Below are 56993 nucleotides of genomic sequence, written 5' to 3'. Positions count from 1 at the left end.
TGATGTTGTCGAGCCAAACGCTCTGTCCGAGCTCGTGGAGCTTTTGCGTTGCCTTCATCGCTTCACCTCCGCACAGCTTCGAGTTGAGGGATTGCCGCAAGCAGGCGACCCAGATCACAGTCGAGCAGGTCTCCGATCCGGTCCACCGTCACGTCGGGTGTGAAGGAGGCGAGCGCCTTCGCATCATGCGCATATTGTCCCTGTCGAGGGAAAATAGTGGTGACGCGACTGCCCCAAGCTTCCTTGACCGCGGCGAGGATTCGCGGCTTGTCGTCCACCAGGACGTAGTGCAGTGCCGGATAGCGGGACGCGACATCGTCGAGCGCGAGTTCCTTATGGATGTAGATCAACACATGCGCGTTGACTGCCTCTGAAAGGCCGGAGCGCTCAACCTTACGCGGTTGAAAAACAACGTCGCCATCAGTGAGAAGGACGGTTGGGCCCCACTGACGCAGTCGTTCGAGCACATCAAGCGATCCCGGATACAGACGATTGGCGAACGGGTAATCGACCAGGAACGAAGACATGGACAACAGATGCATGTCCTGCGGGTGTTCGACACGGTATCGCTGCAGTGCACCGAGATAGTCTCGATACCCCAGTTCGACAAACAGGTCGTCGAGAATTGCCCAGTATCGGTCGCGACAGGCGGCACCGTACTGGCGCTCGAGGTGGGCCTTGATGTCAGCCTGGATGTGGTCGTTGTCGAGAAGCGTATTGTCGACATCGACCAGAAAGACGACCTGATTCATCGGTCTTACCTTTACGCAACTCTCTGCAATATGCTCAGCGTGCGCGCCTAACACGCACGGGGCATATTCAAGAGTATGTTACTCCGACTGGCGCTTCTAAACCTCAGTGTGCGAAGGCTGGTGCGAACCGACCTTCGACGTGCCGGGTGTCATTCCACAGCCGGATCGCTGGTTCTGACTGATCGTGTTCGTACCCAAGTATGCTCAGGCTTGCAGTGTCGAGCGTGAAGAACCGTCCGGCCCCCGCATCGAGGCCTAACCAGCGTGCGGTCAAAACTCGGAGAAAATGTCCGCTCGAAAACAATAACACGTTCCCTGGGACGTTGCGAACGCGCTCCACAATGCGATCGGCCCGGGCGCCGACTTGGTTCGGTGTTTCTCCTCCCGGACAGCCGTCGCGAAACAATTGCCAGCCAGGACGCTCTTCATGGATCTCCTTTGTGCGACGCCCCTCGTATTGGCCGTAGTTCCATTCCAGCAGATCGCGGTCGGGTTCCGCTTCGACGCCGAAGCCAGCCAACTCAGACGTCCGGACCGCTCGCTTCAGGGGGCTCGTGAACACTTTCGCGAAAGTGAAACCCAGCAACCGCGAGCCCAAACTCTGCGCATTGAGCTCGCCGCGCTCGGTGAGAGGCAAATCTGTGAGGCCGGTATGCTGGCCTGAGAGGCTCCACGCGGTCTCGCCATGCCTTGCAAGGCAAACGATCGGAAGGACGGCGCTCATGGTCTCGCCCCTTCAGCTTGGTCCTTCCGGCGCGTGCGGCGGAAAGAACTGAACTCGGAACACTTCGTACTAGGGCATCTCCGTATCAAGGCCCGTGCGCGCGCCCGCCCACTGGTAGCGCGACTTCTTCGGAGAAGCAACGACCAGCCCTCTAGCGTTATGATAGTTCGCCACTCGAAGGGATGTGCGTCTGAAACGCTGACCTATTCGCTACAGGCATTTGCGACTGCGGCGCCGGAGTCCTTTGAGCCAGCGCGTGTGCGGAAATAAGATCCCCACCGGGCCCCGAGGGGAGAGCAAGGTATCGTTCGTTCTTGTCGGAAACCTAAATCCAGCTGGCAGATGAGACCGAAACGCGTAATCCTTCTGCCTTAGCAATGCTTCTAGAGAAGCTTGCAGCCTCATCTGGTCGTTGTTGATGCCATTGTTGCGATCGCGGGCACCAAGTGGTCGAATTCGGGAGCATCCCATGCCATTTAAGGTTCAGGTTGGCCCGCATCAAATCTCGATCCATCAGGGGCAAACAGTGCTGGTCAGCGAACCAGACGCACAAATCAACTGGCCAACTGAAAAGGGACTTTATTTCCTTGATACAAGGGTAATCAGCAGCTGGGCCGTCTACGCAAATGGTGAACCCTGGGATCTTCTCAATGGAGGTTCCATCACCCATTACGCGTCCCGAATTTATCTTACGAACCCCGGGATTCCCTCCGCCGACGGCTTGATCCCGCCGCGCACGCTCGGTTTCGTGATCAGCCGATACATCAATGGCGGGATGCACGAGGATCTCGACATTACAAATCACGGCACGAAGCGGGTACGCTTCCAGCTCGAGATCGCGATACGGTCGGACTTCGCAGACATTTTCGAGGTAAAATCGGGCGATATTGTGCGCCGCGGGCGGATCACCACGACATGGTCGTCGGCGAACCAGGAACTTCGCACATGCTATCGCAACAGCGATTTCGTCCGCGCAGTAACCGTTGCTCCTGTACATCGCCAGAGCGAAATCGAGTACGCCAATGGCCGATTGAGCTTCGAAATCAGCCTCGAGGCGGGCGAAGCCTGGCATTGCTGCTTGCTCTATGCGTTGGAGGACGGCGACCGACACTTCGCTGCACCGGACGCGTGTGTGCACAACCATGAACGAACCCGCCACGCCGAGGCGCTCTCGGACTGGCTGCAATCGGTACTGAAGATCCGCTGCAGTAACGAGGAGTTCTACCGCCTTTATCGCCAGGCGCTGGAGGACATGGCGGCGCTTCGGTTCCCGATCGCCGGCACCGATCACATGGTGTTCCTGCCTGCCGCCGGCTTGCCGTGGTTTGTGGCTCCGTTCGGCCGGGACAGCTTGATCGTGTCGCTACAGAACATGCTGATCTATCCAGATTTCGCCCGTGGAACGCTCGACATCCTGGGCTCGCTCCAGGCGAAGGAACGGGACGATTATCGTGACGCGGAGCCGGGAAAGATCCTGCATGAAATCCGCTACGGAGAACTCGCTCATTTCAAACTGATCCCGCACACACCATATTACGGCACGGCCGATGCGACGCCGCTCTATCTCATCACGCTACATGCGGCCTGGCGGGCAACGGGCGACAGGGCGCTGTTGGATCAGCATCTTGAGACCGCGGAGGGATGCCTGTCCTGGATAGACAACCACGGTGATAGCGACGACGATGGATTCCAGGAATATCAGACCCGCTCTCCGGTCGGCTACGAGAATATGGGCTGGAAGGATTCCGGAGACAGTGTGGTTTATCCTGACGGATCGCTTGTCAAGGGACCGAAGGCGCTCTGCGAGTTGCAGGGCTATGTCTATGACGCCTGGCTGCGCATGGCGGAAGTGTTCGATGAACTCGGCAAGACACGCCGTGCCGCGGATCTGCGAAGGAAAGCCGCAGCACTCTTCAAACGGTTCAACGAGACCTTCTGGGATGAGGAGTTGGGTTTCTACGCCCTGGCGCTGGATGGTGAAAAGAACAAGGTCCTTACGGTTGCCTCTAATGCCGGCCATTGCTTGTGGTCAGGCATCGTTCCGCAGGAACGCGCCGGAAAGGTCGTGCAACGTCTCATGGCATTGGACATGTGGAGCGGTTGGGGCATCCGCACGCTGTCGGCCTCGAACCCAGCGTTCAACCCATACAATTACCAAACCGGGTCGGTCTGGCCCCACGACAATGCCGTCATCGCTCTCGGCTTCAAACGATATGGATTCCACGGAGAGGCCGCAAGGATCGCACGCGATATCAGCGATGCCGGAAGCCACTTCCTGTCCAATCAGTTGCCGGAGCTCTATACGACGATCGAGCGTGATCGAAGGAGCTTTCCCGTTCAATATCTTGGCGCCAACATCCCACAGGCCTGGGCAGCGGGGTCGGTCTTCGCATTTCTGCAGGCGATACTTGGGTTCGCGCCGGACGCTCCGAAGGGAAAGCTGTACGTTGATCCATCTCTGCCGCAATGGTTGCCCGATCTGACCGTACTCGATCTGCGTCTCGGTACAGGGCTATTCGACATCCGTTTCTGGCGCGATGGCGATGAGACGCGCTTTGACGTCCTGCGAGGCGCTCCAGGAGCCGTCCAAAGGAGGCCCTTCGGTGCACGGCTGGAGTTTCCACATTCAGCGTAGAACGCTTAAGCTATCGAAAGTGCAGACCAGTTGATCTCGATGCAAACGATGTTTTTCGGACCTCTTAGCGGATTCTGAATTTCAGAAATTTTACTGGCGAGCGGCCGCGGGCGAGGGTTGCAAGCAAAAAAGTTGAATATCCGGTGTGTCTTTTCGCCGCCTCAGGGCATTGACGATACGCCCATCGTGGGGCTCGATCAGCGTCGAGCGAGCGGAGGAGACGAGATCATGGGCTACAAGCCGATCGAGTCCTACGGCGTCATTGGCGACCTGCACACCGTTGCCCTGGTTGGCATCGACGGCTCCATCGACTGGTGCTGCCTGCCGCACTTTGACTCGCCGAGCGTCTTCGCGGCGATCCTCGACGACCAGAAAGGGGGCTCATTCCGCATCGCCAGTCTCTACGAGGCGCAGCACAAACAGATGTACATGCCTGACAGCAACGTTCTGGTGACGCGCTTTCTTAGCGACCAGGGCGTCGGTGAGGTCGTGGACTTCATGCCGGTCCAAGGCGCGCGCGAGATCAGAAAGATCCATCAGATCGTCCGGGTCGTGCGGGCGGTGCGCGGGTCGGTCCGCTTCCGCCTCGACTGCCGGCCGGCTTTCGACTTCGCCCGCCGGCCCCACCAGGTCGTCCTGGAGGGCCGGGGAGCGATCTTCGAGGCGCAAGGCATGAAAGTCTCGCTAGTCAGCCGCTTCCCGCTTGGTCGGCAGGGCGACGGCGTCGCTGCCGAGTTCGTCCTCAACCCCGGCGAGACGACCACGTTCATCCTCCGCCAGGTGGAGGAGAACGGCCACGACAGCGTTCATGACGGGGTCCTGCTCGAGGCGCGGCTGGTCGGCACGGAGGCCCTGACGCAGACCCTGGCCTTTTGGCGGCAGTGGCTGAGGAAGTGCAACTATTCAGGTCGCTGGCGCGAGATGGTCCACCGCTCGGCGCTGGTGTTGAAGCTGCTGACGTTCGCGCCGACCGGCGCGATCGTGGCGGCGCCGACCTGCGGGCTGCCGGAAGAGATCGGCGGGGTGCGCAACTGGGACTATCGCTACACTTGGGTGCGCGACGCCGCTTTCACCAATTACGCCTTCCTGCGCCTGGGGCTGACGTCGGAGGCAGAGCAGTTCATGGCCTGGTTGGAGCAACGGGCCGTCGAGGGCACCCGGGGCGACCCGTTGCAGACTATGTATCGCATCGACGGCGGGCGCGAGTTGCCCGAGGAGGTCCTCGGCCACCTCGATGGCTACCGCGGCTCGCGTCCGGTGCGAGTCGGCAACGCCGCTGCCGACCAGTTGCAGCTCGACATCTATGGCGAGTTGATGGACGCCGTCTACCTGTACGACAAGTACGGGACGCCGATCGCCTATGATTCCTGGTGCCATTTGCGCAAGATGCTGGACTGGGTGACGAACAACTGGGAGCGAGCCGACGATGGCATCTGGGAGGTGCGCGGTGGACAGCAGCAGTTCGTCTACTCCAAAGTGCAGTGCTGGGTGGCGCTGGATCGGGCGATCCGCCTTGCGCAGAAGCGGAGCCTGCCGCTGGACCGCACCCGCCTGGCCGCGGAGCGGGACCGCATCTACGAGGCCATCATGACGCACGGCTGGGACACGGAGCGGCAGACTTTCGTGCAGCACTTCGCCACTGACGCGGTGGATGCGTCCAATCTGATCATGCCGCTCGTCTTCTTCCTGTCGCCGACCGACCCCCGCATGCGCGGGACGCTGGACCGGACCATGGCGGAGCTGGTCTCCGACAGCCTGGTGCACCGCTACGAGATCGGCAGAGGAGCCGGCGACGGCCTGACCGGGAGCGAGGGGACGTTCAATATGTGTACGTTCTGGCTGGTGGAAGCGCTGGCCCGGGCGGGCCGCGCCGAGGAGGCCCGCTTCATCTTCGAAAAGATGTTGACCTACGCCAACCACCTCGGTCTGTACGCCGAGGAGACAGGTCCGTGTGGCGAAGCGCTGGGCAACTTCCCGCAGGCATTCACTCACATCGGGTTGATAAGCGCCGCGTTCAACCTGGACCGCCGGCTCGGCGCGGGGCCTTGAGGGTCGGGCCATGAGCGCGCAGTTCGCTTACCTAGGGACTTCCGTTCCAGACTGGGCGAGGGAGCTTTCGAGCACCGATCCGCTCCAGCGCCGCCTCGGCGCATATGCCCTGGGCGAGATCGGCCCCGCGGCAACCGAGGCTATGTCCGACCTCGCCGCGGCCCTCCAGGACCCGGTTGCGTTCGTGCGCGTCTGGGCGGCGGCGGCCCTGGCCCGGGTGGCGCCATCGGGTGGAGAGTCGGTCACCGTCCTCATCGCGGAGTTGGGCAACGAGCTTGGCTTCGTCCGCAGCCTGGCGGCCTGGCACCTCGGTCGCCTCGGTCCGGCCTTCCCGGGGATCGAACAAGCCCTCCTCCCTCTCCGACAGCTAGCGGGCGATCAGGATCCGAGCGTGCGGGTGGAGGCCGCGCTAGCGCTGGGGATGCTCGAGGGGAAGGGCGCCCCGCCGCCGGAGCTGAGGTCTTTGTGTACTTGAGCGACAGCGAGCCCGTGGCTGATGGTCGCCAACGCAATCCTATTGAAGCCATCCTGGCTCACGTCGATGGCCATCATTGGGGAGTAGAACAAGAGCAATCGCGGAGGCGCAACGCACGATCTCCGCGGAACAGAGCCCAAAAAAAGCGAGTACGCTCACTGCACGTCGACAATCTCGACCCAGTTCGCTCCACTTCCCACTGGATAGCGACTAGGCTCGCCGAGTTTGCCCGTGCTCTGGTCGATCTTGTAGACCGAAAGGTGATCCGACTTTTCACCCGACGCGACGAGGTACTGGCCGCTCGGATCGATCCCAATGCCGCGCGGCTGCGCCTCGGTCGCGAAATTGGCGACGTAGGCGAGCCTGCCGGTTCCGGGTGCCACGGTGAACAAGGCGATCTTGCTGGTGGTACGTTCGGTCGAATACAGAAACTTGCCGTTGGGCGTGATTTGGATGTCAGCAGCCCAGACTTTCGGCTTCTCGTCCTTCGGCAGCGCTGAGCCGGGCGTCGGTGCAGCGCCGACGGGCGCCTGCGGCGTACCCCAAGCGAGGCCGGCATCCGCCGGCACCGAGCTAATGCTCTCGACGAGGGTCAACGTCCCCTTGCCGGAATCGACCGCATATTGCGTGACGTGCCCCGACAATTCGTTGAGCACATAGAGGTTCTTGTTGTCGGGCGACAACGCCATGTGGCGGGGGCCGTGACCCGGCCCCGGACTGACCGCCGCCGGGACGTTGGGCGTGAGTTTGCCGGTGTTGTTGTCGAAAGTAAATTGCAACACCTGATTGGCGCCGAGCGTGGCCGCGTACACGAATTTGTTGCTGCGATCGGGCAAGATCGAATGCGCGTTGCGGCCGGTGGGGATCACTTGAATCGCTTCGGCCTCGACCAGCCCATTCTCGTCGATCGGGCTCACGGCGAGTTTGTCGCCGCCATAAGAGGCGGTGAACAGGTAGCGCCCGGTGCGATCGGTCGAGACATAAGGCATGCTGTCGGGAAGCGGCGCCGATGCCTTCTGCGTGATCACACCGGCTGCCGGATCAATGGAGTAGGTCAATACGTGCGGCGGCTGCGAGCGTACCACGGCATAGAGGTGCTTCTTGTCCGGGCTCACTGCCATTGGCATGACCAGCTTGCCGGCCTCGGCCTTTCCGATCGGCGTGAGCGAGCCGGTGCTCGTGTCCATGGTGTAGGCATCGATGTTGCCGTCCTGCGCGTTCGACACATAGACGAATGTCTTTGCGGCACACATCAGCGTTGCTCCGATTGTAAGCAGCAGTGCTAGTGCAAGACGCGTCGCTCCACTCGTTAGCGTTTTCATTTTGACCTCTCCCTGGACCTGTCAAAGGCATGTCGCTTGGCGGCATTCAGCGAGAATGCGTCCGCGCACAACCGACGGTCGGAATCAGCCCGCTGTCGTGCACCGGACCTTGATCAATATTCTGGATCGAATTTCAAACAGCGTATTGTGGCAAGGCATTATCTCGATGGTATGCTCAAGTGGAAACGCTGCGGGTTGCCGGTTCGAGAGCGTTGATATTGTCCTTCACTCCTGCGACCGTGACCCGGACCCCGATGGGAGGAGGTCCGCTATTGGGAGGAGGTCCGCTATCCAGCGGTGGCAGGCTAATGGCCGCGCGCAGTCCCTTCTGCTGGTTGATCAATGTGATATCTCCGCCATGGTGGCGGACTGTGGTCCGCGCAATAGAAAGACCAAGACCGACGCCTCCAGTTTCGCGATTCCGCGAATTCTCCATCCGAAAGAACGGCGTAAAAACCTGCTCCTTGGCGTTGTCCGGAATACCGGGTCCATCATCCGAGACGATGATTTCGATGCTGTCTGCTCGCCTCTCTACGCTGACCCGCGCCCGCTCGCCATAACGGATGGCATTTTCGACGAGGTTGCGGCACGCGCGCCGCAGCGCGTCTGGTCGGCAGCTATAGCTGATCTTCGCCCCCTCCGAGAACGAAACATCGTAGCCGAGTTCGGCGAGATCGTCGCAAAGACTTTCCACGAGAGCGGAGAGGTCCACCGTACGTGTGGCTTCTGCGGTCGCATCCTCGCGGGCGAATGCGAGGGTTGCCTCCGTCATCGTCTGGATCTCTGTAATCGTGGAGAGCATTTTCTCCCGCACTTCCTGATCAGGCACGAATTCTGCACGCAAACGGAGTGAGGTCAGAGGTGTGCGCAGATCATGGCCGATGGCGGCCAGCATTCTGGTTCGATCGTCGACGAAACGATGCAGACGTGCCTGCATGCGATTGAATGCCTCGGCCGTGCGCCGGATATCGTCGGGGCCGGTCTCCGGCAGCGGTACGATCTCCTGACCGCGGCCAAGGGCTTCGGCCGCCACGGCCAGGCGACGCAATGGTTGCGCGATGCCGCGCGCGGCGAATACGGCAATGATCGACAACAACAACGCCGACAGGCCGAGCGTTACGGTGGATTGGGAGGTCCAGAAGCCGTCTTGCGCAGGTTTGGCAAATGCAGTGTTCAGCCATGCGCCGTCCGCCAATTGAACGGCCAAACCCATGCCGGTGCTGTCATCGAGATAGAGAAATTTCGCTGGCCGGGACAGCGGCCAAGCTCCCGGCTTGAGATCGATCCATTGCGAGGAGGTGGCGCTGCTACTGCTGGCCGAATTTCGGACGAAATCCGGTCTCGCCTCGACGGGCGCGCTGTGGCCGGGAAAGGATACGCGCGGCAACGGCTGGGCCAAACGCTCCCACGCCTCCTCTCGCCAGGCGGGGGCATCCTTCAGGCCGTTGGCCGATATCCAATATCTTGCTGAACTGGTGTTGCTGGCGTTCAGGATATCGGACTGAAGCGCTGGAGGCGTCGCCTCTAAGACCCGGGCGAGCGAGGCGCACCGGCTGAAAATCTCGCCCTTGGCGGCCTTCCGGATTGCCTGCCCATGCTCATCCCAGGAAATGAAGAACACCACTGCTTGCGACAGCATGAGGGACAGCAGCGTGAAGCAGATGAAGCGGGCCGCCAGGCTGCGCTTCCATAAGCTCATCATGGCCGTTCGACCTGTGCGACGAGGCTGTATCCACCGCCCCAGTGAGTCTTGATCAAGGCCGGCACCTTCGGATCGGCCTCGATCTTCTTCCGCAAGCGACTGACCTGATTGTCAATGCTCCGGTCGAACGGATCGGCATCTCGGCCGACCGTCAAGTCGAGGAGCTGATTGCGGCTGAGCACCAGACCGGGATGGTCGACAAAGGCGCATAGGAGCCGAAACTCCGCGGTGCTGAGCGGCACAGCAACGCCATCGTGTCCCACCAACTCGCGCCGGCTGATGTCAAAGGTCCACCGATCGAAACGTACGATCTTGGTCGCGAGCCGGCCTTTCTGCGGCGGCAGGCTTTGGACTCGGCGAAGCACCGCTTTGATACGGGCAAGGAGTTCGCGCGGATTGAATGGCTTGCACACGTAGTCATCGGCGCCGATTTCGAGGCCGACGATCCGATCGGTCTGCTCCACCATGGCAGTCAACAGGATAACGGGAAGGTCCGTGGTACTGCGGAGATGGCGGCAGAGAGACAATCCGTCCTCACCCGGCATCATGACGTCGAGAACCACCAGGTCAAAAGCACTTCGTTCGAGCAGACGGCGAAGTGCAGCGGCGCTCTCCGCAAGGCTGATGCGGTAGCCATGTTGCATCAAGTATTTGCCGACCAGATCGCGGATGTCGCGATGATCATCCACGACGGCGATGTGCGGTGCCGAGTCCATCCAGTTGCTCCGTTCCACATCATACCGAAGTCCAGCGTTCAACCCACCGGAAAAGTGTAACAGAATGTATCGGTCGCGCAGGGTTGAACCCGTTTTAAGTACAAGCAGTCGCAGAATCCGGTCCCAGTGAGCCACTTTGTCGCAAAGTCGTATGGCTTAGGGATTGATGCAGTTCCGCGAAGCCGCATTGAAAGCAAGGGGATTGAAGAGGAGCGGACAGAAGCATCAGCGAAAGACGACTCCAACTTGTCGCTAACTATGCAATGGAGCGTTCCTGAGACAGATCGCGACAATTGCCGGTAACGGTCGGCAAAGTTCTGCGACAACCAGACCCCATCGTGCGCCTGTTCAACGAAGCAGGAGCGCTGTATGTGCGATGCGATCGATGCTGTTTCTCGCAGGGTAGTTCCCGAAAGCTCGAGGGGCTCATCAGCCGAGAGCGATGAAGACTACGCCACACGGGAGGGACCGTTTTCTTGCAGATCCGCATTTCGGATAAGCTGGCTGCTCGTCTTCGTGTTGCGGAATGCGTCTACCTCGACGACGCCCCTTGATCTGACGTATGGCGCAAATAGCACAGCTATTTCACGCCTCGTGACGGAGGGCGACTGTTTGACGTCCGAGCGAGATCTCAAATTCGTATGCGGAAGTGCCCGAATTCATTTGGGCCGTTTCGATGAGGTCAAGCGAATTGAGTTGATCAAGGAAAGGTGCATGCCATGGCTTTGACCCCGATGATCGGAGAGGGTGAACTCCGGATCACAGATGAGATCCGATCGGAGTCACCGGATACGTGTTCATGGCTTGATGGCGCAATCGTCTTCGACCACCGCCGCTGGTCCTGCCGGGACGCAGAATTAACCTGGACGGCGCCCTCGCATCTGATCGTGCTGACCCATACAGGCAAGACCGCGCGAACGCGGATTTCGTGCTCCGGCGAACTCGTCTATGATGGCCGAGACAGGCCGGGCGCGCTCTCTTTCATCCCCGCAGGTGTCGAGCGCTCCGGCAGTTATTGCGAGCCGGATCTCGTCTACTCCGCCCTTTGGCTCGATCACGCTCGGTTCGGATGCGAGCGTTCGGCGGAGACGTTGCCAATATTGGTCAATCGCGCCGATGCGGTTATCGCCGCGCTGCTGACGGCGCTGCATAACGACGTTGCATTCGGCAGCAAGCCGGACACTGCTTATGTCGAGCATCTCGCCGCCATTGCGATGCATCGGATCATGGCGCTCGACGGTGGCAAACCCCGTCCAAGTACACATGGCGCGCTTGGCAAGGCGACGCTCCGCAGGATTGAGGCGTATATCGAGGAGCACCTCGGCGGGGAGATCAGGCTGAGCGATCTCGCGGCGATCGCAGACATGGAGATCGATTCCTTCGCGCGGCGCTTCAGGACGGCGACCGGAATGGCTCCCTATGCCTTTGTGATCGCGCGGCGGATTCGTCGCGCCGAGCAGCTTCTTGCGGATTCCGACCACGAACTTGCGCTGATCGCGGCCAGACTAGGCTTCTCCAGCCAGAGCCATTTCACCACGGCATTCAAACGCGAGCGAGGGATGACGCCCCGAGCCTACCGGCAACAGCTTTTTTCCTGAATCCTGCAAGAGCGTCGGAATCGTGAAAGAACGCCCGAAGCGGCGCACCTATCTTGCCTCGAGCAAGCACGGGATGCGCAAGGGAGCGAGCTCGACATGGCCGACTGCAAGGACCGACGCCCGACCGATGATGGGCCGACACGAAGGAGTGTGATTCAGGGGGCCGCGGCAGCGACGGCGCTGCTCACTGTTGGGATCGCCGACGCTGTGCCGGCGCTTGCTCAGTCTAGCAGTCTTGTCGAGGCTGCAGCCGGAACGACGAGAATCCCCGTAAGTCTGATCATCAACGCCAGCCTGACTTCAGTCGAACTCGATCCGCGCACCACGCTGCTCGATGCGCTGCGCCACCAGCTTGGTCTGACCGGGTCCAAAAAGGGCTGCGACCATGGTCAGTGCGGCGCCTGTACGGTCCTGATCAACGGCAGGCGAGTTAACTCCTGCTTGACGCTCGCGGTCATGCATCAAGGCGACGAGATCACGACGATCGAGGCACTGGCCCGGGGCGAGGCGCTGCATCCAATGCAAGCTGCGTTCATCGCGCGCGACGGCTTCCAGTGCGGCTATTGCACGCCGGGCCAGATCTGCTCGGCCGTCGGCATGCTGAACGAAGCCAGGGACGGCTGGCCGAGCCATGTCACGGACGATCTCGTTGCACAGACCACGCTGAGCGATGCCGAAATTCGCGAGCGCATGAGCGGCAATCTCTGCCGTTGCGCCGCCTATCCCAACATCGTCGCGGCCATTCGCGATGTCGCCGAGAGGACCTGAACGATGAAGCCGTTCACCTATGAGCGCGCATCCGGCCTGCGCGAGGCGGCCGCCGCGGTGGCCGCGCGTCCCGGTATCAAATTCATCGCCGGCGGCACCAATCTCATCGATCTGATGAAGCTGGAGATCGAGCAGCCGATACATCTCGTCGATATCAGCCGCCTGCCACTGCGCTTGATCGAGGAGACGCCGGAAGGCGGCCTGCGTATCGGGGCACAGGTTCCCAATAGCGAACTCGCGGCCGACATGCGGGTGAGAACCCGCTATCCATTGCTTTCGCAGGCGCTCCTTTCGGGTGCCTCCGCCCAGTTGCGCAACAAGGCCAGTACCGCCGGCAACCTGCTGCAACGTACGCGCTGCCCGTATTTCTATGAACGCGGCATGCCCTGCAACAAGCGCGACCCCGGCTCGGGCTGCAGCGCGCGCGGCGGCTTCAACCGGCTTCACGCGATCCTCGGCGCCAGCGAGGCCTGCATGGCCGTCCACCCATCCGACATGGCGGTGGCCATGACCGCGCTCGATGCGCGGATCGAGACGATACAATCCGACGGCCGCACACGGGTCTTTCCGCTTCGAGAACTGCACCGTCTGCCGGGAACGACGCCGCACATCGAGACCACGCTCGCCGCTGGCGAGATGATCACCGCTGTGATCTTGCCGCCACCGCCGCCGGGTCGGCAGCTCTACCGCAAGGTCCGCGACCGCGCGTCCTACGCTTTCGCCCTGGTCTCGGTCGCGGCAATTGTCGACGTCGCCGCCGGACGCATCCGTGGCGCGCGCATCGCAATGGGCGGCGTTGCGCCCAAGCCATGGCGCTCTGCCGAAGGCGAGCGGGCTCTTGCCGGACAGCCGGCGGGTGAAGAGACCTGCGCTGCGGCCGCCGATGCGGCCCTTTCCGGCGCGCGCGCCGAAGGCCATGCCGCCTTCAAGATCGAGCTGGCGCGGCGCACGCTGCGCCGGACGCTCGCGGAAACCGTCCAAGACGTTTGAGGCATAAGACGATGGCTCAAGATTACATCGTTCAGGCGACATCGCGCCCCGGCGCTGCCGCGCCGATCGGCCAGCCCGTGGACCGTATCGACGGAGCGCTCAAGGTTACGGGGAGGGCGCGCTACGCCTACGAGCACAGGCTCGATCGCGCGCCGGCCTTTGGCTACATCCTTGGTGCGAGCATCGCCAAGGGACGTATCGTCGAGATCGATACCGGCGATGCCGAGCGCGCGCCTGGTGTCATCCTGGTGATGACGCACAGGAACGCACCGAGCCAATCGGCCTTCGGTCCGGCTGTCACGCCAACTGTGCCGGAGGTGTTCACGCGGGCCCGCCCGGTGCTGGCGAGCGAGGGTATCCGCTATCATGATGAGCCGGTCGCGCTGGTCGTCGCCGAGACCTTCGAGGAAGCGCGAGGGGCAGCGGGGCTGATCAGGCTGCGCTATGCGAGCGAACCGGGCGCGTTCGACCCCGCAGCGCCGAATGCCGAAATCTACCGGCCCGAACGTATCAATGCCGGCTTCCCCACGGACTCGACACTTGGCGACTTTGACCGCGCTTTCGCCGAGGCGCCGGTCAAGCTCGACGCCGTTTATGCGACGCCGTTCGAGAGCCATAATCCGATGGAACCGCATGCGGCCATCGCCGAGTGGGATGGGGACCGGCTGACCGTCCATACTTCGGCGCAGACGCTGGCGAATATCCAGGCCGGCTTGGCCAATACGCTGCGCATCTCGCCGCAGAATGTCAGGGTCATCAGCCCCTTCATCGGCGGCGGCTTCGGTTCCAAGCTGATCGTTCATCCCGAGACGGTCTGCGCCGCACTGGCCGCGCGCGTTCTCGGCCGGCCGGTTAAGGTCGCTCTGACGCGACGGCAAATGTTCGCCAGTGCCGGCCATCGCGCGGCAATGAAGCAGCGGGTCCGGCTCGGCGCGAACCGCGACGGCCGCCTGACCGCGATCGAGCATGAGGTCACCTCTTCGACATCTCGTTTCGAGGAGTTCGCTGAGCAGAGCGCGGTGCCGACGCGAGCGCTCTACGCAGCAGCGAACCGGCGTACGACGCACCGCCTCGTACGTCTCGACACCAATCGTGGAGAATGGATGCGGGCACCCGGCGAAGCATCTGGCCTGCTCGCGCTTGAATGCGCAATGGACGAACTCGCCGAACAGCTCGGCCTCGATCCGATCGACTTGCGCATCCGCAACGAGCCGGAGCGCGATCCGGAGCGCAACGTGGCCTTCTCCAGCCGAAACCTGATCGCGTGCATGCGCGACGGGGCCGAGCGCTTCGGCTGGCGCGACCGCCCGGTGAAGCCGGGCAGCCGTCGGGAAGGCCGCAAGCTGATCGGCTATGGCATGGCAGCCGCGATCCGCGCCAATTATCTCGGTCCGGGCTCGGCTCGTGTCGCCATCGATGCGCGGGGGCAAGTCACGGTGCAGGCTGACATGACCGATATCGGTACCGGCACTTATACGATCCTGGCGCAGGTTGCGGCCGAGCGGCTGGGCGTGCCGCTCGCGGCCGTCAAGGTCGAGCTCGGCGACAGCAGCCTGCCACGCACCGCCGGTTCGGGTGGCTCCTGGGGCGCATCGAGTTCGAGCACGGCGGTCCACAATGCCTGCCTGATACTCCGGGAGCAGATCGCCTCGGCAGCCGCATCGCATGAGCGTTCGCCCTTGCGTGGCGCGAACATTTCGGAAGCTCGTTTCGAGGGGGGAAAACTCCACCTCGGCTCACGCTCGGAGAGCCTCGGCAATCTTCTGGCCCGGATCGCGCCGAACGGATTAGCGGCCGAGGGCTCTGCGGCCCGCGGCGAAACCTATCGCACCTATTCCCAGCATGCGTTCGGCGCGCATTTTGCCGAGGTCGCGGTCGATATCGACACGGGCGAACCACGGCTGCGGCGCATGCTTGGCGTCTTCGCCGCCGGTCGCATCCTCAATCCGAAGACGGCGCGTTCGCAAATGATCGGCGGCATGATCTGGGGCGTCGGGGCGGCGCTGATGGAACAGACCGTGCTCGATCCTCGCCACGGCCATTTCGTCAACCACGATCTCGCCGAGTACCACGTTCCCGTGCATGCCGATATTCCAAGCGTCGAAGCCATCTTCCTTCCCGAGGAGGACGACAAGGGCAATCCGCTGGGCGCCAAGGGCATCGGCGAGCTCGGCAACTGTGGGGCGGGAGCTGCAGTCGCAAACGCGATCTATAACGCTACCGCTGTGCGTGTCCGCGACTTTCCGATCACGCTCGACAAGATCTTTCCCGAACTGCCTGTCGGCTGAACTCATACCGACGTGCCCCTATTGTGCCCTAGCTCTTTTGGGGTACCCGTCAGAGAGTTAAGCCGCTAAGTCATTGAATCTATGGAATTAATGGTGGACGCACAAGGGATCGAACCTTGGACCTCTCCCGTGTGAAGGGAACGCTCTCCCGCTGAGCTATGCGTCCGGGATCTCGTCGCGGCCGGAGGCCGGAAACGGCATCCGATCGGAAATGGCCTTACGGCCGGAGCCCGCGATTTACGAAGGGCAGGGGCGGGGTGTCAAGCCAAAGCCGACCCCAAAGCGTGAAAGAGCCTTATGCCCCCTGCTGACGGGCGCGGGAAGCGTGGGATTGCAGCGCCCGGATGCGTTCGGCGAGCGTTCCGCCGCCTTCGGGCAGGCCGCTTGCGGCGGGCACGCCATTGGCGGCTTTCGGTCTCGCCTTCGGTCCCCCCTTGGCCGGCACCGCCGGCTCTGCGGCTAGCATAGCCTCGATCGGCGAATCCGGCCCTTCGAGCTGGATCGCCAGCTTTGCCACCTCGGCGGCAATGTCGTTGATGCGCTCGCGCAGCAGCGCGTTCTCCATGCGCTCGGTCGCCCAGGAGTTCTCCGCCTGCTCCTGGATCGCGTTGATGTCGCGCTGCAGCTTTGACCGCTCGTCGCGGGCGATGCGGAGCTGTTCTTCCAGAGTGGCCTTCTCGCTTTTCAGCTTCTCGAGGGCGGGCGATTTGCCGCCATTCATCGCCGCGCGCAGTTCCTTCACGGTGCGCTCGGCTGCCTCACTGGCCTGCCGGAGCTGGTTGTTCTCGAATTCCCGTTCGGCCAAGAGCTTGCCCTGGGTCGCAAGCCGCCCCTCCAGTTGGTTGACGCGGTTGCCGAGTATCTGGGCTTCGTTGACCTGGACGCTCAATTGACGGTCGAGGTCGGTGACGCGCTGGTTCAGACTCTCGGCCCGGCTCCGCGCGTCCGCGAGCTCGCGGGTCGCGGCCTCAGATGCGCTGCGTTCCTCGGCCAGGCGGGCCTGGGTGGCGGCGAAGTCTCTTTCAGCGTCGCTGACCCGGTCCTTCAATTCCTCGATCTGGGTGCGGACGGAGATCAGCTCGATCTGGCGGCTGTCCGCCGCCATCGAGCGGTCGTTCAGGTCGGCATTGATCTTGCCGAGCTCGTTCTGCTTGTTCGCCAGCGCCTGCTCGGCGGCGCGCAACTGCTCGGTCTTGGCGGCGAACTCCTCTTCGGTGGCGCGGGACTGACCCTTCATCGCCTTTTCGCGCGCCTCGAGGGCGAAGATCGCGGCGTTCTTCTCGCCGAGCTCGATCTTCATGCGGTTGATCGCGTCGGTCTTCTTGCCGAGTTCGGCCAACTGGCTCGTGGTCTTGCTCTTGAGCTGCTCGACGCTCATCTCGAGCCGCCGCGCCGACATCGCGAATTCCGCGCGCAACTGGTCCTTGTCCGCCTGGATCTCGGCCATCGACAGCGGGGTTGCGGCCTCGATACGCCGGGTCGTCAGCCGCACCGCCCGGTTATGCACCAGCGGCACGATCATCAGACCGCACAGCATCGAGACCAGAAAACCGATCGCCAGATACATGATCGGTTCGACCATGAATGGGTTACTCCCGCGATAATAAATCGTTAATCACAATGCCACGGGCGGCCGGCAAAACGCCAGCCAAATGCCTGTCCGCGGTGAGGGATTCACGTTAAGGCGTTAACGGCGGGGTCAGAACGGGTTCCAGGTCGCACGCGGGGTATATTTCAGGTAGCCGACATTGGCGCCAAGCCTGAGCCCGATGCCGGAACGGATCGGCACCAGTACGATATTGTTGGCCGTCAGCGCGGTCATGCCGAAACCGCCGACGATATAGGCCGAGCCGTCGATGCCGACGAAGCGCTGGTAGATCGCTTGCGTGGAGGGCAGGTTGTAGACCAGCGTCATGGTGCGGGCGCCATCGCCGCCCCAGTCGAAGCCGACCGAGGGCCCCTGCCAATAGACCCGCAGGTCGCCCGCGTTCTTGGTGTAGAGCGTGCCTTCCCCATAGCGCAGGCCGGCGACGAAAGCGCCGGAACCTTCTTCGCCGAGCACGTAGCCATTGGGCAGGCCCCATTGGCTGACCGCGCGTTCGATGACGGAGGCAAGCCCGCGTGAGACGTTACCGAAGAATTTGTGGCCGGCGGCAACCAGTTCGTCCGGCCCATAGGTGCTCGGACTGGGCTCACGTTGCGGCGGCGGGTATTGCGGCGGGGCCTGCTGGGCGGCAACCGGCGCAATCCAGCACATCAGCGCAGCGAGCGCTGCCGCGGCAAAGCGTGATGCGAAACTCATAAAGAACCCCTGCGATCGAAATTCTGGTCGCCGCCTTAACCTGACGCCAACAAGGTCGGCTCTAGCTTGCGCCCAGTGTCCCCTCGACTCCAATGTTATCGATATCAACTATGACGGTACAACGGCAGGAAATATACCGCCGACGCCCCGGAATAGCCTTTTTCAGCTTCGCCGTCGGCCTTTTAGCTTTGATCGGCATTGATTCGGCAGTCCGGGCCGCTACAACCGAGCGGGTGGTGGTCAATCACTATTCCGGCCTCGCCATCGAAGGATTCGACCCGGTGGCATATTTTACCGATGCCGCAGCCGTTGAGGGCTTGCCGGACTTTGAGGCTGCGCAGGCAGGCGCGGTCTGGCGCTTCCGCAATGAAGGCAACCGCGCCTCCTTTGTCGCCCATCCGGAAATCTACGGTCCGCAATTCGGAGGCTACGACCCGGTCGATCTCGGCCGTGGCGTCACCTATGCCGGCAATCCACGATTCTGGGCGGTGGCCGGGCAGCGGCTCTACCTGTTCGGCCGGGAGGACAACCGGGACGCCTTTGTCGCCGATCCCGGACGCTTCCTGAAAGACGCCACCGCCCGCTGGCCGGAGCTGGAGCAGACGCTGGCGCAGTAGCGCCCTCGACAAAACAAGTTCTAAGGCGCAACGGCGGGATCGCCCCAGGCAATGAACTCCGGCACGATAAAATCGTCCCGCAGGCCGAAATGCAGCGCCGCTCCCTGCGAATCCGTGATCTTGCCGCCGGCAGCGGTGACCACGGCATGGCCGGCCGCGACGTCCCATTCGGAGGTCGGTGCAAGGCGGGGATAGATATCGACCTTGCCTTCGGCCACTCGTCCGAACTTCACCGCGGAGCCGAGTTCGGCCCGCACCGCGCCGTCCCGCGCGGCGATAAAGGCCTCCGTGCGCGCATCGCCATGGGAGCGGCTGACCGCCACGGTCCAGGGGGTTCCGCGCGGCGGGCGAGGGCGGGTGCGAATCGGCTCGACAACCGGTGGCCCGCCATCGCGAACGATCAGCCGCTCGGCGCCGCGGCCGACAATGCCGCGCCAGATCACGCCCAGGGCCGGGGCCCCGACGACGCCAAGCAGCGGCGTCCCTTCGGTCACCAGGGCGAGGTTGACCGTGAACTCGTTGCGGCCGGCGACGAATTCCTTGGTGCCGTCGAGCGGATCGACCAGGAAGAAGCTGTCTTTGTACGGCGGCCTTGCCAGACGCGTGCGCTCCTCGGAGAGCGACGGCACGTTTGGCGCAAGCCGCGCCAAGCCCTCGGCAATGATGCGGTCGGCTGCGAGATCGGCCTCGGTCACCGGCGAGCCGTCGCTCTTGCCCTCAACCTTCATGGCGCTGCGATTGACTGCAAGGATGGCCTCGCCGGCCCGGATCACCAGCTCCGTCAACGGTTCGATCAGCGCGGCCGCGGCATTGCCGTCGATCCGGGGCGGGCATGCCTCATTCATAAGCGGTTCTCATCGGCTAGAGCATGATCCGGAAAAGTGGAAACCGGTTTTCCGAAAAGATCATGCTCAAACAGAAAGATGAGATCATGATCCGATTCGGTCCAATCGGATCATGATCTAGTGTTCCCATCTCACTTCCGCCGCAAGCTGGCAGCATGCGCTTCCCCAGTGTATCAAACCCAAAAGCATGCGTGATTCGCTCCCGTCCGCGTGTATCGCGGCATTCCAGGAACACTTCATGTCTGGCACTTCGTCTCTCGGTCCCGCTCCCGATGCCCTCGAACTGGCGGCGCTGCTATGCTCGCGGGTCTGCCACGATCTCATCAGTCCTGTCGGCGCGATCGTCAATGGCCTTGAGGTCATCGACGACAATCCGAAACCCGAGGACCGCGATTTTGCACTCGACCTGATCCGCAAGAGCGCCAAGACCGCATCTGCCCGCCTGCAGTTCTGCCGGCTTGCCTTCGGTGCCGCCGGGTCGGCCGGCGCGCAGATCGATCTCGGCGACGCCCAGGCCATGGCGAAGGGGCATATCGAGGACGGCAAGGTGACGCTGACCTGGAATCTGCCGCGGCTGCTCTTGCCCAAGAACCGCGTCAAGCTGCTCCTGAATATGCTCGTGATCGCGCAGCAGACGATTCCGCGCGGCGGCACGCTGACGATCGATCCGGTCGGCGAGGGCGAGACGATGAGCTTTCGCATCACCTCGGCCGGGCTGAACGCCCGCGTGCCGCAGAACATCGTGGATATTCTCGGCAGCACCTCCGCCGCGGTCGATGCCCATGCAGTGCAGCCCTATTACACGAGGCTGTTGGCGCAGGCCTGCGGATTGACCGTCAAGCTCGCCCTCGAGGGCGAGACCGTGGTGGTCAGCGCGTCCTGACGATTGCTGCATGATCTCCTGGCGCGCAGGCGCTCAAGAGATCATGCGCAAACAACGACGTAGAGCGCGATCGGAGGCGCGAAGCGAGTACGCCGCGCGCCGCGACGGCGGCCATAGCGTTAACCAATTGTTTGCAACTTGCCGTTGATTTCGATCTTTTCTTCTTATCTCTTTGTTGATCCCGTTCTTTTCCACATACTCAACCAAACTTAAACGCTTTGCATGGAAGCTGGTCCAAGTTCCGTAAGGCGCGTCGATGTCGCGTGCCGCTGCGTACGAAGGCCAGGTTCATGGACGATTTGATGCGAGAGTTTCTGACCGAGACCAGCGAAAGCCTGGATACGGTCGACAATCAGTTGGTGAAGTTCGAGCAAGAGCCGAACAACGCGAAGATTCTCGATAACATTTTTCGCCTGGTACACACCATCAAGGGTACCTGCGGCTTCCTGGGGCTTCCGCGACTGGAAGCGCTGGCGCATGCCGGCGAGACCTTGATGGGCAAATTCCGCGACGGCATGCCGGTCACGGCGGAAGCGGTGACGCTGATCCTGTCGAGCATCGACCGCATCAAGGAGATCCTCGCAGGACTGGAGGCAACCGAAGCCGAGCCGGAAGGATCGGACGAAGACCTCATCGTCAAGCTGCACAAGATGGCCGAGCGCAGTTTCGAATCGATGGCGGCGGAGGCCGGCGGCGAGCCTGCTGCTGAGGTAGCGGCGCCTATCGTGGCCGCGCCGCCGCTGCAGCCCGCGGCGACGGAGGGCACGCTGGTGGTTCAGACGCTCGAACGTCCACTGCGCCCCGGTGAAGTCTCGCTCGACGAGCTCGAGCGCGCGTTCCGCGAAACCGCCACCGAAGTGACGCCGCCCGCACCGGCTGCCGCGCCCGCGGCCAAGCCCGCCGCGCATGAGCCGGCCGCAGAGGTTGCCAAGGAGAAGAAGGCGCCGAGGAAGACGGCCGCCGCCGAAGGCGACATGCACGAGTCCGACAAGGTCGCCAACCAGTCGATCCGCGTCAACGTGGATACGCTGGAGCACCTGATGACCATGGTCTCCGAGCTGGTGCTGACCCGCAACCAGCTCCTGGAGATCTCCCGCCGCAACGAGGACACCGAGTTCAAGGTGCCGTTGCAGCGTCTCTCGAACGTCACCGCCGAGCTGCAGGAAGGCGTCATGAAGACGCGCATGCAGCCGATCGGCAATGCGTGGCAGAAGCTGCCGCGCATCGTGCGCGACCTCTCGGGCGAACTCGGCAAGCAGATCGAACTGGAGATGCACGGCGCCGACACCGAGCTCGACCGCCAGGTGCTCGATCTGATCAAGGATCCCCTGACGCATATGGTACGCAACTCCGCCGACCATGGTCTGGAGACCACGGCCGAGCGCGCGGCGGCCGGCAAGCCGGAGCAGGGCACCATTCGTCTCTCCGCCTATCACGAGGGCGGCCACATCATCATCTGCATCGCCGACAACGGCCGCGGCCTCAACACCGACCGGATCAAGGCGAAAGCTCTGGCCAACGGCCTCGTCACCGAGGCTGAGCTGGAGAAGATGACGGAAGCGCAGATCCACAAGTTCATCTTCGCGCCGGGCTTCTCGACCGCTGCGCAAGTCACTTCGGTTTCCGGCCGCGGCGTCGGCATGGACGTGGTGCGCACCAATATCGACCAGATCGGCGGCACCATCGACATCAAGTCGGTCGCGGGCGAGGGCTGCTCCGTCACCATCAAGATCCCGCTGACGCTCGCCATCGTGTCCGCGCTGATCGTAGAAGCAGCCGGCGACCGCTTTGCGATCCCCCAGCTCTCGGTCGTTGAACTGGTTCGCGCGCGGGCCAATTCCGAGCACCGCATCGAGCGCATCAAGGACACCGCCGTGCTGCGCCTGCGCAACAAGCTCTTGCCGCTGATGCATCTGAAGAAGCTGCTCAGGATCGATGACGGTTCGTCGAGCGATCCCGAGAACGGCTTCATCGTGGTGACGCAGGTCGGCAGCCAGACTTTCGGCATCGTGGTCGACGGCGTGTTCCACACCGAGGAAATCGTGGTCAAGCCGATGTCGACCAAGCTGCGTCACATCGACATGTTCTCCGGCAACACCATCCTCGGTGATGGCGCTGTCATCATGATCATCGACCCCAACGGCATCGCCAAGGCGCTCGGCGCTGCCGGCTCAGCCGCCCATGAGATGGCGGACGACAACGCCGCGGCCCATGTCAGCGGCGAGCAGCTCACCTCGCTCCTGGTGTTCCGTGCCGGCACCAGCCAGCCGAAGGCGGTGCCGCTCGGCCTCGTCACGCGCCTGGAGGAGATCGCCACCGACAAGATCGAGCTCTCCAACGGCCGCTACATGGTGCAGTACCGCGATCAGTTGATGCCGCTGGTGCAGATGGCTGATGTCAATGTGCAGAGCTCCGGCTCGCAGCCGATCCTGGTGTTCGCCGACGACGGCCGCTCGATGGGGCTCGTGGTGGACGAGATCATCGACATCGTGGAGGAGCGGCTGCACATCGAGGTCGCGGGCTCGCAGGATGGCATTCTCGGCTCTGCCGTGATCAAGGGCCAGGCGACCGAAGTGATCGACGTCGGCCACTTCCTGCCGATGGCCTTCTCCGACTGGTTCAGCCGCAAGGAGATGCGGCCGTCCTCCAACGCGCAATCGGTGCTTCTGGTCGACGACAGCGCGTTCTTCCGCAACATGCTGGCCCCGGTCCTGAAGGCCGCCGGCTACAAGGTGCGTACCGCGCCGAACGCACAGGAAGGGCTGGCCGCGCTGCGTTCGGGACAGGCGTTCGACGTGGTGCTGACCGACATCGAGATGCCCGAGATGAACGGCTTCGAGTTCGCCGAGAGCATCCGCTCCGATCAGCATTTGAGTAGCGTTCCGATCATCGCGCTGTCGGCGATGGTCTCGCCAGCCGCGATCGAGCGCGGGCGGCAAGCCGGCTTCCATGATTACGTGGCCAAATTCGACCGTCCCGGCCTGATCGCGGCGTTGAAGGAACAGACCGCCGAGATCAGGAAAGCGGCATAGTTGAGTCGGGCACAAGGAATTGAAACGATGACCAGCAAGACCGACACCATCGAAGGCACCATGGCCGAATACGTCACCGCCGTGATCGGCGGGCAACTGTTCGGCCTGCCGATCTCACGCGTGCAGGACGTGTTCATGCCGGAGCGGCTGACGCGTGTGCCGCTGTCCTCCAGCGAGATCGCTGGCGTGCTCAACCTGCGCGGTCGCATCGTCACCGTGGTCGATATGCGCGCGCGGCTCGGCCTGCCGAAGAACGACGATGGCAAGCCGCCGATGGCGGTCGGCGTTGATCTCCGCGGCGAATCCTATGGCCTCTTGATCGATCAGATCGGCGAGGTGCTGCGGCTGCCCGATGACAGCCGCGAAGAGAATCCGGTCAACCTCGACCCGCGGATGGCCAAGCTCGCCGGCGGCGTCCATCGCCTCGACGGCCAGCTTATGGTCGTCCTCGATGTCGACCGCGTGCTCGAACTGATGCCGGATGCGAAGGCGGCCTAGTCATCGCGCTCCAGGCGGGCACGCCTATTGAAGAACTGAAACGGAAACGTCCCTTGCGGGATGAGGAAGTAGAGGCCCAACATGAGAACCTGTCTTGTCGTCGATGACTCCAGCGTCATTCGCAAGGTCGCGCGTCGCATCCTGGAAGGCCTGGATTTCCAGATTGTCGAAGCCGAGGATGGCGAGAAGGCGCTTGAAGCCTGCAAGCGCGCCATGCCCGCCGCCGTGTTGCTCGATTGGAACATGCCGGTGATGGATGGCTACGAATTCCTGGGCAATCTGCGCCGCATGCCCGGCGGCGATCAGCCCAAGGTGGTGTTCTGCACCACCGAGAACGATGTCGCGCATATCGCCCGTGCGCTGCATGCCGGCGCCAACGAATACATCATGAAGCCGTTCGACCGGGACATCGTCACCGCGAAGTTCCAGGAGGTCGGCCTGATCTGAGTGTCGTGTTCGATCCGGCGGCTGAAAGCCATCGGCATGAGAGCATGATCCGGAGAAGGCGTGCCGTTGAGCCGTTGGTGAAGTGATGAGTGTTGCGTTGACAAATGCCCCGTCCCGGACTTCGACGCGGGAGGAACCGTTGCGGGTGATGGTGGTCGACGACTCCGTCGTCATCCGCGGCATGATCTCGCGCTGGATCGGCGCGGAATCCGACATGGAGGTGACGGCCTCTTTCCGCACCGGTCTCGACGCCGTCAATCAGCTCGAGCGCGTCAATCCCGATGTCGCCGTGCTCGACATCGAAATGCCGGAGCTCGACGGCATCTCGGCGCTGCCGAAGCTGCTCGCCAAGAAGCGCGACCTCGTCATCATCATGGCCTCGACGCTGACCCGTCGCAACGCAGAGATCAGCCTGAAGGCGCTGTCGCTCGGCGCGGCCGATTACATCCCCAAGCCGGAGAGCACGCGCGAGGCGGGCGCCGCCGAAACCTTCCGGCACGACCTGATCCAGAAGATCCGCCATCTCGGTGCCAAGGTGCGCCGGCGCGCGGCGCCCGTCGCCGCAAGCCCGGCAATAGCCCCGGTGCAGGACAAGGCGCGCGAAGCCGCGATCCGCCCGGCGACTTCGCAGCAGGCATTGGTGCGCCGCCCCTTCGGCATGCTGGCGCCGAAGGTGCTCTTGATCGGTTCGTCGACAGGTGGTCCGCAGGCGCTGATGGCGCTGGTCGCCGAGATCGGACCGGTGATCGACCGCTTTCCGGTGCTGATCACCCAGCACATGCCGCCGACCTTCACCACGATCCTGGCCGAGCATCTCGCGCGTGCTAGCCGCCGGCCGGCGCATGAGGCTGTTGACGGCGAGATCGTCAAGGCCGGCCAGATCTATCTCGCGCCGGGCGGCCGCCACATGCGCGTTGCGCGCCGCGGTGCCGAGATCGCGATCGCACTCGATGACGGGCCACCGGTGAATTTCTGCAAGCCCGCGGTTGATCCCATGTTCATGTCCGCGATCGATGTCTGGCAGGGCGGCATCATGTCGGTGATCCTGACCGGCATGGGGTCGGACGGCATGCGCGGCGGCAAGGATATCGCCGCCGCCGGCGGCAGCGTGATTGCCCAGGACGAGGCGACCAGTGTCGTGTGGGGCATGCCGGGCGCGGCGGCGAATGCGGGTATCTGCGCGGCCGTGCTGCCGCTCAAGGAGATCGGACCGAAGCTTAACCGGTTGTTTGCGGGAGATCGTTCGTGACGCCGTTGGATTATGACTATCTGCGCAAGCTCTTGAAGGAGCGGTCCGGCCTCGACCTGTCGTCCGACAAGCAATATCTGGTCGAGAGTCGGCTGGTGCCGCTCGCGCGCAAGTGGGGGTTGGCCGGCATTCCGGAACTGGTGCAGAAGATGAAGGGCGGCGGCGCCGAGGCGCTGACATCGGAAGTGGTCGAGGCGATGACCACCAACGAGACTTTCTTTTTCCGCGACAAGATTCCGTTCGATCATCTGAGGCAGGCGGTGCTGCCGGCGCTGATCCAGGCGCGCGCCGCGCGGCGTTCGCTGCGCATCTGGTGCGCGGCATCGTCGACCGGGCAGGAGCCTTACTCGATTGCGATGTGCCTGAAGGAAGTGGGCGCGGCGCTCGCGGGCTGGCGCACCGAGATCGTCGCGACCGACCTGTCGCAGGCGGTCCTGGAAAAATCCAAGGCCGGCATCTTCAGCCAGTTCGAGGTGCAGCGCGGCCTGCCTATCCAGTTCTTGGTGAAATACTTCACGCAGATCGGCGAGTTCTGGCAGCTCAATGCCGATATCCGCGCCATGGTGCAGCATCGCCAGCTCAACCTGCTGCAGGACTTTTCCCATCTCGGCATGTTCGACGTGATCTTCTGCCGCAACGTGCTGATCTATTTCGACCAGGAGACGAAGACGGACATCTTCGCGCGGCTTGCGAAAATGCTCGAGCCTGACGGCGTGCTGGCGCTGGGGGCGGCCGAATCCGTGGTTGGCATCACCAGCGTCTTTAAGCCCTATCCGGACCGCCGCGGTCTCTATTGCCTGGGCACCGCGCCGGTCGCGCGCGCCGGCGCGCCGATCGGGCTAAAGGCGGTCGCTTCCGCCGCGCGGTAACGGCGTTGCTCCCGTAGGATGGGTAGAGCGGAGCGAAACCCATCGCGACGAGAACGCGGCGCCAATAATGGGTTTCGCGCCGCTCTACCCATCCTACAACTCCATCGCCCTTGGCCGTCATTGCGAGCGTAGCGAAGCAATCCATCTCACCGCTAGCGGAGGCATGGATTGCTTCGCTTCGCTCGCAATGACGCAGGAGCCGCACTGTCAAAGGATCGCGTGCGGCAAAAAGCGCGACGTGTTGCCCGTGATCGGATTCTCGTCCTCGCGGATCGACAGTCCGCATGGGGTGTGATCGATCAGCCAGCTCCCGATCACCGGATATTGCCCCGCGAAATTCGGTAGCGGCGCCAGCGCCTGGCGAATGAAGCCTTCCGCGCCGTAGGGGCCTTCCTGCTCGACCAGCGTGGTGCCGGCGCTGACCAGCGCGACATTGGCGCCCTCGCGCGAATAGATCGGCTTGCGGACGAACGAACTGCCGAGCGCTTGCGCGTTCGGATCATCCTCGAAATAGGCCGGCAGCAGATTGGGATGGTTCGGATACATCTCCCATAGCAGTGGCAGGATGCCCTTGTTGGAAAGGATCGCCTTCCACGGCGGCTCGATCCAGCGCGTCGGAGCGCTCGCGAGCCTGGCGCCGAAGCTGTCGCGGAACATCCATTCCCAGGGATAGAGCTTGAATGCGAGCTCGATTGCGCGGTTATCCAGGTCGACAAAGCGGCCGTCCTCGGTAAGGCCGATGTCTTCGATATCGAGCAGCGTGGTCGCAAGGCCGGCCTGCGACGCGGTGTCCTCCAGATAGGCCAGCGTTGCGGCGTCCTCGGTATTGCCGGTCATGCCGGCAAGATGCAGGTGTCCGCCGGATGCCAGTTTCTTCCAGGCGTCGATCAGCCGCTCGTGGATCGAATTGTACTGGTCGGCCCGCTTCGGGATGATGTTGCGCTCGATCGCCTGCTCGAGCCAGGTCCATTGGAACACCGCCGCTTCGAAGATCGAGGTCGGCGTGTCGGCGTTGTACTCCAGGAGCTTTGCCGATCCGCGCCAGTCGAAGCTGAGATCGAGCCGGCCATAGAGGCTGCCCTCGTTGCGGCGCCAGCTTTCCGCGATCAGCGGCCAGAACGCTTCCGGGATCTTCAATCGGCGCAGATATGTTTCGTCTTCGATGGCGCGACCGACCAGTTCGAGGCACATCGCATCGATCTCGCCGGTCGGCTCCTCGATCCCGCGCTCGATCTCGTCCAGCGTGAAGGCGTAATAGGCGCGTTCGTCCCAGTAGCGTTCGCCGTCGACGCTGTGGAAACTGAATCCGGCGCGCTCGGCGGTCGCCCGCCAGTCGTCGCGCTCGGCACAAGGGATGCGGCGCATGGGATATCAGCTGCCGCCATACGATGGGTCGAAGTCACCCTCGGCATGGTCCTGGAAGCGGCGTGGCGTGCCGCCGAATCCACCGTAGACCGGGCCGCAATCGGGTTTGCCACCGGGGCGGGGCATGGCCGTGTTACCGGGGCCGCAATTGGTGCGCGGTACCAGCCCCATCGAGACGGCGCCGACCGCCGCACTTCCCATCAGAGTCAGTACGACGCGGCGCGAGCGTTTCATGACGGCAGTCCTGTCTTCCGCCGTTTGCGGTGTGACGCCAGTCTCCAACACTGACCGATGCCAAGGCAAGCAAAAGCGCGCATCTCACGGCGATGTGCGAAGCATATGCTGTTCTCAACCACCGGAGAAGCCGAAGGCGTGTGCGAACGAGCCGAAGCCGCCGCGGCTGACATGGTTCGATCCTGAATCGGATGCGCCTGAGGCCGAATGGCTCGAGGAGGAGTCGCTGCCGGAGTAGCGCGAACCGCCGCTGGAGCCGTGGCTGCTGGAGGACGAAGATCCGCGCTGCCGGCATTCGGCGTTGTTGCTCTGCAGCAGCGATGGTGCCGGGTCGTTCGGCGACCGCACGCAATCCTCGCTTGGCATCAGCGAATAGGCGGTGACGCCGACCGCCAGCGTGCCCATCAGGATCAGGACGATCTCGGCCGAACGTTTGGTCGGCGGGCGCGGCGGCACAGGGGCCGGCTTTCGCGTTCCGAACTCTTTGGACGGGTTTGTCGCCATTGGTCAGTAGATTTGGGTCAGGTGAGGTCAGTAGATCATGGAGGCGGCGTTGAGGGCGCCGGCGGCGAGCGAGGAGAGCCCGAGCCAGATCGCAGGTGCGAGCTCGCCGTCGGCGATCCGTCCCGACAGGTTCGGTACGGGGACCTTGACGATGAAATAGACGATGATCTGGACGATCAGCGCGACCACGCTCCAGATCAGGCAATCGATGACGTTGGCGGAATGCGCGATCGCGCTCACCACCGGCAGCACGAAGCCGCACAGGCTCAAGCCCAGCGCGATGGCAGCCGCCGTATTGTTCTCGCGGATGAGCTCGAATTCGTTATGCGCGGTGACGCGGGTATAGGCTAAGAGATAGGCCATGACGGCGACCAGCGCCGTGCAGAAATAGACCAGGAAAGCCGGAAGCCCGGCAAGCGATTGCAGGATCATTCAACGCGCCGTATCATTGTTTCGGCGCGGCGACGCAAAACCGAATGCTGGCCTTGCCGAGCGTGCCCCGATTCGTCCGACAACAGAATTGCACGATCCGTTGGTCGCCGGATGACAACGGCCGGTTCAATCGCATCTCGGTGGTGCCCATGGAAACAGGTCGGCAATCCCTGATGAAAGATCATCTGTTGACGCGGCGTCAGGCCATCGGTCGCTGGCTGGCCGCAACCTCGCTCGGCATTGCCGCTTCGGAGCTGTGGCAGCCCGATCCGGCACAAGCACAACTGCTGCCCGAAACGCCATCATGTGGTGCCGACAACGCGCCCACAGTTTCGCAAACCGAAGGGCCATTCTACACGCCGCGCACACCCCTGAAGCGCAACTTTCGGGCTGATGCAGCGGGCGAGGCCATCACGTTGACCGGCTTTGTCATCGACAGGCGCTGCCAACCTGTCGCGAACGCGGTCGTCGATCTCTGGCACGCCGACGCGCGCGGCGCCTACGACAATACCGGCTATAAGCTGCGCGGATACCAGGTCACGGATGCGCAGGGACGATATGTTTTCGAGACCGTCGTGCCGGGCATGTATCCCGGGCGCACACGCCACTTCCACGTCAAGATCGCGGCGCCGGGTCAGCGGGTCCTCACCACGCAGCTTTACTTCCCGGACGATGCACGTGCCAACAGCCGCGACGGCATCTTCGACCGCCGCTTGCTGATGCGCATCGACGACGCGTCCGACGGCAAGATCGGCCGCTATGATTTCGTCGTGAGCCTCGCTTGAGCCGATTGACGAAGGTCACAACCAGACGTGTGACCTCTCATGGTTCGTTCGGCTGGTGCGATCGCCGAGCCGATCCCCGAAGCGGGCGGAAGGCGAGCCAGAAAAACAGCACGACCAGCGCGAGCGCGGCGAGCGGCGCGGCCAGGGCCAGAAGTGAGATCAGCGAGGCGCTTCCGAGTTCGGTGGTTGCCACGACAGAATTTCCTAGGCCGCCAGTGAAGACGGTCGATTTTGCCCTGAGCACCGCGGTCAAACCTTGCGTGATGCCGGCAATGCCGCCGCCCGCGATAACGGCCGCCGTCCATTTCAGCATCGGCGGTACGTCGGTCATCACAGCGGCGGAAATGATCGTCCCCGCGACGACGGCAGCGGGCGTCGCCACGGTGTCGAGCAGGTTGTCCACACCGGGAATGTAGAATGCGGCGATCTCGGCTATGGCCGCGGTGCCAAGCATGATGATCGCGGCGGGTGTGCCGAGCCATGCAAAGCCCTCATTCAGGTTCGCATGTCCGGTGTAGGCGGCCACGCTCAGGATCAGCAGTGGCAGGAATAGCCGGAAGCCGGTTGCGGCGGCCAGGCCGATGCCAAGGCCGACCGACAGTGCCAGATCGAAGTTCGACATGTGTCGCAAACTCCATCAGCCCAGTTCGGTTCATCGTAGCAGAAGTTTAGATCGTTCCCGCCAGGCTCAAATATGAGGTGATTGAACCTTGGCAATCCGGATTGGTGCAAAACAGAAACCCCGCCATTTCGGCGGGGTTTTCGTCGGAGCAGCGAGATCGGGGTAATCAGGCCGGGATGCGTTCGTCGGCCTCGTGCGGCTCGCGCAGCACGTAGCCGCGGCCCCACACGGTCTCGATGAAGTTGCGGCCTTCGGAGGCGTTGGCGAGCTTCTTGCGCAGCTTGCAGATGAAGACGTCGATGATCTTCAATTCCGGCTCGTCCATGCCGCCATAGAGGTGGTTCAGGAACATTTCCTTCGTCAGCGTGGTGCCCTTGCGCAGCGAGAGCAGCTCCAGCATCTGGTATTCCTTGCCGGTCAGATGCACGCGCTGGCCGCCGACTTCCACCGTCTTGGTGTCGAGATTAACCACGAGGTCGCCGGTCTGGATGACGGACTGGGCATGGCCCTTGGAGCGGCGCACGATGGCGTGGATGCGCGCGACCAGCTCGTCCTTGTGGAAGGGCTTGGTCATGTAGTCGTCGGCGCCGACGCCGAGACCTTTGACCTTGTCCTCGATGCCGGCGAGGCCGGAGAGGATCAGAATGGGGGTTTTGATCTTGGAGACCCGGAGCTGCTTCAGCACGTCGTAGCCGGACATGTCGGGCAGGTTCAGGTCGAGAAGAATGATGTCGTAGTCATAGAGTTTGCCGAGATCAACGCCTTCTTCTCCGAGGTCCGTCGTATAGACGTTGAAACTCTCGGATTTGAGCATCAATTCGATCGACTGCGCGACGGCGCTGTCATCTTCTATCAGCAAAACGCGCATGCCAGTCCCCTTTAGTCGCCGCTCCTGGGCGTCAGGTCGGCCGCACTTGCGGCACTCACAAAACGCCTTTGCACAACTGATTCGGATCCTGACGAGACATGGTTAACAAAAACTGATTCCCGTTCGCAAGGTCCGCGGTGCAATTTTTTTCGAATCGCCCTAAGATATTGCGTGGAAGTAGCTTTTCTCATCCGTTCTCGTTCAAGCTCCACATTAAGAGGCCGGACTAACCGACTCTTGCGACTCGCCCTTCTTCTGAACAGGCAAGCGACCTCAGTCACCCAAAGACAGTGACGTAATGATTAATGATGCGGGTAAACACGAAGTTAAGCGGATGCGCAGAAATCGGCGAAACTTAAGGTTTTCGCAATGAAGGCGCTCGCGGAACAGATTGGCGACATCGACGGCGTCAATATTTATGGCCGCGTGGTCGGCGTCCGCGGGCTCATGGTGGAGATCGCAGGCCCTATCCATGCGATGTCGGTCGGCGCCCGCATCGTGATCGACGTTGGCGGCAATCGCTTCATCCCGGCGGAGGTGATCGGCTTCTCCGGCAGCAACGCGGTGGTGATGCCGTTCGGTGGTCTCGAAGGCGTCAGGCGTGGCTGCCGTGCTGTCATCGCCAATGCCGCCGGCTTCGTGCGGCCGTCGCCGGCCTGGCTCGGCCGCGTCGTTAACGCGATGGGCGAGCCGATCGACGGCAAGGGTCCGCTGTCGCAGGGCGCCTCTCCCGTACCCTTCCGCAACTCACCGCCGCCGGCGCATTCGCGCAAGCGGGTCGGCAGCCCGCTTGATCTCGGCATCCGCGCGCTCAACACGTTCCTGACCTGCTGCCGCGGCCAACGGCTCGGCATCTTCGCCGGTTCCGGCGTCGGCAAGTCGGTGCTGCTGTCGATGCTGGCGCAGAACGTCGATGCCGACATTTCGGTGATCGGGCTGATCGGCGAACGCGGCCGCGAGGTGCAGGAATTCCTCCAGGAAGACCTCGGCGAGGAGGGCCTGGCGCGCTCGGTGGTCGTGGTCGCGACCTCCGACGAGCCGGCCTTGATGCGGCGGCAGGCCGCCTATCTCACGCTCGCGATCGCGGAGTATTTTCGCGATGAGGACAAAGAGGTGCTGTGCCTGATGGATTCGGTGACGCGCTTTGCCATGGCGCAGCGCGAGATCGGCCTGTCCGCCGGCGAGCCGCCAACAGCCAAGGGCTACACGCCGACCGTGTTCACCGAACTGCCGAAGCTTCTGGAGCGGGCAGGGCCGGGGACCGGGGTCGGCGCCATCACCGCGATCTTCACGGTGCTGGTCGATGGCGACGACCACAATGAGCCGATCGCCGATGCCGTGCGCGGCATCCTCGATGGTCATATCGTGATGCAGCGCTCGATCGCCGAGCGCGGGCGCTATCCTGCGATCAACATTCTCAAATCGGTGTCCCGCACGATGCCGCGTTCGGCCGATCCGGCATTTCTCCCCGTTATCACCAGGGCGCGGCAGGTGATGGCGACATATGCCGATATGGATGAGTTGATCCGGCTTGGCGCCTACCGGGCAGGTTCCAGCCCGGAAGTGGACGAGGCAATCCGCCTGCATGAGCCTTTGGAGGCCTTCCTGCGCCAGGCCAAGGGCGAGTCGGTCAGTTTGGCCGACGGCTACCGGCAACTGGCGCAAATCCTCTCGAATTTGGAAACGGAACGCTAACTTTGTCGGGCCATCATCCGCGGCACGTCATTAACTGCGCCGGCGGGGCCCAGGGGGAGCCGGCCTTGTCCCGCGTTCAAAATCGGGACTTCTGGGGAGTATGAGTCGATGAAGTCACGTGACACGCTGATCCGCCTGAAGAAGTTTCAGGTCGACGAGAAGCGCCGCAGGGTCACCCAGATCGAAGGCATGATCGCCGATTTCCACCGCATGTCGGTGGAGCTTGAACGCGAGATTCAGGTCGAGCAGGAGCGGGCCGGGATCAACGATCCCGCTCACTTTGCCTATCCGACCTATGCCAAGGCTGCGATCCAGCGCCGCGAAAACCTCACCCGCTCCGCCGATGAACTGCGCATCCAGCTCGAAGAGGCCAAGGCGCAGCTCGGCGAAGCCTTTGAGGAACTCAAGAAGGTCGAGCTCCTGGACGAGCGCGACCAGGCCCGCGAGCGCGCTGAAGAGAGCGCCCGCGAGCAGGCCGACATGGACTCGATCGGCTTGATGCGCGCGCGCCTCGGCGTCGCCTGAATCCTGAACCTCCGCACGTTGGACGGGAACCGAACCCGGGCTGCGAAGCCCGGGTTTTTGCTATGGAAAGGTCCCGAATCCGATCGGCTGGTGGACCGCGGCCTGCCGAACTATGCTACGAAAGGATAGGATTAATTCCCGGCATCAGGCGAACAGGGATCGCGATTTGGGGAATGCTGAATGCTGACGCCGGCTGAACTGGTCTGGCTGATCGCTGCTGTTGCGAAGGGGGATGAGGCCGCTTTCGAGCGATTGTACGTGGCCACACGGGCGAAACTCTTCGGGGTCGTCCTGCGTATCTTGCGGCGACAGGATCTTGCCGAGGAGGTCATTCAGGATACTTACGTCAAGATCTGGAACAGCGCGGGACAATTCGACCCGGCGCTGGCGTCGCCGATCACCTGGATGGCATCCATTGCCCGCAACCGCGCCATCGACCTGGTCCGCAAGAAGGGCGAAATCTCGCTGGAGGAAGAGCCAGCGGCGATGGAGGTCGCGGCCGAGACGCCAGATCCGCTGGCGCGACGCGAGATGACGGAGGAGCTGCGCCGGCTGTTGGAATGCGTCGGCCGTCTGGAGCCGGACCGGCAGAAGCTCGTGCTGCTCGCCTATTACAACGGCTGGAGCCGCGAGCAGCTCGCCGTCAAGTTCGAGACGCCGGTGAACACGGTGAAGACATGGCTGCGCCGCAGCCTGCTGGAGATCAGGGAGTGTCTTGGGGTTTGAAGGCTTGGGGTTTGAAGGCCCCGATATCACGTGATGGCCCATAACGAGGACCATATCGCGCTCGCCGCCGAGTATGCGCTCGGCACGCTCGATGCGGAGGAGCGCGCGCAGGTTGAGACCATGATGGCGATGGACAAGGAGTTCACCGCCCTGGTGCAGGCCTGGGAATTCAGGCTCGGCCCGCTCAACCAGATGGTGGGCCTGGTCGAGCCGCGGCCGATCGTGTGGGAGAACATCAAAAGCGCGATCGCGCAGTCGTCCGCGCCGCAGGCGCCGATGGCACTGCCGCCGGAAGCGCCGTCCCCTCCGCCCCCGCCGATCGAGCCCAGAGTCGTCGAGGCGGCACCTATCCAGCAGGCACCGGTCGTCGATGACGGCCGGGTCGTCCGACTCACGAGCCGGCTGAGGCGCTGGCGCGGCGTGGCGTCGGCGGTGAGCGCGATCGCGGCGGCGCTCCTGGTGGTGCTGGGGCTTCAGGTCTACCGGCCCGATGCCCTGCCTGACGCCATCCGTCCGAAGCCCCGCACAGAGATCGTGGAGGTGAAGACACCGCCCGCGCCGCCATCGGGGCAATTTGTCGCCGTGCTGCAGCAGGACGGCAACTCTCCGGCCTTCATCCTGACCGTCGATGCCGCCACCAGGAACTTCACGGTGCGCCGGGTCGGGGCGACGCCGGAGCCCGGGAAGAGCTTCGAGCTGTGGCTGATCTCCGACAAGCTGCCGCAGCCGCGTTCGCTCGGCGTGATCGGCGCCGATGACTTCACCGAGCGCCCGGTGCTGTCATCCTACGATGCCGCCACGGTCGGCGATGCAACCTACGCGATCACCGTCGAGCAGGAGGGCGGATCGCCGACGGGCACGCCGACCTCGGCGCCGATCTTTTCCGGCAGGCTGATCGAGAGCGTGCCGCCGGGCGCGCCGGCGCCGAACCGCTGATTCAAATAAAAAGAAAACGCCCGTGGGGAGCGGGCGTTTTCGATAGTCAACTTGGGGGTAGTTGGGGGTCTTAATATCCACGTGGCCTTTGGGGGGCTGTAAAGAACCACGTGAATTCCGTAAATTCCTCTCCTGCTCTAGCGTACGAGCGAATTGTTCGATGAGGTGATGGCCACCGGCTTGCCGGCCTTCATCACCCGCGCGGTCTGGTACTCGTCCACGCTGTTACGCGCCATGATGCCAAGGCCGGCCACAACCACACCCGCTACGAGTGCAACGACCACAATCTTCAGGTGGGTCGTCCGATCCGCGCTGTAGATCGAGTGGTTCATGGAAGTCTCCTGCCGCCTTCCCTGTCGCTTACTTTTTGTCGGTCGCCTCTTCCGACAGGTTCAACATCCTTGCGCCCTTCCAACATAGGAATCGCGGATTCCGTTCCGTAGAGGCGATCACAAGCCCGTGAACAGACGTGATCTTACGCGATCGGAATCGGCGTTGGAGTTCATATTCTCTAGTTATTGCAATGCATTAGGTCGAAATCGCTGCACGCGGACGATAAGCCGTTGAAATTAAGCCATTTTCGACAAACCAGTTGCATGTGACGAAAATGCTGCGCCGCTAAACAACTGATTTGCGCGCCGGTCAGACGCTACCGACGGTCTTCAAGCGTGCCCGCGGATGGATCTCCGCCTGCGACAAAACGGTCGTCTGCGAGCGGAAGCGTTCAACCAGCGAGCGAACGAAGGGCCGGATCGCGGCCGAGGTCACCAGCACCGGCGCCTCACCTTCGCGCGCGGCCTGCTCGAAGGCGTTGCGGGTCGCGGTCATGAATTCCGACAGTTTCGACGGCTGCATCGCGAGGCTCCTGTCCTCGCCGGTGCCCACGATCGATTCCGCAAACGCCTGCTCCCAGCGCGCCGACAGCGCGATCAGCGGCAGATAGCCGTTGTAGGAGGTGTTCTGCGCGCAGATCTGCCGGGCCAGGCGGGCGCGGACATGCTCGACCATGGTCGCCGGATTGCGCGAGAAGGCGAGCGCGTCCGCAATGCCTTCGAGGATGGTCGAGAGGTCGCGGATCGAGACGCGCTCGGCCAGCAGCAATTGCAGCACGCGCTGGATGCCGGAGATGGTGACCTGGCTCGGCACGATGTCCTTGATCAGCTCGCCCTGCTCCTTCGGCAGCTCCTTGAGCAGCTTCTGCACCTCGCCGTAGGACAGCAAGTCCGACATGTTGTTCTTGAGCAGCTCGGTCAGGTGCGTCGACAGCACGGTCGCGGCATCGACCACGGTATAGCCCTTCAGCGAGGCCTCTTCCTTCAGCGCGGCGTCGACCCAGGTCGCAGGCAGACCAAATGTCGGCTCGACGGTGTGGATGCCGGGGATCGCGACCTGGTTGCCGCCGGGGTCCATCACCATGAACTGGTTCGGCCAGATCCGCCCCGTTCCGGCGTCGACCTCCTTGATCTTGATGACGTAGGTGTTGGCCTCGAGCTGGACGTTGTCGAGGATGCGCACTGCCGGCATCACGAAGCCCATCTCGACGGCGAGCGAGCGGCGCAGCGCCTTGATCTGCTCGGTCAGTCGGTCGGTGCCGTCGGGGCCGTTGACGAGCGGCAGCAGCGCATAGCCGAGCTCGATCTTGAGGTCGTCGATCTTGAGTGCGCTCGAGATCGGCTCCTCGGCGGCCGCCGCGGCTGCCGCAGCCGCAGCCGTAGGGGCGGCCGCAGCGGCGGCCTGGGCGACCTTGGCGGCATGCTTCTGCTTGCGCGCGGTCCAGGCCAGCGCGGCGGCGCCGGAGCCGAGCGCGAGGAACGGGATCATCGGAATGCCCGGGAGCAGCGACAGCACGATCATCACGCCGGCCGACATGCCGAGCGCCTGCGGATAGCCCGAGAGCTGTTTCATCAGCGCCTTGTCGGCGGCGCCGGAGACGCCGGCCTTCGAGACCAGGAGGCCCGCGGCGGTCGAGACGATCAGCGCCGGGACCTGCGTCACCAGGCCGTCGCCGACGGTCAGCACGGTGTAGGTGCGCGCGGCCTCGGCAAAGCCCAGGCCCTGCTGGGCGACGCCGATGATGATGCCGCCGACGACGTTGATGAACACCACGAGCAGGCCCGCGATGGCGTCACCACGGACGAATTTCGAGGCACCGTCCATGGCGCCGAAGAAGCCGCTTTCGTCCTCCAGTTCCTTGCGCCGTTCCTTGGCGACCTTCTCGTCGATCAGGCCGGCCGAAAGATCGGCATCGATCGCCATCTGCTTGCCCGGCATCGAATCGAGGTGAAAGCGTGCCGCGACTTCGGCGATGCGGCCCGAACCTTTGGTGATGACGACGAAGTTGACGATGACCAGGATCGCGAACACGATGATCCCGATCACGAAATTGCCGCCCATCACGAAATTGCCGAAGGCCTCGATGACGTGGCCGGCGGCCGCCGTGCCCTCATGCCCGCGCGACAGGATCAACCGGGTCGAGGCCAGGTTGAGCGACAGCCGCAGCATTGTCGAGATCAAGAGGATGGTCGGGAACGAGGAAAATTCCAGCGGCGCCTGGATGAACAGGGCGGTCATCAGGATCAGGACCGACAGCGTGATCGAGATCGCCAGGAACAGGTCGAGCACGATCGCGGGCAGCGGCAGGATCAGCACCACCAGGATGGTGAGGATGCCGAACGCCAGCGCGATGTCGCCGCGCTTCAGGACGTTGGTGATGTCGGCGAAGGAGAAGCCGCCGGATGCCGTGCCCTGACCCGCCGTCACGTCGACCATGGTAGCCCGATCCCCCCGCGCCTGCCGGGCGCGGCCGCCCAATGTCTGCGCGGCGGCTTGCGGGCCGCCGCTCCGAAAGTGAGGCACCGCGCTGGCGTCCACGGGGGATCCCCTCCCGTCATACGCGACCGACGACACTCGACTTCACCCGGCAATTTTTGCCCAGCGTATGGTTAGTAAAGGGTTAACGGCACTGTCCTTTCCCGGCCGGACGAAGGATGAGGCCCGGCCTATGGCCTCGCCCTTCGAGACGCCAGCTTCGCAGCCTCCTCAGGGTGAGGGGATACAGCGGAGCGCGTTGCTCTCCACCTCATTCTCGGTGTCGTCCCGTCGAAAGACGGGACCCATAACCACAGCGAGTTGTTGTGGCGCGAGCAAGCGGTTGCAGAGGTGTAGGGTGGGCAAAGGCGCACTTGCGCCGTGCCCACCATCTAGAGCGTGATGACTTTTCTTCGAATCGTCATCCCGCTCTAGCTCTTTGTTTGAGCATGATCTTTTTCGGAAAACCGGTCTCCACTTTTCCGGATCATGCTCTAGCGCTGTGCTCGCGATGGTGGGCACGCTTCCGCCTTCGCTCGTTGAGCTACGGCGGACAAGTCGCTTTGCCCACCCTACACCTGATTCAAATGTCAAACAGCTCTCCGTTGTCATCGTCCGCGAAGGCGGACGATCCAGTATTCCAGAGGCGCCTGAGCTTGATCGAGAGGCCGCGGGATACTGGATGCCCCGCCTTCGCGGGGCATGACGGTGGAGTGTGATGAGAGGATGCGAGTCCGCATTCTCGCGGCGCGTTGCGTCCGAGCTTTGCTTCACTTTCCACCCTCTCGAAATCAGAGGGCGCAGGGAAAGCCGGGTGCCGGTTGCACCCATGGGTCCCGTGCAACAAAAAGCACGGGGGTAGGACCACAGGTCAACCGAAGCATTCCGGCTTTCCCTGCGCGATGGTGTTACGGCTTACTTCGTGCTCTCCCCGGTGACCGGCTTTCTTGCCACCGTCGCTCTGTTCAACGAGCAGAACTTAGCGCCAGCGTCGGGGCGCCAGGACCACACGACTTCGCCGTCCGCTGATGTTGCGTTCGTCTGTCGCAACAGCCGCGTCCACCGCATCTCACCGCAACGTTCGTGACGATCGCGACCCGCCCCTCATCTTGGGTGAGACGCGCGGAGTTAAATCACTGATTTGCCCGACGGCGAAAGCGGAATGTTTTTTGCGAGAGGGATGGACAGACTTTTGGCTGATTTGCCCGTCGGGTTGATTTGTCGCACCAAAAGCATCCACATCGTCATTGCGAGCCACCGGGTCGGCGCGGTAGCGCCGCCCGACGACAGGCTCCGCGAAGCAATCCATAGCGCCACGTGCAGAGGCATGGATTGCTTCGCTTGGCTCGCAATGACGGGGGCTGTCACGTGCAATTGCGCATCAGCGAGTTGCATCACGAAAACCGGCGCACATGCCGAGATGCAGACAAACGGATTTGATTCGTGCCCACTAAACACTCCGCAGAAGATCAGACGCTCCGCAGAAGAAAAAGGAAACGATCGACAAGGAGCCGGCTATGCGCAGGACACCCGATCCTATTCGAGACAGCCGAGATGACAGCGCCCGACAGCGGGCTCTCTCGCTGCCGCTGGAAGAGTTCGATCCTGGAGATCCGGAGCTGTTCCGCTCCGATACCCATTGGCCCTACTTCGACCGGCTGCGCAAGGAAGATCCTGTCCACTACACCAGCGACAGCATGTTCGGCCCGTATTGGTCCATCACCAAATACGACGACATCATCGATGTCGAAACCAATCATGCGGTGTTCTCCTCGGCCTCGGCGCTTGGCGGCATCACCTTGGTCGACGTGACGCCCGACCTGCGCCGCGAGAGCTTCATCAGCATGGATCCTCCGCGCCATACCGCTCAGCGCAAGACGATAGCTCCAGTATTCACGTCAACACATCTCGAACGGTTCGCAATCGGCATCCGCGAGCGCTCAGTCGAATGCTTCGACAATCTGCCGACCAATGAGGCGTTCGACTGGGTCGACCGGGTCTCGATCGAATTGACGACGCAGATGCTGGCCGTGCTGTTTGATTTCCCCTGGGAGGATCGTCGCAAGCTGACGCGCTGGTCCGACGTCGCGACGACCATTCCGGGCCCTGGAGGCGTCGTCGCGACCGAGGACGAGCGGCAGGCTGAACTCGGAGAATGCGTGCGATATTTCAGCCGACTCTGGGAAGCGCGCGTCAATCAGCCGCCGAAGAGCGATCTGCTGTCGCTACTGGCGCACAGCCAGGGCACGCGCGACGTGAATCCGGGCAACTTCCTCGGCAATCTGCTGCTCCTGATCGTCGGCGGGAACGAGACCACCCGCAATACCTTGTCGGGCAGCATCTATGCGCTCAACCAGCATCCGGCTGAATTTAAGAAGCTCAGGAACAACCCTGCCTTGATCGATGGTCTCGTGCAGGAGGTGATCCGCTGGCAGACGCCGGTTGCGCATATGCGGCGGACGGCACTTGCCGACATCGGGTTCCGCGGCAAGCAAATCAGGAAGGGTGACAAAGTCGCCATGTGGTACGTCTCGGGCAATCGCGATGAAGATGTGATCGAGAAACCTTACGACTTCATCATCGATCGCGAGCGGCCGCACCGACATCTGTCGTTCGGCTTTGGCATTCACCGCTGCGTCGGGCTCAGACTCGCCGAGCTGCAGCTCAAGATCATCTGGGAAGAAATCCTGAAGCGCTTCGAGCGCATAGAGGTGATCGGCGAACCCAAGCGCGTGTATTCGAATTTCATCAAGGGCTACGAGACCCTGCCGGTTCGGATTGCCAGATAACGCACGCCTGGAACGCGTCTATGGTCCGAGGCGGTGAGTAGCTTTCAGGAACTCGCCAGCGCGCTCGCCGATGACGACGCAAGGGGCCATGGTATTGCCGGTCGTCACGCGCGGCAGCACTGATCCGTCGGCGATCCGCAAATGATCGAGACCGTAGACGCGCAAGTCGTGGTCGACCACCGACATCGCGTCGCGCCCCATCTTGGCAGTGCAGGTTTGGTGCGAGTGGCTGACCGTCGCGTTACGGATGAACGTTTCCAGCCCGGAATCGTCGACCGGACCCGGCAGGAGTTCTCTTTTCGTGAAAGGTCGCAAGGCCGGCGAGTTGCCGATAGCCCTGCAGAACTCGACGCAGGTTTTCAGCGCCTTTAGATCGGCGGGATCGTCGAGGCCGTTCGCATGGATCTCGACGGGGTCGTCCGGATTGGGTCCGGTGAGGCGGATGCGGCCCCGGCTGGCGGTGTGCAGCAGCGCATTTGTCAACGACCAGCTATCGGGCGGCAGCGGATCCTTGGCGACCTGCGGACTGGCATAGGGTGCCTCGACCATGAGCGTCTGCAGGTCCGGCACGTCGAGCGCGGCGTCACTGCGCCAAAGTGCGGTCGCTTCCGTCAAATTGTTGCGGCGTTCAATCGGCCCCGGTGCTTCCCAGACGCATGGCGCCATGAAGTGATCCTGGAAATTCTGGCCAACGCCGGGCAGATGCTGGACAAGAGGAATGCCGAGGCGTTTCAGTTCGGCCTCGTCGCCGATACCGGACTGCATGAGCAGCTTGGGCGTATAAATGGCGCCCAGCGACAGCACGACTTCATTGGCACCGATGCGACGCACCTTATCCTCATACGCGACCTCCACGCCGGTCACTCGCTTGCCGGCCAGGGTTAGATGAGTGACGAGCGCGCCCGTCAGGACCGTGAGGTTTGGGCGGTCCATAAAGGGATAGACATAGGAGCGGAAGATGGATTGCCGTCGGCCATCGCGGAGGCACAGGTTGGTGATGGCGGCACCACCATGCCCCTCCATCATCACGCCATTCTGGTCATCAAACGTCGGAACGCCGACGGCCGCAAAGGCCTCGAGCATGGCGGCGGCGAGAGGATGCGGATCAGGCGCCGGCTGCACGAAGACCATCCCGCCCGTCCCGCGGCGGGCCGTATCCGGTGCGCCGTGCCAGTCCTCGATGCGCCGATAGATCTGCAGCACGGATTGATAGTTCCAGCCGTCATCACCGGCTTCTGCCGCGAAGTCATCCCAATCCGCTTTGTGGCCGCGCGACCAGACCATCACGTTGATACCGGATCCACCACCGAGCACCTTGCCCATGGACATCGGGATGGCGCGGCCGTTCAACCGCGGATTTGGCATCGCGTTGAAAGACCAATCGTGTTCGCCACGGCGAAGGGCGGGCCAACGCAATGGGTCCACGATGTCGGGCACCTCGTCGCTGCCGCCGGCTTCAAGCAGGAGAACGCTGACGTCGGCATTCTCCGCCAAACGCCGTGCGACGACCGAACCTGACGACCCCGATCCGCAAATGATGAAGTCATAGTGGGACTTCAACTCAGCTCTCAGCTTCTGCTGATTGGCCTGAACACGCGCGGCGAGGTCGTTGGCCATCATCTTCCCTCTTGCACGATCGCCATCATGGGATGGCGCTTACCTAACGCTTGCCGACGAATTCTATCAGGAGTCCGAAGCGCCGCTGTTATCGATGAGTGGCATCACCGAAGTGTGTCCCGCACAGGCAAACGCACCATTAGACGTCTACTGCGCACGCATTTGCTGCCAATGACGGGGCGAAGGGCAATAGCAGCGTGACCACCATCGCCGCGATCCGTCGCGACGCGGGGCGCTCGCTGCTTTAACAAGTTGTAAACTTCTATTGATCAATTTGACGAACTTCGCCCACATAGCAAGGAGCTCCAAATGTTGCGCCGCGAGCGTAAAGAGTTGGAACAAAAGCTTGCGCAAACCCGAAGGCTGGCACAGGAACCGACCGATCTGTCTACTCTTGAACGGTTGGCGCAGCTTATCGAGGACTTGGAGTTTCAGTTGGAGGCCGGTCGCGTCGCCGCCTAGGTTCCCTGATGGGAACGCGCTCCTCCGTCCGCCGATGATGCGTTCGTCTGTCGCGTTCACCGCATTTCTCAGTCGGCTGCCGTGACGGTGTAGTCGGAGAATTGTACGTGGCTATCGGCCTTCGACCACAGGCCAACGCGGCCCGAGACGGGCTGCGCCAATGTGTGCTCGAGATAGAGCTTGCCATCGAGATAGCCCTCGACCTTTGTGCCCATGATGCGGACCTTGAGGTCGTGCCATTGGCGCGTGGCGGTCGGCGTGTTGCGCACCCATTTGACCGACGAGCGCTTGCCGTTCTCGAACTTCCAGAGCACGAGGTTGTTTTCCAGACAATTGGCGCGGACGGTCAGGTAGTTGCCGTTCGGCTTCAGGTTGAACAGGATTCCGGCACCCTGATCGATGCGGCCGGACAATCCCTGGAAGCGCACTGTGATCTCGCCATTGGTGAAGTCTTGGATGTCGGGCGCGATCACATAGGGGAAATAGGCATAGGCCTGGACCCGGTCGAGGAATTCCGCGTAGCGCTCGCCATAAAGCGCGCGCGCCTTGTCGGCGATCCCGGCAGACGATTCTCCCTCCTTCCATTGCCGGCCATCCACCGCGAGCACCTTCTTGCCGCTGTCGTTCTCGATCCGCCAGATGCCGACGACCGGTACGAGCGATTTCGGCTCAGCGCCAATGGTTTCGTCGACAAAGTCGATTTTCGTCGGCTGCCCAGCGAGTGCCGGCAGCGCAAGCGCTGCGAGAACCATCGCCGCAGCGACGGGCTTGAGGCTTCCTCCTGCGGTCATGATTGAGCTCCTTTGCAGGTGAAAAGGGATTTGGCCGGCGGGCGTCGGCTCCACCACCACGCGCCCGCGATCAACAGCGGTAGTCCGCCGACGAACCAGAACAGTGCCGCATCCGCCGTGGCGACCAGCGGATAGCCCGGATATTCATCACCGCGAGCGGGCGCGGGCGGTTGCACGCCAGCGAGGGTATACAGCAGCGGCAGGACTTCGCGCGGACTGGTCGAGCGGCTGACATCCAATCGGGCGCCGTAGGAATATTCGATTTCGCCATAAGCATCGTCGGCCGCTTGGCTGGCGGCATCGCGATGGCTGCCCGCGAGGATGATCGAGACGTTCGGCATCGCGCGATCGAGCTTCGCCAGCACGTTGCGCTGCAGATCGGCGTAGCGTGGATCCTCGGGTGCGAGATTGACCTTGATGATCAGAGGCAATCGGAGCGTGGCGAGCAGGCGCTCATCGGCAGCCGGGAAGGAGTTTCGCCGGTCCTCGGTGACATCGACCGATTGCCTGATCTGCGTCGCCAGACCGAGCGCCAGCAAGGTGGCGAGCACGCATGGGACGGAACGTATGCACTTGGTTTGTGTTGGCACGCTGGGCGGCAGCCAGACGGAGGCGAGGGCGGACAGGCCGGCGATTGCGCCGGTCACGCCGAGCACCAGCCCGGCGGAGAGCAAGCCTTGTTCGAACGGGCGCAGCGCTTGCGTCAGCGATAGTTGTGCGACAAAGGCCGCGAGGCCGGAATGGCCGGCGAGGGTGAAATCGAGCACCCATGATCCGATCGTCACCGCCAGCGCAATGATGGCTGAAGTGGCTGAGCTGTCGGCAATGGTCGCGGCGAACAGTGCAATCGCGCCCACGAGCAGGCCATAGAGCACATGGCCGAACAGGAGATTGACGGTCTCGGACGCCGCAAGATGCCCGCCCATCATCGCCCAGATCGCGAGTGCTGAAACGGTGGGGATGCTGACCAGGGTCCAGGCTGCGAGCACGGCGCCCAGCTTGGCAAGAATGAGCGTCGAGGATCGGTAGGGCAATTGGACCAACAGGCGCAGCGCGCCCGATTCCTTCTCCTTACCCAGCACGCGGATCGCCACGAATGGGAACAGCAGCGTGACCGCGACATAGAACGCGCCGAAGGTCGGCACCAGGACGCCGTCGAGCGGCGACAGGCTTGCTGCCAGTACCGGAGATTGCCGCGCCGATGCGCTCGCTTCGCCATAGAGCGAGACGGCTTGAGCGAAGCTATAGCCGATCAATGGACAGACCAAGAGCAGCATCGTCCATAGCGCCCGGCCGCAGACAATTTCGGCCAGTTCCTTTGCGAGCAACGGAGCGAGCGGCGCCTCGCGAGCGCGATATGGTTCAGGTAAGCGCAAGAAAAATCTCCTCCAGCGAACCGCTCGCCAGCGCGGTTTTCGCGCGCAATTCGTCGAGAGTGCCGATACCGCGCGTCTTTCCTCCGGCGAGCAGAAGAAAGCGGTCGCAGACACGCTCGGCATCCGCGAGCTGGTGGATGGCAAGGATGAAGGTGCGTCCCCGCGTCGCTTCCTGGCGGATCACATCGATGATGGTTCGCGTCTGCCTGATGTCGAAGCCGTCGAACGGCTCGTCCATGACCAGCACGTCGTGCGGTGTCAGCAGGCCGATCCCCAACAGCAGCCGGCGATTGTAGCCCTTGGACAGCGCATGTACGCGCTTGCCAAGGACCGGCGTCAATCCGACGGCAGTAATGGTTGCGGCCGTCTGTGCATCCGTTCGTCGGTAGACCCGCGCAAAGAAGGTCATGACGTCGATCGCGAACCGGTCCTGATAGGGGCGCATGCCGTCGGGCAGATAGAACAGCGCTTCCTTTCTCCGCGGCGGCGGCAATTCCTCTCCGCACCAGAACACGGCACCTTGCTCCGCCGCGAGCAGGCCCACAAGCGCTTCCAGCAAGGTCGTCTTCCCGGCCCCGTTCGGACCGACAATGCCAAGGATTTCCCCGGTCGCGACGGAACACGAGACATGCGCGACCGCCGCCTCCCGGCCATACCGCTTAACGAGGTCTTCCACGCGCAGGAGCTCGCGGGACGTATCGTGAGCGGTAGCGGCCGCGGAGATCATGGACCCGCTCCAATCGCGGCGGGCGCACGCATGGGCCCCGTTCTCACTTCTGCGCCACGGCTGTCTTGTCGAGCGCGGCGCGGATGCCTCGGGCGAGCTTCAGCGCGTCGTCATTGGCCCAGAAATGGATGAAGAACATCCGCGGCTGCTCGTCGAGCATGTGGCTGTGGATCGCAGTCACTTCGATGTCGCCGGCGCGCAGCGCTCGGATCAGCGGATTGACCTCGTCGCCGGTGACAAGGAAGTCGCCGGTGATGGCGGCCTTGCCGCCGCCGGTCGGCTGGAAGTTGATCCCGTTGGCGCCGCCCATCGCGGGGCTGACCGCCATGCCTGCTTCGGTCGCCGGTTCGCGGCGCGGGATCGTGAACTGATCGACGCCGCCGGTGACATTCCCCTTGGCGTGCATGATCTCGTCGAGCTTCGCAGTGTCGAGGTCGACGGTGGGGGCCGGACCGGCTGATGTCGCCGGCGGCTCGAATGGCGTCTTGCTGCCGGTCGACAGCGCCTCGTGGATCGCGCTAGCCAGCTTCGCCGGATCGCCGTGCCCGGCGACATGCATGTAGAACGTCGCCGGCGAGGCGCGCAGGATGTGGTTGTGGACCGCCGTGATGTCCAGCCCGCTGTTCAAGAGCTTCGTCATGACAGGCGTGATCTCGGATTCGAGCAGGACGAGATCGCCCATCACCATCGCCTGGCCGTCCATTGGGGCGAAGGCCACCCAGCCGCCGAGCGCGAGCGCGGGCTTGATCGCTACGCCGTCGAGGGTGACGTGCAGATCGGACCGCGGCAGGCCATAGCGATGGACTTCGCCGCTGACGGTGGCGGTCTTGCCGAGCGCTGCGTCCACCTTCTTCCAGTCGATCGCCTCTGCGTGAGCTTCGGAGATGAACGGCTCCGCAAAGATGTTCCAATCGGCGGGCTGAGCCGCAGCAAAGCTCGGCAACAGCAAGGCCGCGGCGATGGCGGCAAAGCGAGTTTTCATGGTCATGGGGATTGGCTCCTCTTGTTGCAGTTTGTGTAGTCGGGATACTTGGGCTTGCGGCCGCGGTGCGCGGCTCTACCGCCGCTCCTTGATTTGACCGCTGCTGTCGACGACGATCTGGACTTCCTTGCCATCCTTGACGGCCTTCACGACGATGCCTTCGGCGGTCGATTTCATTTCACCGACCTGCGAATAGCCGGCGGACTCGAGCTTCGCGACGAGTTCCTGTTGCGTCAGGGCATAGGCAGGCGACAGCGCGCCCGTCATCATCAGGCAAAGGGCGGCGCCGGAGATCAGTCGTCTCATGGTCCTTGCTCCAAGGTTGTGCCTCCAGCCCGTTGTTCGCTGTTATCCCTGCCGGCCTCCGCACGTGGTCAGATGATGCCGGTCAGGCGCAACAGGACGCCGGTGATGCAGGACGCCGCGAGGACGACGAGCATCCCTATATTGAAACGAAAGATCGCGGTGGCGGCCGCGATCGACAGCGCCAGCGCCGGCCAATCCACGCTGCGCAGCGCCGGCGCATCGAAGAAGAGGCCGAAGCCTTGCACCGGAAAAGTCTGCCGGAAGATCGTGTGCAGCGCGAACCAGATCGAGAGATTGAGGATGACGCCGACGACCGCGGCGGTGATCGCCGAGAGCGCGCCGGCGAGCGCCTTGTTGCCGCGCATGGTCTCGATGTAGGGACCGCCGAGGAAGATCCAGAGGAAGCAGGGCGTGAACGTGACCCAGGTCGCGAGCAATCCTCCGAGCGTGCCCGCCAGCATCGGGGACAGCCCGCCTGCCTCACGGAATGCCGCCATGAAGCCGACGAACTGGACGACCATGATCAGCGGTCCCGGCGTCGTCTCGGCCATGCCGAGGCCGTCGAGCATCTCGCGAGGCTCGACCCAATGATAGTAGTTGGCGGCCTGCTGCGCGACATAGGCCAGCACGGCATAGGCGCCGCCGAACGTCACCATCGCCATCTTGCTGAAGAAGATCGCGATTTGGCTGAAGACGTTCGACGGACCGAGGCCAATGAGCAGCGCGGCGACCGGAACGAGCCAGAGCGCGAGCCAGATGGCGCCGACGCGCAGCGCCCGGGACGCGCTGGGCCGAACGTGCTCCGGGACCATCTCGTCGAGCAGGCTGTCGATCACGGCGGCATCCTTTCCGCCGTGCTCGATTGCGGCGAATTCGGGCCTGCCGAGCCGGGCGCCGATGTAGCCGATGACGCCGGCAGCCACGACGATCAAGGGAAACGGCGCGGCGAAGAAGAAGATCGCGACGAAGGCGATCGCCGCGATTGCGATCATGACCGGGTTGCGAAGGGCGCGCTTGCCGATCCGGACCACCGCCTGGATCACGATCGCGAGGACGGCCGCCTTGAGGCCGAAGAACAGCGCCTCGACGAAGCCGACATTGCCGTAGGCGGCGTAGATGTAGCTCAGCGCCATGATGGCGATGACGCCGGGCAGGATGAACAGGCCTCCCGCCACGATCCCGCCGACGGTCCGATGCAGGAGCCAGCCGATATAGGTTGCAAGCTGCTGCGCCTCGGGTCCGGGCAGCAGCATGCAGTAGTTGAGCGCATGCAGGAAGCGCGCTTCCGAAATCCAGTTCTTCTCCTCGACGAGGATGCGATGCATCACGGCGATCTGCCCGGCCGGCCCGCCGAAGCTCAAGATCGCGACGCGCAGCCAGACCGCGAGCGCGTCAGAAAAGGCGATGCCGTGCGCCTCCTCGCGCGAAGCGGCTTTCTGGCCTGCGGCGAGCGTGGTCATGGCTTCACCTTGCTGGTCGGCCAGTTATGGGTCTCTTTGGTCGCGTCGCGGCACCAGCGATAGAAGGCATCGTAGAGAAGAAGGCCGGCGTTGAGCTGCTCGAGGTCGTCGTCGTACATGCGCGACAGGCCGAGCGAGACTGCGAGCAGGCCCGGCGCCTCCGGAGAAAGATCAAGGCGCGCGGTATCGGCCCCGCGCACCATGACGGCCAGCCGCTCCAGTGCGGGCGTTGACAGGCCGAACTCCTCCACCATCACGTCGAACGTGCAGAGTTCGCCGCGGTGGCTCCAGAACACGTTCTCGATGTCGAATGGCGTGGCGGCGAAGCGCTCGGCCACCGCGACGACTTCCGCAGGCGCGACGAACAGGAAGACCGCGGCGGGATCGACGAAACGACGGATCAGCCAGGGGCAGGCGATGCGATCGATCTTCGGCCGCGATCGCGTCACCCAGACGGTGCGCCCGCGCCCGTCACGCTGCGGAATCCTGTCGGCGGGCACGGTCGGCAGCTCCGCCTGTTTCCAGGCGAGATGGCCGCCTTCCAGGATCTCCGCCGCGATGCCGTTGTGGCGGAGCCAGGCGGCGGCGCCTTCGCTGAGTTTCTCGCCCTTGTTGCAGATGACGATGGCCGACCGTCCGGCCAGCTCTCGTGCCCAGTCGTTGGTATCGAGATGCGAGCGGCGGGTCGCGCCCGGGATCAGGCGCGGGTCCGCCGCGAAGTCGTCATCGAGGCGGACGTCGATCAGAACAGGCGCACCGGCGGTGCCGATCAGTCGCGAAAGCTTATCAGGGGAAATGGATGTGTATGAAGACATGCTGCGTCCCTCATCATTAAGGACGCGATACTTGGGCATGTCGCCTCGCGGGGAGATCGCCTAATCCCCGTAAAGCGAAATAAACTCCTTGCTGCCGGCCATGTCAATCGACGCCGCGATGCGTCGGCAATCCTGACGGATCGTTGATCGGATGGTTCCGATCGGTTCCGCGCTTCTCCCGTCAAAGCTATCTCTTGGCCGAGTTTGCGACAGGACAAGTTCGCGATGAAGAAACGGCCTGGTTGAACCGCCTTATCTCGACACTCAAACCCTCGGGTGCTAGGAACTTAGTCGGGTGGGCTGATGCGGCAGCGGTTGCAAAGATTTTTTCTGATCGCGCTGGCGGTGCAGATTCTGGCGCCGATCGCCACCTGCTGGGCCGCGGCCATCGCCATTTCCGATCCGGTCGGCTTTGCTGAAATCTGTCACAGCGATTCGAGCTCGCCGGCAGCGAGCGCCGATCGGGATACCAGTCAGCGCGCCCATGACATCGCTTGTCTGATCTGCTGCGCGGCTCAGGCAAATGCATCATTTGATGCGCCGAAGGCCATCGCATTCGCGACGCCATATCGGCAATCGGTCCGGATGGTCTGGCACGCGCGCAGACAGACCCATGTAGCCTCCCGCGCAGGCTCCAATGCGCAGGCGCGAGCACCGCCTTCCATTTCGTAAGGCGAGCCGGCGGCACCGCTTCGACAATCCATCGAAGCCTGACGCCTTTTCCTTCAACCAGCATGACCGTTCGATCGCTGTCCTCGACGGCGCGCGAAGGCATGTCCCGATTTCGTTTGCCTGTCCGGCCTGATCGCCGGGCAGGGGCGTCACCCTTATGCGCGGCGATGCTGCGCCACATCGAGTCCTATCATCATGAGCAAGCCTTCGTCCGGCCTCGGCCGATCCACTCTCTACCTATCCAGTGCCCTCATTTCATTGGCGCTGACCGCCACCATCACACTGGCGCCGCCAGCCGTAACGAGCGTCGCTGCGCAGACGGCCCATACGCTTCCCCCGGTCGACGTTGCCGCACCGCATCGACGAAATTCCGTGCATCAACGATCGAACGCGCGCCGTCCGACGAGTCCCGCGGCGGCCCATCACCCGGAGGTAGCCCCGCGCCCGCTCGACTATCCGCCGCAGCTTGCGGGCAACGCAACCGTGACGGCGCGGACCGCATTCGATCGGGGCCTGTCGACCAGCGATTCGGCTTCGCTCGTCACTGAATTGCCGGGAGGCGCAGTATGGGGCGCCGGCGGCGTATCGAGCCTGCCCGCGATCAACGGGTTCGGCGCCGACAGGATCCAGGTCGCGATCAACAGCATGTTGATCAGCCCCGCATGCCCAAACGAAATGAATCCGCCGCTGTCTTTCGTCAATCCCACCATGATCGCCAAGATGCGGGCCTATCTCGGCATCGCGCCGGTCAGCACGGGCGGCGACTACATCGGGGCGCGCATCGATGTCACCACCGCGCCTCCTGTGTTCGCGAATGACCCGTCCGGGTGGTTATCGACCGCAACCGTCTCAGGCTTCTTCCGCAGCAACGGCAACGCCTACGGCGTCGATGCCACCGCGACGCTCGCCAACCGCGACACCAGCGTCACCTACACCGGCGGCTGGGTCCGCTCCGGCAACTACAAGGCGGGCGATGGCAGCACGATCAAATCGACGCTCTATGAGACCCAGAACCACGCGCTCAGCATTTCCAAGCGCACCGTTGGCAACCTGTTCACGTTCTAGGTCGGCGGCCAGTTCATCCCCTATCAGGGCTACGTCAACCAGTACATGGACATGGTCTACAACCGCGGCCGGTACGCGAACGGCCGTTACGAAGGGGACTTCGACTGGGGCAAGCTCGAGGCCAGCGCCTTCGTCCATCAGATCCGGCACACGATGGGATTCATCGCGCCGGACAAGACCGGCAGCATGCCGATGGACACCGATGGTATCGATGGCGGATACGTCGTCAAAGCCACGTTTGCGGCGTCCAACATCGACCTGCTGCGGGTCGGCAACGAGCTGACGCTCAACCGGATCGACGATTGGTGGAATCCCGTTGCCGGCTCGATGATGATGGGACCGAACACCTTCATCAACCTCAATGGCGGCCAGCGGGACCGCGTCGGCACCTTTGCCGAATGGGAGCGGCACTGGGATCACAACTGGACCACGATCGTCGGCTTGCGCAACGACGTCGTGTGGATGAACGCCGGCGACGTCCATGGCTACAATGCGATGATGTATGGCGCGGATGCCGCCGCCTTCAACGCCCAGGACCGGGCTCGGACCGACGTTCATGTCGACGGCTCCGCCCTGGTGCGCTATGAACCCGATCAGTCCAGCCATTACGAACTCGGCTTTGCGCGCAAGACGCGCTCGCCGAACCTCTACGAACGCTATGCCTGGTCGACCAACGCCATGGCCATGCAGATGATCGGGTGGTTCGGCGACGGCAATGGCTATGTTGGCAATCTGGACCTGAAGCCGGAAAAGGCGCACACGGTCAGCTTCACCGCCGGTTGGCACGATCCGGCGCACAAGATCTGGAGCTTCAGCGTCACCCCCTATGCGAGCTACGTCCAGGACTATATCGACGTCGATCGCTGCGTGACCGGCAGTTGCCTTGCAAACAATCCGGACAACCTCACGGCCAGCAGTGGCTTCGTCTATCTGCGTTTCGCCAATCGCGACGCCACATTGTATGGCGTGAACCTCGAAGGCCGTCTCGCTTTGTGGGACAATGCGAGCTACGGCCGGGGCGAGCTGCGCGGAACGGTCGGCTATGTGCGCGGCCAGCGGCAGGACGGCATCGACCTCTACCACGTGATGCCGATCAACGCGAAGCTTGCGCTCGATCATGTCATCGGCGGCTGGACCAACGGCATCGAGCTGCAGCTCGTCGGCTCCAAGGATCAGGTCAGCCAGGCTCACAACGAACTGACGACGCCGTCCTATGCGCTCGTCAATCTCCGCACCGGCTACCAATGGCAGCACGTCCGGGTCGATCTCGGTATCGACAATCTGTTCGATCAGACCTACTACCTGCCGCTCGGCGGCGCCGATCTGGTCGACTACAAGGTGGTCTCGATGATGGGATCGTCGGCAGCCTACGGCTACAATGTCAAAGGGCCGGGGCGCTCGATCAACGGCCGGATGACGGTTAGTTTCTGAATCCTTGGCGAGGCCATCGGCGATGCGGCTTTCCGCGTCGCCGATGCGTTTCAAGGACGAACCGCCAGCGCACGTCTTGTTGACCGCCTCTCCCGATTGACGCCCCAGATTTGTGGTTCGATCCTGGTCTTGAACCCGGCAATGGGGCCGGGATGGAGGTCATGTGATGAGTCCGGCGAACGCAGTTTCTGGTCCCGTCGTAACTGCTGTTGCGCCCGCCGATATCGAGCGGGCCATTTCCGTTCTGGTGCTTGCCTTCAGCGCCGATCCGGTGACGCGTTGGGCCTATCCGGATCCGGATCAGTACCTCGCATCTTTCCCGGCGCTGGTGCGCGCATTCGGCGGCCGCGCCTTTGAGCAGGATACGGCGCGCTGTGTCGACGACTATGCAGGCGTGGCACTGTGGCTGCCGCCGGGCATCGAACCCGACGAGGCGGCGCTTGCAGCGACCATGCCGGCCGGGCGAGAGTCCGAGATGGCTGCCGTTTTCGAAGGGATGGCGGCCTATCATCCCAAGGAAGCTCATTGGTATCTGCCGCTGATCGGTGTCGATCCGGCGCATCGACGCAAGGGCCGTGGTGGGGCGCTGCTGGGGGACGCCGTTCGGCTGTTCGATCGCGATCATGTTGCGGCCTATCTCGAATCCACCAACCCGGCCAACATCCCGCTGTATCAGCGACATGGCTTCGAGGTCCTCGGCACGATCCAGGTCGGGGCATCGCCGCCGCTGTTCCCGATGCTACGCCGGGCTCGCTGAGGGAACGTCGGCTTCGGCTGAAGAATTCCGCGCAAGCTCACCGATGCTCGATCCGGCCACGTATTCTCCCTCATCCCGAGGAGGCCGCATCGCGGCCGTCTCGAGGGATGGGTTCCGGGCGAGATCGGGGCCTCATGGTTCTCAAGGCGATGCGAAGCATCGTCCGGAGACGCGCGAAGACGCGCTCCTCACCATGAGGGTCTGTCATCCGCTCTTTGCCAAATGTCACCGCCACGTCGCGCTCGGCTGTTTCCCAACAAGAACAAAGAGTAGCTGCAGCGCACCAACCAAAGATTGAATTGTCCGATGACAGACCGGGGGAAGCAGATGTAGCCTCACGAAAAATCAAATGCACGGGAGGATGGCATGCCAGACGCAATGGTTGCAGCACGTGCTTCAGAGGCGACAAACGGCACGGCGCAACAGGTCGACGTCGCAGTGGTAGGGGCCGGGTTTGCGGGCCTCTATCTCCTACATCGGTTGTCCAAGGCCGGCTTCACCACGGTGGCGTTGGAGGAGGCCGGCGACGTCGGCGGCACCTGGTACTGGAACCGCTATCCCGGCGCACGCTGCGACATTCAGACCATCGACTACAGCTACACATTCGATCCGGAGCTGGAGCGCGCGTGGCAATGGTCGGAGAAATATGCGACCCAGCCTGAAATCCTGCGCTATCTCGGCTTCGTCGCCGATCGTTACGATCTCAGGCGCCATATCCGCTTCGACACCAAAGTCACGGCGGCGACGTGGGATGAGTCGACCGAACGCTGGCTGCTCACGACGGACAATGGCGCGGCCGTCTCCTGCCGCTATTACATCATGGCCACGGGCTGTCTCTCCGCGCCCAAACCGCCGGAGATCGATGGGGTCAAGGAGTTCAAGGGCGACGTCTATTTCACCAGCCGCTGGCCGCATGAGGGCGTCAATCTCGCCGGCAAGCGCGTTGCCGTCATCGGCACGGGATCGTCGGGAATCCAGTCGATCCCGTCGATCGCGGAGCAGGCCGCACACCTCACGGTTTTCCAGCGCACGCCGAACTTCGCATTGCCCGCGCACAACGGCCCTCGGCCGGCGGATCGGCTTGCGATGCTGGAGGGCGACTGTGCCGGCTACCGCGAGCAGGCGCGCTGGTCGCTCACCGGTGTGCCCTATCCGCAGCAGACCGTCGTGAGCTGGCAATTGAGCGATGCCGAGCGGCGCGAGCGCTTCGAGCAGGCATGGGCCGCCGGCGATCTCGTCCACATCCTCACCCAGCTCTGGGCTGACCAGGGCGTCGACGTCGACGGCAATGCGCTGGTCGGCGATCTGATCCGCGAGAAGATCCGCGCAGTCGTGAAGGATCCCGACACGGCCGAGGCGCTCACTCCGCACGATCATCCGTTCGGCGCCAAGCGTCCCTGTCTCGATACCAACTATTACGCCACCTACAACCGTCCCAACGTCACGCTGGTCAACCTGAGGCAGGAGCCGATCAAGGAGATCACGGCTTCCGGCATCACGACCGACACGCGCAGCTTCGATCTCGATGTGATCGTGTTCGCCACCGGCTTCGACGCCATGACCGGCGCCATCAAGGCCGTGCATCCGATCACGGGACGTCATGGAAAATCGCTGTCCGACGTCTGGGCTCAGGGACCGCAGACCTATCTCGGGTTGACCGTCGCAGAGTTTCCCAATCTGTTCATGATCACGGGTCCGGGCAGCCCGTCGGTGCTGTCGAACATGGCGGTGTCGATCGAGCAGCACATCGACTGGGTGGTCGACCGGCTGATCGCGCTGCGGGAGGCGGGCTTCACCACCATCGAGGCCACCGAGACGGCGCAGGCCGGCTGGACGCGGCACATGGTCGACTGCTCGATGGTCACGCTGCATCGGCTCGCCAATACCTGGTACACGGGCGCAAACGTTCCGGGCAAGGCGCGCGGCGTGATGCCCTATACCGGCGGCGTCGGCCCGTATCGCAGCATCTGCAACGAGATCGTCAGCCGCGGCATGCTCGGCTTCAGGCTCACCGGCCCCAAGGTTGCAGAGCAATGCAATGACGGCGAGGTCGTACGCCTGCAACCGGATGTGCGGCTCGTGCTCGGCATGCTCGCGGATATGAACTTGCCGCCGATCGAACAGCTCGGTGCCCAGGGCGCGCGCGACTTCCTCGACGAGTTCAACAAGGGCCGTCCCGCGGGCCGGCCGATCGGCGAGATCGTCGACGGCACACTTCCCGGCAATGACAGTCCGCTGCCCTATCGTCTCTATCGGCCGGCGACGCCGGGACCGCATCCGATCGTGGTCTATTTCCATGGCGGCGGCTGGGTGCTGGGCGACGAGCAATCGGACGATCCGTTCTGCCGCGACATGTGCCGGCGAAGCGGAATGATCTTCGTCAGCGTCGGCTATCGGCATGCGCCATGGCACCGCTTCCCGACGGCGGCGGAGGACGGCTTTGCAGCGACACGCTGGATTGCCGAGCATGCCGCCGAGCTGGGCGGGACGGGACCCGTGCTGGTCGCCGGCTGGAGCGCCGGCGGCAACATCGCGGCCGTCACCTGCCAGCTCGCGCGCGATCGCGGCGGCCCTGAGATCGCGGGACAGCTCCTGCTGACCCCGGTTACCGACTGCACGTTCGATCGGCCGTCCTACGTCGACAATGCGACGGGCTACTTCGTGACGCGTTCGCTGATGTATTGGTTCTGGGACCTCTACTGCTCGCCCGGCGATCGGACCGATCCACGCGTCTCGCCGCTACGCGGCAAGCTCGAGGGTTTGCCACCAGCCTTCGTGGTGACCTGCGAGTTCGATCCGCTGCGTGACGAGGGCATGGCGTACGCCGAAGCGCTCGCTGCTGCCGGTGTGCCGGTCGAGCAGCTCAACGCCCGCGGCCATTTCCACTGTTCCTTCACCATGGTCGACGTCATCATCACCGGCGTCAGCGGGCGTGTGCGGATGGCCGAAGCCTTGCGACGGTTTGCCGGACTGGGTGACGAGAGGGTGGTGCCTATCGCTGTGGCCGCGGAGTAGGAGAACGTACAGGCTGTGAGCGAATTGTCTGTCGTCTGGCGTCATTCCGGGATGCGTGCGGAGCACGCAGGCCCGGAATCCATCGGGCTGCAGACGCAGGCGGAGAAATGGATTCCGGGTGCGCGCTTCGCGCGCCCCGGAATGACAGCGGAAAATCGCGAAATCCGTAGGATGGTTTTCGCTGCGCTCTACCCGTTCTACGCGTCATTCCCTGACGTCCGCCTTGAGGTGGCGAAGATGTCCCAACTCACCATGAAGATGGCGGCGATCAGTGGGCCGATGACGAAGCCGTTCAAACCGAAGACTTCGATGCCGCCCAGCGTGGAAATCAGCACGACGTAGTCGGGGAGCTTGGTGCCCTTGCCGACCAGGAATGGACGCAGGACATTGTCCACCAGGCCGATGACGAGCACGCCATAGGCAATCAGCCCGAGGCCCTGCCATATGGCGCCGGTTGCCAGGAAATA

The 56993-nt window shown here is 63.1% G+C and carries 51 protein-coding genes, 1 tRNA gene and 1 pseudogene (2 of these 53 cut by a window edge); 25 read left to right on the top strand and 28 right to left on the bottom strand.

What is annotated here, in order from left to right; genetic code table 11:
* From tal to OZ411_RS11960, 3 genes are all read right to left on the bottom strand, one after another.
* Positions 1 to 58: the 5' end (the start) of a transaldolase gene (gene tal / locus OZ411_RS11970; RefSeq protein WP_282528099.1), read on the bottom strand. The gene continues 1028 nt to the left of window position 1, outside the view; the window shows 58 of its 1086 coding nt (coding positions 1–58); it begins with the start codon at positions 56 to 58; the stop codon falls past the left edge of the window.
* A 4-nt stretch (positions 59 to 62) separates the two neighbouring features.
* On the bottom strand, positions 63 to 752 hold the full coding sequence (locus tag OZ411_RS11965; RefSeq protein WP_282528098.1) for an HAD family hydrolase: 690 nt from the start codon (positions 750 to 752) through the stop codon (positions 63 to 65).
* Between the two features lie 103 nt (positions 753 to 855).
* Positions 856 to 1476 (bottom strand): histidine phosphatase family protein, encoded by a 621-nt coding sequence (locus OZ411_RS11960; protein WP_282528097.1) that lies wholly within the window; start codon positions 1474 to 1476, stop codon positions 856 to 858.
* Positions 1477 to 1945: 469 nt separating this feature from the next.
* On the opposite strand from OZ411_RS11960, the gene OZ411_RS11955 reads away from it, so the two are divergent.
* The 3 genes from OZ411_RS11955 (at position 1946) to OZ411_RS11945 (ending at position 6635) form a co-directional block, all read left to right on the top strand.
* Positions 1946 to 4111 (top strand): glycogen debranching N-terminal domain-containing protein, encoded by a 2166-nt coding sequence (locus OZ411_RS11955; RefSeq protein WP_282528096.1) that lies wholly within the window; start codon positions 1946 to 1948, stop codon positions 4109 to 4111.
* Between the two features lie 228 nt (positions 4112 to 4339).
* A complete protein-coding gene (locus OZ411_RS11950) occupies positions 4340 to 6160 on the top strand; it encodes a glycoside hydrolase family 15 protein (protein WP_282528095.1) in 1821 nt (606 codons plus the stop codon).
* A 10-nt stretch (positions 6161 to 6170) separates the two neighbouring features.
* Positions 6171 to 6635 carry a HEAT repeat domain-containing protein gene (locus OZ411_RS11945; protein ID WP_130578056.1) on the top strand — a complete coding sequence of 155 codons (465 nt, stop codon included), beginning with the start codon at positions 6171 to 6173 and terminating at the stop codon, positions 6633 to 6635.
* Between the two features lie 155 nt (positions 6636 to 6790).
* On the opposite strand, the gene OZ411_RS11940 is transcribed toward OZ411_RS11945, so the two are convergent.
* From OZ411_RS11940 to OZ411_RS11930, 3 genes are all read right to left on the bottom strand, one after another.
* Complete coding sequence (locus OZ411_RS11940) at positions 6791 to 7888, bottom strand: beta-propeller fold lactonase family protein (protein ID WP_245475806.1); 1098 nt, start codon at positions 7886 to 7888, stop codon at positions 6791 to 6793.
* 244 nt (positions 7889 to 8132) lie between these two features.
* Entirely contained in the window at positions 8133 to 9656 is a 1524-nt protein-coding gene (locus tag OZ411_RS11935) for an ATP-binding protein (protein ID WP_349017002.1), read from the bottom strand.
* Entirely contained in the window at positions 9656 to 10375 is a 720-nt protein-coding gene (locus OZ411_RS11930; RefSeq protein WP_282528118.1) for a response regulator, read from the bottom strand. Before OZ411_RS11930 ends, OZ411_RS11935 begins: the two co-directional genes overlap by 1 nt.
* Positions 10376 to 11094: 719 nt before the next feature.
* On the opposite strand from OZ411_RS11930, the gene OZ411_RS11925 reads away from it, so the two are divergent.
* The 4 genes from OZ411_RS11925 to OZ411_RS11910 all read left to right on the top strand — a co-directional run bounded on the left by OZ411_RS11925 (position 11095) and on the right by OZ411_RS11910 (position 16019).
* Positions 11095 to 11973, top strand: coding sequence for an AraC family transcriptional regulator (locus OZ411_RS11925; protein WP_282528093.1), 879 nt, complete (start codon positions 11095 to 11097; stop codon positions 11971 to 11973).
* A 96-nt stretch (positions 11974 to 12069) separates the two neighbouring features.
* Positions 12070 to 12741 carry a 2Fe-2S iron-sulfur cluster-binding protein gene (locus tag OZ411_RS11920; RefSeq protein ID WP_282528092.1) on the top strand — a complete coding sequence of 224 codons (672 nt, stop codon included), beginning with the start codon at positions 12070 to 12072 and terminating at the stop codon, positions 12739 to 12741.
* 3 nt (positions 12742 to 12744) lie between these two features.
* Positions 12745 to 13731 (top strand): xanthine dehydrogenase family protein subunit M, encoded by a 987-nt coding sequence (locus OZ411_RS11915; RefSeq protein WP_282528091.1) that lies wholly within the window; start codon positions 12745 to 12747, stop codon positions 13729 to 13731.
* A gap of 11 nt (positions 13732 to 13742) precedes the next feature.
* Positions 13743 to 16019 (top strand): xanthine dehydrogenase family protein molybdopterin-binding subunit, encoded by a 2277-nt coding sequence (locus tag OZ411_RS11910; protein ID WP_282528090.1) that lies wholly within the window; start codon positions 13743 to 13745, stop codon positions 16017 to 16019.
* A 91-nt stretch (positions 16020 to 16110) separates the two neighbouring features.
* On the opposite strand, the gene OZ411_RS11905 is transcribed toward OZ411_RS11910, so the two are convergent.
* From OZ411_RS11905 to OZ411_RS11895, 3 genes are all read right to left on the bottom strand, one after another.
* A tRNA-Val gene (locus tag OZ411_RS11905) sits at positions 16111 to 16185 on the bottom strand.
* 129 nt (positions 16186 to 16314) lie between these two features.
* Entirely contained in the window at positions 16315 to 17601 is a 1287-nt protein-coding gene (locus tag OZ411_RS11900; RefSeq protein ID WP_282528089.1) for a hypothetical protein, read from the bottom strand.
* 117 nt (positions 17602 to 17718) lie between these two features.
* Entirely contained in the window at positions 17719 to 18321 is a 603-nt protein-coding gene (locus OZ411_RS11895; RefSeq protein WP_130584020.1) for a DUF1134 domain-containing protein, read from the bottom strand.
* Between the two features lie 110 nt (positions 18322 to 18431).
* Here OZ411_RS11895 and OZ411_RS11890 point away from each other — a divergent pair, with 110 nt between their 5' ends.
* A complete protein-coding gene (locus OZ411_RS11890) occupies positions 18432 to 18938 on the top strand; it encodes a YHS domain-containing (seleno)protein (RefSeq protein ID WP_282528088.1) in 507 nt (168 codons plus the stop codon).
* 20 nt (positions 18939 to 18958) lie between these two features.
* Here OZ411_RS11890 and cysQ read toward each other — a convergent pair whose 3' ends face one another.
* Positions 18959 to 19783: a 3'(2'),5'-bisphosphate nucleotidase CysQ gene (cysQ, locus tag OZ411_RS11885; RefSeq protein ID WP_282528087.1), complete on the bottom strand. Its 825-nt coding sequence runs from the start codon at positions 19781 to 19783 to the stop codon at positions 18959 to 18961.
* A 238-nt stretch (positions 19784 to 20021) separates the two neighbouring features.
* Between cysQ and OZ411_RS11880 the strand changes: the two genes are divergently transcribed.
* The 6 genes from OZ411_RS11880 (at position 20022) to OZ411_RS11855 (ending at position 26761) form a co-directional block, all read left to right on the top strand.
* Entirely contained in the window at positions 20022 to 20666 is a 645-nt protein-coding gene (locus tag OZ411_RS11880; RefSeq protein ID WP_282528086.1) for a histidine phosphotransferase family protein, read from the top strand.
* 290 nt (positions 20667 to 20956) lie between these two features.
* On the top strand, positions 20957 to 23698 hold the full coding sequence (locus OZ411_RS11875) for a hybrid sensor histidine kinase/response regulator (protein ID WP_282528085.1): 2742 nt from the start codon (positions 20957 to 20959) through the stop codon (positions 23696 to 23698).
* A gap of 27 nt (positions 23699 to 23725) precedes the next feature.
* Positions 23726 to 24196, top strand: a complete 471-nt coding sequence (locus OZ411_RS11870) for a chemotaxis protein CheW (RefSeq protein ID WP_027578765.1) — start codon at positions 23726 to 23728, stop codon at positions 24194 to 24196.
* 81 nt (positions 24197 to 24277) lie between these two features.
* Positions 24278 to 24643, top strand: a complete 366-nt coding sequence (locus OZ411_RS11865) for a response regulator (protein ID WP_028165519.1) — start codon at positions 24278 to 24280, stop codon at positions 24641 to 24643.
* 85 nt (positions 24644 to 24728) lie between these two features.
* A complete protein-coding gene (locus tag OZ411_RS11860; RefSeq protein WP_282528084.1) occupies positions 24729 to 25892 on the top strand; it encodes a chemotaxis response regulator protein-glutamate methylesterase in 1164 nt (387 codons plus the stop codon).
* On the top strand, positions 25889 to 26761 hold the full coding sequence (locus tag OZ411_RS11855; protein WP_282528083.1) for a protein-glutamate O-methyltransferase CheR: 873 nt from the start codon (positions 25889 to 25891) through the stop codon (positions 26759 to 26761). The genes OZ411_RS11860 and OZ411_RS11855 overlap by 4 nt, the downstream gene beginning before the upstream one ends.
* 207 nt (positions 26762 to 26968) lie before the next feature.
* Here the strand turns inward: OZ411_RS11855 and OZ411_RS11850 are convergent, their stop codons facing one another.
* The 4 genes from OZ411_RS11850 to OZ411_RS11835 all read right to left on the bottom strand — a co-directional run bounded on the left by OZ411_RS11850 (position 26969) and on the right by OZ411_RS11835 (position 29296).
* Complete coding sequence (locus OZ411_RS11850; protein ID WP_282528082.1) at positions 26969 to 28126, bottom strand: glutathionylspermidine synthase family protein; 1158 nt, start codon at positions 28124 to 28126, stop codon at positions 26969 to 26971.
* A gap of 6 nt (positions 28127 to 28132) precedes the next feature.
* Positions 28133 to 28411, bottom strand: a complete 279-nt coding sequence (locus tag OZ411_RS11845; protein WP_130581072.1) for a hypothetical protein — start codon at positions 28409 to 28411, stop codon at positions 28133 to 28135.
* Between the two features lie 63 nt (positions 28412 to 28474).
* Positions 28475 to 28816 carry a hypothetical protein gene (locus tag OZ411_RS11840; RefSeq protein ID WP_349017000.1) on the bottom strand — a complete coding sequence of 114 codons (342 nt, stop codon included), beginning with the start codon at positions 28814 to 28816 and terminating at the stop codon, positions 28475 to 28477.
* Between the two features lie 75 nt (positions 28817 to 28891).
* Positions 28892 to 29296, bottom strand: coding sequence for a DUF350 domain-containing protein (locus OZ411_RS11835; protein ID WP_282528080.1), 405 nt, complete (start codon positions 29294 to 29296; stop codon positions 28892 to 28894).
* 44 nt (positions 29297 to 29340) lie between these two features.
* Between OZ411_RS11835 and OZ411_RS11830 the strand changes: the two genes are divergently transcribed.
* On the top strand, positions 29341 to 30081 hold the full coding sequence (locus OZ411_RS11830; RefSeq protein WP_282528079.1) for an intradiol ring-cleavage dioxygenase: 741 nt from the start codon (positions 29341 to 29343) through the stop codon (positions 30079 to 30081).
* A gap of 37 nt (positions 30082 to 30118) precedes the next feature.
* Here OZ411_RS11830 and OZ411_RS11825 read toward each other — a convergent pair whose 3' ends face one another.
* Together OZ411_RS11825 and ctrA are read right to left on the bottom strand one after the other, a co-directional pair.
* Positions 30119 to 30703 (bottom strand): DUF4126 domain-containing protein, encoded by a 585-nt coding sequence (locus tag OZ411_RS11825; RefSeq protein ID WP_282528078.1) that lies wholly within the window; start codon positions 30701 to 30703, stop codon positions 30119 to 30121.
* A 166-nt stretch (positions 30704 to 30869) separates the two neighbouring features.
* The gene (gene ctrA / locus OZ411_RS11820; protein WP_016848562.1) at positions 30870 to 31571 is read right to left on the bottom strand and encodes a response regulator transcription factor CtrA; all 702 of its coding nucleotides are present in this window, start codon (positions 31569 to 31571) and stop codon (positions 30870 to 30872) included.
* A gap of 369 nt (positions 31572 to 31940) precedes the next feature.
* Between ctrA and fliI the strand changes: the two genes are divergently transcribed.
* The 4 genes from fliI to OZ411_RS11800 all read left to right on the top strand — a co-directional run bounded on the left by fliI (position 31941) and on the right by OZ411_RS11800 (position 35453).
* Positions 31941 to 33266, top strand: coding sequence for a flagellar protein export ATPase FliI (gene fliI, locus OZ411_RS11815; protein WP_282528077.1), 1326 nt, complete (start codon positions 31941 to 31943; stop codon positions 33264 to 33266).
* Positions 33267 to 33374: 108 nt separating this feature from the next.
* Complete coding sequence (gene fliJ / locus OZ411_RS11810) at positions 33375 to 33791, top strand: flagellar export protein FliJ (RefSeq protein WP_028162102.1); 417 nt, start codon at positions 33375 to 33377, stop codon at positions 33789 to 33791.
* A 180-nt stretch (positions 33792 to 33971) separates the two neighbouring features.
* Complete coding sequence (locus tag OZ411_RS11805) at positions 33972 to 34517, top strand: sigma-70 family RNA polymerase sigma factor (protein ID WP_282528076.1); 546 nt, start codon at positions 33972 to 33974, stop codon at positions 34515 to 34517.
* Between the two features lie 33 nt (positions 34518 to 34550).
* Positions 34551 to 35453: an anti-sigma factor gene (locus tag OZ411_RS11800; protein WP_282528075.1), complete on the top strand. Its 903-nt coding sequence runs from the start codon at positions 34551 to 34553 to the stop codon at positions 35451 to 35453.
* A gap of 137 nt (positions 35454 to 35590) precedes the next feature.
* Here the strand turns inward: OZ411_RS11800 and OZ411_RS11795 are convergent, their stop codons facing one another.
* The 3 genes from OZ411_RS11795 to OZ411_RS11785 all read right to left on the bottom strand — a co-directional run bounded on the left by OZ411_RS11795 (position 35591) and on the right by OZ411_RS11785 (position 39656).
* Positions 35591 to 35785 carry a hypothetical protein gene (locus tag OZ411_RS11795; RefSeq protein WP_028162105.1) on the bottom strand — a complete coding sequence of 65 codons (195 nt, stop codon included), beginning with the start codon at positions 35783 to 35785 and terminating at the stop codon, positions 35591 to 35593.
* 310 nt (positions 35786 to 36095) lie between these two features.
* A complete protein-coding gene (gene flhA / locus OZ411_RS11790) occupies positions 36096 to 38324 on the bottom strand; it encodes a flagellar biosynthesis protein FlhA (RefSeq protein ID WP_282528074.1) in 2229 nt (742 codons plus the stop codon).
* Positions 38325 to 39389: 1065 nt separating this feature from the next.
* On the bottom strand, positions 39390 to 39656 hold the full coding sequence (locus tag OZ411_RS11785) for a hypothetical protein (RefSeq protein WP_282528073.1): 267 nt from the start codon (positions 39654 to 39656) through the stop codon (positions 39390 to 39392).
* Between the two features lie 122 nt (positions 39657 to 39778).
* Between OZ411_RS11785 and OZ411_RS11780 the strand changes: the two genes are divergently transcribed.
* Complete coding sequence (locus OZ411_RS11780; protein ID WP_282528072.1) at positions 39779 to 41050, top strand: cytochrome P450; 1272 nt, start codon at positions 39779 to 39781, stop codon at positions 41048 to 41050.
* Positions 41051 to 41068: 18 nt separating this feature from the next.
* Here the strand turns inward: OZ411_RS11780 and OZ411_RS11775 are convergent, their stop codons facing one another.
* On the bottom strand, positions 41069 to 42667 hold the full coding sequence (locus OZ411_RS11775; protein ID WP_349017003.1) for a GMC family oxidoreductase: 1599 nt from the start codon (positions 42665 to 42667) through the stop codon (positions 41069 to 41071).
* Between the two features lie 309 nt (positions 42668 to 42976).
* Between OZ411_RS11775 and OZ411_RS11770 the strand changes: the two genes are divergently transcribed.
* Positions 42977 to 43129 carry a hypothetical protein gene (locus tag OZ411_RS11770; protein ID WP_208828838.1) on the top strand — a complete coding sequence of 51 codons (153 nt, stop codon included), beginning with the start codon at positions 42977 to 42979 and terminating at the stop codon, positions 43127 to 43129.
* Between the two features lie 68 nt (positions 43130 to 43197).
* Here the strand turns inward: OZ411_RS11770 and OZ411_RS11765 are convergent, their stop codons facing one another.
* The 7 genes from OZ411_RS11765 to OZ411_RS11735 all read right to left on the bottom strand — a co-directional run bounded on the left by OZ411_RS11765 (position 43198) and on the right by OZ411_RS11735 (position 49586).
* Positions 43198 to 43920 carry a hypothetical protein gene (locus OZ411_RS11765; RefSeq protein ID WP_282528070.1) on the bottom strand — a complete coding sequence of 241 codons (723 nt, stop codon included), beginning with the start codon at positions 43918 to 43920 and terminating at the stop codon, positions 43198 to 43200.
* A complete protein-coding gene (locus OZ411_RS11760; protein WP_282528069.1) occupies positions 43917 to 45296 on the bottom strand; it encodes an ABC transporter permease subunit in 1380 nt (459 codons plus the stop codon). Before OZ411_RS11760 ends, OZ411_RS11765 begins: the two co-directional genes overlap by 4 nt.
* The gene (locus tag OZ411_RS11755) at positions 45283 to 46023 is read right to left on the bottom strand and encodes an ATP-binding cassette domain-containing protein (RefSeq protein ID WP_282528068.1); all 741 of its coding nucleotides are present in this window, start codon (positions 46021 to 46023) and stop codon (positions 45283 to 45285) included. Before OZ411_RS11755 ends, OZ411_RS11760 begins: the two co-directional genes overlap by 14 nt.
* A 43-nt stretch (positions 46024 to 46066) precedes the next feature.
* Positions 46067 to 47011 carry a DUF1259 domain-containing protein gene (locus OZ411_RS11750; protein ID WP_282528067.1) on the bottom strand — a complete coding sequence of 315 codons (945 nt, stop codon included), beginning with the start codon at positions 47009 to 47011 and terminating at the stop codon, positions 46067 to 46069.
* A 69-nt stretch (positions 47012 to 47080) separates the two neighbouring features.
* Complete coding sequence (locus tag OZ411_RS11745; protein WP_130581167.1) at positions 47081 to 47311, bottom strand: PepSY domain-containing protein; 231 nt, start codon at positions 47309 to 47311, stop codon at positions 47081 to 47083.
* 68 nt (positions 47312 to 47379) lie between these two features.
* Positions 47380 to 48771: a chromate efflux transporter gene (gene chrA, locus OZ411_RS11740; protein WP_282528066.1), complete on the bottom strand. Its 1392-nt coding sequence runs from the start codon at positions 48769 to 48771 to the stop codon at positions 47380 to 47382.
* On the bottom strand, positions 48768 to 49586 hold the full coding sequence (locus OZ411_RS11735) for a sulfurtransferase/chromate resistance protein (protein ID WP_130581169.1): 819 nt from the start codon (positions 49584 to 49586) through the stop codon (positions 48768 to 48770). Before OZ411_RS11735 ends, chrA begins: the two co-directional genes overlap by 4 nt.
* A gap of 303 nt (positions 49587 to 49889) precedes the next feature.
* Between OZ411_RS11735 and OZ411_RS11730 the strand changes: the two genes are divergently transcribed.
* The 4 genes and pseudogenes from OZ411_RS11730 (at position 49890) to OZ411_RS11715 (ending at position 56526) form a co-directional block, all read left to right on the top strand.
* Positions 49890 to 50258: a DUF2946 family protein gene (locus tag OZ411_RS11730; RefSeq protein WP_282528065.1), complete on the top strand. Its 369-nt coding sequence runs from the start codon at positions 49890 to 49892 to the stop codon at positions 50256 to 50258.
* Positions 50259 to 50453: 195 nt separating this feature from the next.
* Positions 50454 to 52754 (top strand): annotated as a pseudogene (locus OZ411_RS11725) (TonB-dependent receptor).
* Between the two features lie 166 nt (positions 52755 to 52920).
* The gene (locus OZ411_RS11720) at positions 52921 to 53511 is read left to right on the top strand and encodes a GNAT family N-acetyltransferase (RefSeq protein WP_130581171.1); all 591 of its coding nucleotides are present in this window, start codon (positions 52921 to 52923) and stop codon (positions 53509 to 53511) included.
* A gap of 366 nt (positions 53512 to 53877) precedes the next feature.
* Positions 53878 to 56526 carry an alpha/beta hydrolase fold domain-containing protein gene (locus OZ411_RS11715; RefSeq protein WP_282528064.1) on the top strand — a complete coding sequence of 883 codons (2649 nt, stop codon included), beginning with the start codon at positions 53878 to 53880 and terminating at the stop codon, positions 56524 to 56526.
* 197 nt (positions 56527 to 56723) lie between these two features.
* Here the strand turns inward: OZ411_RS11715 and OZ411_RS11710 are convergent, their stop codons facing one another.
* Positions 56724 to 56993, bottom strand: partial view of an AI-2E family transporter gene (locus OZ411_RS11710; protein WP_130581175.1) — the 3' portion only. The gene runs 789 nt beyond the window's last position; the window shows 270 of its 1059 coding nt (coding positions 790–1059); its start codon lies beyond the right edge, outside the window; the stop codon is at positions 56724 to 56726.

Origin of the sequence: Bradyrhizobium sp. Arg237L, from assembly GCF_029990105.1 — a bacterium.
Taxonomy (GTDB): Bacteria; Pseudomonadota; Alphaproteobacteria; order Rhizobiales; family Xanthobacteraceae; genus Bradyrhizobium.
This window is presented reverse-complemented; position numbering and strand designations above follow the sequence as displayed.

Bases quoted from the DNA above. Each gene is read 5' to 3' on its own strand.
- fliI (WP_282528077.1), top strand. From the start codon at position 31,941: ATGAAGGCGCTCGCGGAACAGATTGGCGACATCGACGGCGTCAATATT.
- OZ411_RS11770 (WP_208828838.1), top strand. From the start codon at position 42,977: ATGTTGCGCCGCGAGCGTAAAGAGTTGGAACAAAAGCTTGCGCAAACC.
- chrA (WP_282528066.1), bottom strand. From the start codon at position 48,771: ATGACCACGCTCGCCGCAGGCCAGAAAGCCGCTTCGCGCGAGGAGGCG.
- OZ411_RS11830 (WP_282528079.1), top strand. From the start codon at position 29,341: ATGCTGGCCTTGCCGAGCGTGCCCCGATTCGTCCGACAACAGAATTGC.
- OZ411_RS11805 (WP_282528076.1), top strand. From the start codon at position 33,972: ATGCTGACGCCGGCTGAACTGGTCTGGCTGATCGCTGCTGTTGCGAAG.
- OZ411_RS11965 (WP_282528098.1), bottom strand. From the start codon at position 752: ATGAATCAGGTCGTCTTTCTGGTCGATGTCGACAATACGCTTCTCGAC.
- OZ411_RS11960 (WP_282528097.1), bottom strand. From the start codon at position 1,476: ATGAGCGCCGTCCTTCCGATCGTTTGCCTTGCAAGGCATGGCGAGACC.
- OZ411_RS11780 (WP_282528072.1), top strand. From the start codon at position 39,779: ATGCGCAGGACACCCGATCCTATTCGAGACAGCCGAGATGACAGCGCC.
- OZ411_RS11835 (WP_282528080.1), bottom strand. From the start codon at position 29,296: ATGATCCTGCAATCGCTTGCCGGGCTTCCGGCTTTCCTGGTCTATTTC.
- OZ411_RS11900 (WP_282528089.1), bottom strand. From the start codon at position 17,601: ATGGTCGAACCGATCATGTATCTGGCGATCGGTTTTCTGGTCTCGATG.
- OZ411_RS11940 (WP_245475806.1), bottom strand. From the start codon at position 7,888: ATGTGTGCCGCAAAGACATTCGTCTATGTGTCGAACGCGCAGGACGGC.
- OZ411_RS11935 (WP_349017002.1), bottom strand. From the start codon at position 9,656: ATGAGCTTATGGAAGCGCAGCCTGGCGGCCCGCTTCATCTGCTTCACG.
- OZ411_RS11910 (WP_282528090.1), top strand. From the start codon at position 13,743: ATGGCTCAAGATTACATCGTTCAGGCGACATCGCGCCCCGGCGCTGCC.
- OZ411_RS11895 (WP_130584020.1), bottom strand. From the start codon at position 18,321: ATGAGTTTCGCATCACGCTTTGCCGCGGCAGCGCTCGCTGCGCTGATG.
- OZ411_RS11720 (WP_130581171.1), top strand. From the start codon at position 52,921: ATGAGTCCGGCGAACGCAGTTTCTGGTCCCGTCGTAACTGCTGTTGCG.
- OZ411_RS11775 (WP_349017003.1), bottom strand. From the start codon at position 42,667: ATGGCCAACGACCTCGCCGCGCGTGTTCAGGCCAATCAGCAGAAGCTG.
- OZ411_RS11755 (WP_282528068.1), bottom strand. From the start codon at position 46,023: ATGATCTCCGCGGCCGCTACCGCTCACGATACGTCCCGCGAGCTCCTG.
- OZ411_RS11825 (WP_282528078.1), bottom strand. From the start codon at position 30,703: ATGTCGAACTTCGATCTGGCACTGTCGGTCGGCCTTGGCATCGGCCTG.
- OZ411_RS11735 (WP_130581169.1), bottom strand. From the start codon at position 49,586: ATGTCTTCATACACATCCATTTCCCCTGATAAGCTTTCGCGACTGATC.
- OZ411_RS11955 (WP_282528096.1), top strand. From the start codon at position 1,946: ATGCCATTTAAGGTTCAGGTTGGCCCGCATCAAATCTCGATCCATCAG.
- OZ411_RS11890 (WP_282528088.1), top strand. From the start codon at position 18,432: ATGACGGTACAACGGCAGGAAATATACCGCCGACGCCCCGGAATAGCC.
- cysQ (WP_282528087.1), bottom strand. From the start codon at position 19,783: ATGAATGAGGCATGCCCGCCCCGGATCGACGGCAATGCCGCGGCCGCG.
- OZ411_RS11765 (WP_282528070.1), bottom strand. From the start codon at position 43,920: ATGACCGCAGGAGGAAGCCTCAAGCCCGTCGCTGCGGCGATGGTTCTC.
- OZ411_RS11880 (WP_282528086.1), top strand. From the start codon at position 20,022: ATGTCTGGCACTTCGTCTCTCGGTCCCGCTCCCGATGCCCTCGAACTG.
- OZ411_RS11800 (WP_282528075.1), top strand. From the start codon at position 34,551: ATGGCCCATAACGAGGACCATATCGCGCTCGCCGCCGAGTATGCGCTC.
- OZ411_RS11865 (WP_028165519.1), top strand. From the start codon at position 24,278: ATGAGAACCTGTCTTGTCGTCGATGACTCCAGCGTCATTCGCAAGGTC.
- OZ411_RS11730 (WP_282528065.1), top strand. From the start codon at position 49,890: ATGCGGCAGCGGTTGCAAAGATTTTTTCTGATCGCGCTGGCGGTGCAG.
- OZ411_RS11915 (WP_282528091.1), top strand. From the start codon at position 12,745: ATGAAGCCGTTCACCTATGAGCGCGCATCCGGCCTGCGCGAGGCGGCC.
- OZ411_RS11920 (WP_282528092.1), top strand. From the start codon at position 12,070: ATGGCCGACTGCAAGGACCGACGCCCGACCGATGATGGGCCGACACGA.
- OZ411_RS11850 (WP_282528082.1), bottom strand. From the start codon at position 28,126: ATGCGCCGCATCCCTTGTGCCGAGCGCGACGACTGGCGGGCGACCGCC.
- ctrA (WP_016848562.1), bottom strand. From the start codon at position 31,571: ATGCGCGTTTTGCTGATAGAAGATGACAGCGCCGTCGCGCAGTCGATC.
- OZ411_RS11930 (WP_282528118.1), bottom strand. From the start codon at position 10,375: ATGGACTCGGCACCGCACATCGCCGTCGTGGATGATCATCGCGACATC.
- OZ411_RS11860 (WP_282528084.1), top strand. From the start codon at position 24,729: ATGAGTGTTGCGTTGACAAATGCCCCGTCCCGGACTTCGACGCGGGAG.
- OZ411_RS11925 (WP_282528093.1), top strand. From the start codon at position 11,095: ATGGCTTTGACCCCGATGATCGGAGAGGGTGAACTCCGGATCACAGAT.
- OZ411_RS11715 (WP_282528064.1), top strand. From the start codon at position 53,878: ATGCCAGACGCAATGGTTGCAGCACGTGCTTCAGAGGCGACAAACGGC.
- fliJ (WP_028162102.1), top strand. From the start codon at position 33,375: ATGAAGTCACGTGACACGCTGATCCGCCTGAAGAAGTTTCAGGTCGAC.
- OZ411_RS11795 (WP_028162105.1), bottom strand. From the start codon at position 35,785: ATGAACCACTCGATCTACAGCGCGGATCGGACGACCCACCTGAAGATT.
- OZ411_RS11945 (WP_130578056.1), top strand. From the start codon at position 6,171: ATGAGCGCGCAGTTCGCTTACCTAGGGACTTCCGTTCCAGACTGGGCG.
- OZ411_RS11785 (WP_282528073.1), bottom strand. From the start codon at position 39,656: ATGCAACTCGCTGATGCGCAATTGCACGTGACAGCCCCCGTCATTGCG.
- OZ411_RS11745 (WP_130581167.1), bottom strand. From the start codon at position 47,311: ATGAGACGACTGATCTCCGGCGCCGCCCTTTGCCTGATGATGACGGGC.
- OZ411_RS11870 (WP_027578765.1), top strand. From the start codon at position 23,726: ATGACCAGCAAGACCGACACCATCGAAGGCACCATGGCCGAATACGTC.
- OZ411_RS11950 (WP_282528095.1), top strand. From the start codon at position 4,340: ATGGGCTACAAGCCGATCGAGTCCTACGGCGTCATTGGCGACCTGCAC.
- OZ411_RS11750 (WP_282528067.1), bottom strand. From the start codon at position 47,011: ATGACCATGAAAACTCGCTTTGCCGCCATCGCCGCGGCCTTGCTGTTG.
- OZ411_RS11875 (WP_282528085.1), top strand. From the start codon at position 20,957: ATGGACGATTTGATGCGAGAGTTTCTGACCGAGACCAGCGAAAGCCTG.